Genomic DNA, 51,316 nt, shown 5'->3' with positions numbered 1-51,316 from the left:
AGGTGGTGCGCACCACGATCAGCGACAGCAAGGCGCCATGCCCGGCAGATCGGGTCAATCGGCAGTTCAAGGCGGATTGGCCCAATCAGTTGTGGGTCTCAGATTTCACCTACGTCTCGACCTGGCAGGGCTGGCTGTACGTGGCCTTCGTGGTGGATGTTTTTGCCCGGCGCATCGTCGGCTGGCGCGTGAGCAGTTCCATGCAGACAGACTTTGTTCTGGATGCCTTGGAGCAGGCCCTGTACGCCCGGCAGCCGGGCCCTGAGGAAGCCTTGATTCACCACTCGGACCGAGGCTCGCAGTACGTCTCGATCCGCTACAGCGAGCGGCTGGCCGAGGCGGCATTGAGCCATCAGTCGGCAGCAAGGGCGACAGCTACGACAACGCCTTGGCAGAAACCATCAATGGTTTGTACAACGCCGAGATGACCCATCGGCGCGCACCGTGGAAAACCAAGGAATCCGTGGAACTCGCAACGCTGGAATGGGTGTCCTGGTTTAACCACCACAGGCTGCTCGAACCGATCGGATATATCCCGCCTGCAGAAGCTGAGGCAAACTATTACAGGCAACTCGCCAGTCAGGCCGCCGTCATAGCCTGACTCAAACCAACCAGCCTCCACGGAAACCGGGGCGATTCAAGGCGCTCGAAACAGCCCGATTGTGCTTGGAGTTGGGCTATTTGCACTGAGCAAGGGAAATGCAGCTATTTGTTCTGTGGCTCTACAAAAACGCCAACAACTCGTGCATCGAAGTAACGATATAAATCTGGAATTTCTTCTTCATGGCCCGTCCCTCCTAGCTGTGTGAACCATGTTAAATCAGCAGAGAACTTATACGGCCTAATTTCACCGCCTCTAAAGTCCCCAAGAAGTGAAACGCTGTAAGAGCTGCTATTCGGGCACATGGATTTTGTTTTTGTTAGAACCGCTGTTAGCCCTATCTGAATTTCTTCGTGCTTCAAAAGGTTTTGTGGAAAAACTATAACTTTGTATTTGCTTTCAAAAACTTTTCCTTCTGCCTTTAGTTTGGATGGCACAGGAATATTTCCAAGGTCAATTGGGCCGTTCGACACAGTATTTTTTTCGTCAATAAGAATGGCGACAGGTGTTTTCTCGTTCTTTATTTTATGACAAAAGGTACCTGCTTCTGCTGAGGCAGAGGCAGAGGAATTGAAAAAAATCAATAAAATATATAAAACAATAAGAATATTTTTCATTTTTTATCAACCAGAAGCTCTTTCATAAAATTTCGATGCATTTCGGACAGCTTTTCTATTGATATCGCTTTTCCATCTCTGCCTTTTCGTGGCTCTCGGCCGCTTGGTAGGCTTGACCACTTCCCGCCGAGAGCATTAACTGCATCTTCGATTTTTCCCTCGCGAATTAAGCCAAGAATCTTTCCTTGTGCTACCTCTTCAATTAGCGCAACAGCGATTCTATCTTGTTGTTCTGGATTAAATCCGTCGCCTATGCCGTATTCTGGACGTATAAACCCTAAATATGTCTTTATTTTTATTTGATAAGCGCCAGCTGCTGTGTTTTCCTTGAAACTAATGTCTTCAAAAGGATGATTCTTGGTGCTTGAGAAGGATTTAAGTGGTTTGCTGTAGTCGTAGTTAAGCTTAAAATAACGATCCTTGTCTTCGTGCTCTCCATTGTGCTCCCACTCTCGTAGTATTTTTAAAAATGCACGAACCCGGATATCCGGCAGTGGGTCATAAATCTTGCGATAAATTCCTGTTACCACAAACCCTTTTCTACCGTTCAACATGCTTGCGCGCGGCAGAACTCTTGTCTTCGCGTCACTGATGTACCCATCGTAGGTTCGCACATCAATGTGTCCCCAGTTCTCGGCGTTTGGCATCTCTGGTGCGGCGGGTTTCTGAGGCTCCTTGGGCAGCTTGGCTTTTGCCGTCGGTTTGCCCTTGGTCTGTGCGGCTAGTGCGGATTCTTCGGCCAGCTTTTTGCGCTGCTCACACCATCCCTTGTGAGCCTGTTCCCAAGCCTTCAGTTTGTCTGGGTAGGCCTTTTTGTCTGCCTCGTACTTGTCGAACGCCGCTTTGTGCTTCTTTGTGTTCGCACTTTCTGTCTCATCGTCATAGCGGTACACGATGATGTCGCCCGGGGCTGCCCAGCGTGCATCGTGGAGGCTCTTGGTCACGTCGATGAAGCCTTGGCTCTTGAGCCACGCTCCCGCGCCTTTGGCTGGGATGTCGCCCCAAACATCTTTGACAAGGTTGGCGCGTTTCAGGCCCACTTTGACGGAGGGATAACAGCGTCCATCGTACTTGGAAGCGGGTTTGTCGTTGTCGGGCTCAAGTGTCTTGTTCTCGAGTCCGGCCAGGATGCTTTCTGTTCGGAGGCGCTTTACTTCGAACATTGCTTTCCACTGCCACTTGCTTTGTTCTTCCATGATCGCGACGAGCTGGGTGACCGCAAGCGGAGGCGCCTGGTCGAGGCTCGTTACCGCAGCCTTGGTGCTTGAGGGTACCGGGTTCTTGTTGGCTGAGGTCGTGGTTGCCGCAGCCCCAGAATTTGCCGCAGTTTTCGAGTTTGCGTTCCCTGCGCCGGCGGCTTTGTCTTTCTCCTTGCGCCAATCTTTGTACGCCGTGTAGAGATAGAACGGGTTGCCGATAGGCAGCACTCGCGCCGCCCAGTCAAAGGCGGCGCCGAAGCGGATGACGGGGTGGCCTTGCTCGTTTCTGGCCGGTTGGCTTTTCACTTCTGGCTTGGGGGCCGCTTTGCTGATCTGCCCGGCCAAGGGTAGGGGCGGCTTCGGTGCAGCGGGTTTGGGGGGCGCCGGCTGGGTCTGAGGCGCCTTTTGCGGTGCTCCGTTGTGTTCCTCCGTGGTTATCGCGAGCTTGAGGTGTGGGCTCTTGGCGCAGATGTCCATGTCGGTGCATAGCGTTTCGCCTTTGTACTTGGATGACCAGGTACCGTCGTCGCGCTTAATCAGGATTTCAAGCGGAACGTATGGCTGGACGTCTTCGATATCCGCTGCCAGGCCCTTGGCATCGGATTTGCCCTCATGCGTTTTGCCCCCAACAAGGACTCGATAAGCAAGATCCTTGATTGGGTTGCCGAACGGATCGATGAACGAGAGACGGATGGCGATCCGGTCAGATTGCTGCGGCTCAGGTTCGGTGACGTCCGCCACCGCGGGTTCCTCGGGCTCAGCGGCAGAAGCCTCTGTTGGCGGTACCTGATCGGGCTTTGCCGGCGTTGGCGTGTCGACAACGGGTTCTGGCGCAGTGGCCTGCGGAGTGTTGGTCGTTTTGCTGTCGCCCAAGGGTGCTTGCTCTTGAGGCTCGATCACCTTCGCCGCCGGCTCTGCGGCCAGTTCGCTATCCAGGTTGGGGGCGTTCATTCCGAAGTTCCTTCCGTGCTGCGGGTATTGGGATTCGCATGCGGTACGTCGATGGTGACTTGCCAGTCGCCATCGCCCACATAGAGGCTGAGTTCTTCTTTCTCTTTGGTGAAGAATCGCGAGCCTTCGCCCATGTTGTCCGTCGTGCCCTGATGGATGACGGTGCCGTCCTCTCGCGTTACTTTGTACGGGACATTCGTGATTGCTTCGGTGGATTCAGGCTTTTTGCCTAGCAGCTCCAGAAGATTGAGCTGTTGACTGAACATGGGCTTGTCCTGCGGCATGACCAACTCGCTCTTGGGCAGGCAGGGTGATGTGCTGTTGATTCGCCCCCCCCCCACAAAGCTCCGCTGACTGGCATGCACGGTGAGCATCCCCGGGCACTGCACGGTGATGTTCCCGCCCTCGATGGTGATGGCTGATCCGCCTGCCACCGCGAGGTGGATCTTCTTTGCGGAGGCGAGGTCGAGCTTGCCGGAGACGGAGACCATCTTCAGTTGCTCTTTGGCGGCGAGCGTCATCGCATCGGCCTGGGCCTGGACGAGCACTGGGCCGCTGGCGGCGATGGCCTTGAGGTGGCCGCTGCCTTGTGCGCTGCTGAGGAAGCCGAGCGCCTGGCCGGTGTGGATACGCAGGTGGCTGGCCAGTGCGAAGTTGCTGTCCTGCCCGCTGGCCCAGTTGATCGTCTCGCCGCTGGCCCATTGCAGACTCTGACCGGCGACGATGCCGAGGCCGCCCCGGCCGGCGAGGGTCAGGAGTGAGTCTTCGCTATGAGGCAGTGCTGAGTTCTGAGTGCCGGCTGCTGAGGACTGCACGGCGCCCGTCTTGGCGTCGACCATGCCTTTCGCGGAGTTGAGCATCGCCGCCTGGGGGGCGAGATCGTGCTTGAGCGCACTCTTGCTCGCACCGGCTGAACCCTCGCTGGCAGCGACCTTCACGGTCTGGTGCGTGGCCGCGATCTGGCTGGTGTTCTTGAAGAGCTCGCTGGCTTGCTTGAGCAGGGCGGTCGGGGCGGTGGCATCTCCGGCCGGCTCGCTCTGCGCCTGATTGATCGCTGCCTGGATCGGCCAGGTGGTGATGAGCAGGCCGCGGCCCCCGCGTAGCGCCCCGTAAGCGTCGGTGCGCAACTCAAAGCCATCGCCACGGTGGCTGCCGCGATAGTTGTCCGCCTGATGGATGAGGTGCCCCAGATTCAGCTGCGTAGCCGACTGGGTGGTGGCCAGCTGAATACGCTGCTGGCCATCGGTATCGTCAAACACCAGCTGGGTATAGCCCGCATGCGGGGTATTGAACTCGCAGGACTTGAAGCCTGACAGTGCAGCGCGGTTGCGCATCGGTCCATAGGCCGAAGCCTCGCCATGCCAGGCCGGGCTATGGCCGGCGGCGACACGATTGCCCTGATGTGCGGGGCTGTGATCCTTGGCGTTCGCGAAGGCTTGGGAGTCGGGAGTGGTGCCCGGGGCGTTGTAAGCCCCGCCCGGCGTGCTCGCGACGCCCTCATCGCCCGCGCCGTCATACAAGCTGCCGAGCACAATGGGGCGATCGATATCGTTCTCCAGAAACCCCACCAGCACCGCCTGACCAATGCGCGGCACAAACTGCACGCCCAAGCCCTTGCCGGCGTAGCGGCTCGCCACGCGCAGCCAGGCGCTGCCGGGTGAGCACGCCTCGTTGTGCTCGGGGTTGGCGCTTTGCCAGTGAAACTGCACGCGAACCCGGTGCAGTGCATCGGTATGGATCTCACCCGCCTCGCCGGGTGTGGTCTCGCCATTCGGGCCAACCACGGTGGCGGTTTGCGGGCCCATTGCCGTGGGTTTGATGTGCCCCCTGGCTGGGTTAAAAGCCCAGCTTCCCCCCAAGGGGGAGTCGCTCATCTCGGGGCGGCCCGTCGATGAGCGGGGATTGATTCGTCCCCCAGTGCCATCAAGCAAAGCAGGGCGCCAGGGCACGTGTACGCGCTGGGCCTCAAACTGATTGGCATAGCCCCGGCTGCGGGCCGGGGTGAGCAGGGCGTCATCCTCTCCTGGCTCGACGCCTGATTCCCGCAGCAGGCGGCGCAAGGCCTTCGCGCTTTCATCCAGCTTGCGCGGCAGATTATTGAGGCCAGCGTGCTGGACGCGGGTGAGCAGGAAGTGGCGCGAAGCTGCGGCAGCGTCGGCTGATTCCGCTTCGCCGCGCAGCTGCGCTTCACGATCCAGCGGGCTGCCCGTCAGCACGAAGCGGTGGCCCGCAGCGAAAGAGCGCACCGAGCCAGCGCCCAGAAACACCTTGTTGCGCGCTTCAAGCGCCTCGCGGGCCAGACGCACAGCGCGCAGCGCGCTCGCCTCATCGGCAAAGGCATACGCGCCGGGCACATCGTAGTCCTCCAGCTGCGGCGCATTCGGCCCGCCAAAGACCTGATCGGTCGGCAGTGACACCGCCACGCTGCGTTTGGCTTTGTAGTCCCACGAGAGTGCCGTGCTCACGGCCGCCTGCAAGACGCGATGGGCACCCAGTGCGGTCACGGCATCCTGCGCTTCCTGACTGCCCGCGCGATGAAAACGGATGCCGGCGCCACCGAGCGCGTGGGCCGAGCAAGCATCCTCAGGCAGCGCCTCGTTGTGCGCAAAGATCAGCAACTGATCGAGCGGCGCCTGGCCCAGCTCCTCGGACTCGACGCCCTGGAAAGCAAAGCCCAGCCCCTCTTCCGCCAGCAGGCGCGAGACGAAATCGAAATCGCTCTCACGGTACTGCACGCAGTAGCTGCGCGTGCTGCCCTGCGGCGCCTCGGCCAGAAAAGTCTCGACGCCATCGGCCAGCTTCCAGGCCGCGCGGGGAGCGTAAGCGGCAAAGACCGCCTCGACGATCTCCAGCACGGTCTTCTCCTGGAAGACGCGGCAATCGGTGCGTTGGGTGAGTTGCCACAGCCAGGGCACCAGGCTCACCTGATAGCGGGTGAGCGCACCATCGGCGCCGAGGCGGCGTGCCTGGGCGATGTAGCCGGAGCGCGCGTGCGAGCTGCCATCAGAGAGACGCACCACAAAGCGCATCTGGCGGCCGAGCAGAGTCGCCAGCGAAAGATGGGCATTACTGGAGAGCAGCAGCACTTCGTAGCGGTAAAGGCTTGAGAGGGCTTCCTCACCGCAGAAGGCTTCGAACTCGAGCGGCGCCTCGACGCGCGAGAGGCCTTCGATGGCGCATTCATAGAGCCGGGTATCGGAACGCAGGCCGGCCAGCGCCTCCAGTGCGCTCGCTGCGGCGGGCAGGCTGCGGGGGTCTAAGGCCTGGTTCATGGCTTCTTGTCCGGCAGGGCGGTGGGGGTCTGGGCCTTCGGATCGTGGGCAACCAGGGCTTCGAGCAGCAGCACGTCGGTGTCGTTGGCGGATTCGCGTGCGCCGTCTTTCTTGCCTGCCTTGCGGGGGGCAGCGGCGACTTCAGCCTTGCTTGTGCTGCCTTTTCCGACGGGCGCGGCATTCTTTCGGCTTGGCGATTCCTGCGTGCTGGCGGCCGGAGCGGCCAATGTGGCGAGCAGTGATTTTTTCGGTACTGCAGTTTCTGCTGGTGCGGGAGAGGGGGCTTCCTCCGGCGCACTGACCTGGGCTGCGGGGACTTCGAGCGCGGCCAAAGGGGTGTCTGGCTCGATACGCTCGATGCTTGCAGGGGCGTTCTCCGCAGCCAGTTCTGCGGCGGGAGAGGATTCAGCAGCCGCAGGCGGCGGGGCGGCCGAAACAGGCTGTGCGACAACGGTGGGCTCAGGTTTCTGGGCGAGGAGGGCCGGTGTATCGGTCAGCTCCCAGACGATCGAACCGATCAGGCCGGCGCTGAACAGGGCTGCGATAGCCAGCCACAGCGGGCGGCGCTTCTTTTTGGGCGCGGGCGCCGGGCGAGCGTCCAGCGAGGCCAGCACACTGATGCGCTGGGGGGCCGGCTGTCCTGCGGCTTCGGTTGCCGGCCCGAACAGGGACGGGCGACTGGGCGGTGTCGGCTTTGCGGGCGTGGGTTGGGTCATGTCGTCAGGCACGCGTTCAGTTGGCAATGCGGAATTCGATGCGGCGATTGCGCGCACGCCCTTCCGCCGTGTTGTTGGAGGCGACCGGCTCCAGCGAACCCTTGCCGATCGAGATCAGCTGGGTGCTGGCCAGGCCATGCTGAACGAGGTATTGGCGCACCGAGTCGGCGCGGGCCTGAGAGAGCATGGCATTGGCTTCGGGGCGGCCCGAGCTATCGGTATGGCCGATGATCTGAATGCTGCGGTCCCCCAGCTGTTTGATGGCGCTGAGCATTTCGTCCAGTAGTTGGCTGCCGCGAGGGGTGAGAATGGCGGAGCCTTGGTCGAATTCGACGATGCGGTTGGCCAGCGCCTTGTCGAGCACCTGTTGCTCGTTGGTGCCGACCCGCAAACCGCTGCGCACTTGATAGGTGGGATTCAGGCGTGCGGCGAGCTGGGCAGGCAATTGCTCGACTTCTTGCTGACTACCGACATCGCCGCGGATGCTGAGGCTGTTGCCATTCACGTCCAGCTCGCCGTTGCGGACCTGCTTGAGATCTTCGGTAATGAGCTTCTGCACATAGTCAGACCAGTTCGGGGGGGCGGAGACCTTGCCAATACCAAGCTGATCGACAACCCGATCGTTGCCGTAGAGGGTGCGCAGCTTGCCGAGGATGGCCTGGCGGGTCGCTTCGTCCGGCACGGTGCCGCTGACGACGACCGGGCGCTCTGCAGCAGCAGGGGCGGCCGGTGTGGTCTGGGCATGGCTGGTCACGCTACAGGCGAGCAGGGTGGATAGCAGGAGGAGGTGTGGAATCTTCATGATGTGTGCTGTGCCTTGGGGTCAGGCGCCGAGAAATACTTCGCCGAAGGTGGTGATGGCCTGGGCGAGCGAGAGGTCGGGATGTTCGAGGTAGGTGGAGAGCTTGGTCAGCGCGTATTCGGAGGCGATGTAGTCTTCTACCCATTCGGCATCGCACAGGTCGATGTTGGCCTCGAAAGCCAGGGCCGGGTTGAAGATGGCTTCAAGGCCGAGCGCGCTGGCTCCCGAGAAACCGAGTATCAGCTGGGGCCGACCCTGCAAATGGGTGCGCATCAGGCTGATTTCATGATCGCCGCGTGCCAGGAAGGGGGCGATCAGGCTGAGCCAGAAAACGGCCGCCGGCCCGGCCTGCTGCTTGTCTTCCGGCAGCGGTAGGGCCAGGCCCTTGCTGGCGGCTGCACTGGAGCCAGAGAGCAGCGGTGAGAGCAGCAGGCCCAAGGCGATCACGCTGTAGCGCAACAGGCCAGGATTGCCGGCCGCATGCAGCTGGGCCTCCAACTGGCCAATGCTCAGATCCAGCATCAGACCCTTGCGCTCAGCTTCCAGCTCGGCCAGATCGGCCGGCACACGCAAAGGGGTGACTTCGATGCGGGCCAGGGCTTCGCTGATATCGCTGGCCTGGCGGGCGTCGTCGAGCAGACGCTCCATCTCTTCCCAGCTCTGTTTCATGGCCAGTGGCAGGCAGGGCAGGAAGGAGAGCGGAGTTTCGCTGCGCAGGCTGCCGGCCACCAAAAAGGGGAAGCGCCGGCCGGAGCTGTCTTCGCTGCTGATCATGCGGCCGAGCAACACGTTGGGGCTGCGGCTGCCCAGGAAGGTGAACAGGATGGCCGGCAGGGCGTCGAAGTGGCGCTTCCAGTCCGCATCCACGGCCAGTTGAGCGAGGCTGGCGGAAATCCAGCTATCCAGCGTGTTGATGACGGCCGAGCCATTGTGGCTGCGGATGAAATCGCCACGCGAGGGCAACTTGCCGAAGTGAATCAGCGGCTCGTTGCCAATCTGCAGGGTGTAGGGCGCATTCATGTTTCAGCGCACCTCGACCGCAGCGACCGCCGGAGCAGGAGTGCCTGCGATGACTTGCGGCAATTGCAGTCCCTTGAGGCTTTGGGCAGGGGCCGGGCTGTTGCCCTGTGCCTGGGCAGCATCGGCACTTTGCTGGCTGATGATGCGCAGCACCACCGAGACCTGCTGGCTGCCTTCGCCCCAGCTCAGCTCGAAATCACCATTGTCGCGACGCTGACGGCGGGCTGCTCCGATCATCTTTTCCAGGCCAAAGCGCCCGGGGATGTTGAGCAGCTCGGTGACGCGACCATCAAAACCGGTGGCGGTGACGCGTGCGCCCGGAGTGCCTGCGCCCGGCCACTGGAAGCGATGCCAGGCGGTTGCGCCGTTGCGATAACGCATCTGCTGGCCGTCGATCTCGACGGCGTATTCGGTGAGCCCGGAGGAGGGCACCGGCATGATCTGGAAGACAGTTTCCGGGGCGCCTGCTGCCGCGCCGCCATTCACCGGCCCGCCCGGATTCGCCACGTAGCGCGGGTAATTGGCGGCAAACTCGGGGTTGAGGGTGATGCCAATATCCGCCCAGGTGCGCGGCGAGAAGGTTTGCCCGCGCTGCACGACAAGTGTGGCGAGGGTGGCGCTGGCGTACTTCGAGATGGCGCCGTCCGGGCCGAAGAACTGGGCGATCTCGGCCGGACTGGCTTCGATGCGCGAATCGGCCTGGAACGGGTATTTGGTCCCCAGTGTGCGATTGAAGGGCTCGAAGACCTGGGCCAGCCAGATCTTGTTGAGCTCGACTTCAGCCGGCTTGACGATGACGGTGAAGGATTCCATCAAAGGGCGAACCAGCAGCGGCCGGATGGTGCTGCGCTGCGAGTCCGAGAGACCGATGAGCATGCTTTCATCCACGAAACGTAGCGCGTCGGCCAGCTCGGAACTGCTGCCGTCAAAGGTCTGCTGCATCAGTTGGCGGGCGGCCGGGCCTGGGTCGCCCGAGGTTTTGATCTGATTGAAGCGGGTGCGTAGTGCTGAGAGGCGTGAGAGGTAGCCAGTGAGCAGCACATCCTTGTTTTCGCCGCGCGGCATCATGAGGGCGGCGATGGCAGCGAACTCCTTGCCGATCAGGCCCATCTGCATTTCGCCGGCACCGCTGGCGAGATTGACATTGACGTTCACCTGGCCCGGAGCCTGACGCAGGATGGTCTCCTTGAACCAGGCGACGATGCCGCGCTTGGCGCCGGCAAGCTGGGAGTTGATCAGCGAGGGGTTGTCCCAGGAGGTCTCGCGGTAGAGCGCTTCCATCAGGCGCTTGACGGGTGAGCTGCCGGGATCCCCCAGGCGGTTGAGGCCGGTGACGGCAGCGGTGAAATCCGTGAAGCCCGCTACCGTGACGCCTTGCAGGAATTTCTTCCACTCGGCGGCGTACTCGGCCTTGTACATCTCGACCAGCGCCTTCTGGATCTGCTCCGGGCTGCCTTGCAGGGTGAGGTCTTCGCGGGTGCTGGTCTTGAGCACCCAGTCGGAGGACTGCAGTTCCTTGTTGGCGGCTTCCTTGATCGCCGGATCGACGAATTTTTCCCAGGCGTCGCGGGTAAATGCACCGGACATGGCGTAGCTGCCGGCAACGAGCTTGCTGTCTTCCTCGCCGACGATGCGTGCCACGGTCAGCGGCGGGAAGCGGGTGGCTGCGCGGGCCTTGATTTCGGCATACACGCGCTCGCGGGCCGGCATGCCGCGCACCACGCGGCGCAGGTTTTCGCGCACCTGATCGACGAGCGCGATCTTGTTGTCGAGCACCGGGAAGTCCGGTTGGGCGGTCTGGGCCAGGAAGAAGCCGAGTATGTGCTCGGCACTCTTGATCATCTGCTCGCGCGGCATGCTGCCGCGATTGGCATCGAGCCACACGCGCCAGAAGCGGGTGATCTGGTCGTTCAGGTGACCGGATTCGAGACGCTCGCGGTTGGCCAGCATGAGGTAGGTCTTGAGCGCGTTGTAAGCGTCTTCCACGCTGCTCGGGGAGACTTCGCGATAGAGCGACGGTTCTGTGCGTGCAGTAGCCACGGTGGGCGCCGCCGAGGCCTGGGTGGCGGTGCTCTGAGGCTGGAGCTTGTCGGCGTTGGCATTGACTTCGCTGAGATAGCTCTCGATCGATTCACCGACCGGACCCAGCAACACCGCCTTGATGCCGTTGAAATACTCGTAGCGCAGGCGCTGCTCGATGGCATTGCCCTGGTAGAGGCCAAAACCGAGCGCCATTGGCTTGTCTTCCCGGAACTGCTGGAGCTGCTGGATGCGATCCTGAATGACTTCGATGGCTTCCAGACGGCTGCCTACATCGGTGCGGCTCTGCTGGATGGCCACGGCGCGGTCCAGATCGGCCTGCACATTGGCGAGCAGCTTCTGGTTGGCGAGGAAGGACCAGGTCCATACCGAGAGTGCCGCGCTGAGCAGCAGTACGGCAGCGCTGAAACCGATGATGCGTGCGCGCTGAGTCGCACGGGAAGTGAACTGGCGCACCAGTCCCTTGTCGGCAAAGATGACCTTGGAGAACAGGTCCGAGAGGAAGAAGCCGGCGCCTTCGTAGATGCTGACCGGCGGGCGGGTGACGCCGGTCGGCTTGAGGGCGAAGAGCTCGCTCATGCGTTGGTCCGAGGTGCTGACCGGGGCGCCTTCACGGACCGCGCTGGAGAAGTAGAAGCCGCGGAACACCGGCTTGTACTGGAAGGGGTTTTCCTCGAAGAGGGTGGCGACGAAGGCACGCAGGCTGGCACGTGTGGCTTCGAATTCAAGCGGGAAGCTCAGTACACCGGCGCCGATCTTGCCATCGAGGCTCATCGACATGCGGGCGACCGACAATTCGTGCAGGCCATCGATCAGCTTGGCGAAGTGCTCTTCGAAGGAGGCGACGGCGTCGGTCTTGCCCTCCGGGTCGAAGGGCAGGGTGGCGCCCCAGGCGCGGGCGCGCTCCTGAGCGTCCGCATCCTCGAAGAACTCGGCAAACCCGGCAATCAGGTCGACCTTGGTGAACATCAGGTAAACCGGGGCAAATACGCCCAGCTCATCAGAGAGCTCCTGCACGCGCAGGCGCAATTGCTTGGCGAGATTGATCGCGTACTCGGGCCGGTTCTGGCTCAGCTCCGCGATGCTGACGGCGATGATGATGCCGTTGATCGGAGCCTTCGGGCGATGACGCTTGAGCAGGTGCAGGAAGGACAGCCATTCGCCGCGATCAGCTTCATACACGGAGTAGCGACCGGCGGTGTCGACCAGGATGCCTTCCGAGGTGAAGAACCAGTCACAGTTGCGGGTGCCACCGAGGCCATGAATCACGTTGCCGGTGACGTCCGAGAAGGGAAAATTCAGCCCCGAGTTAACGATGGCCGAGCTTTTTCCGGCGGCCGGGTTGCCGATCACCAGATACCAGGGCAACTCGTACAGGGCTGCGTTGCCGCTGAGCTCGCCAAGCTTGGACGTCTTGATCGTCTTGACCGCATCGAGCATGCGCTTGCGCAGGGCTTCGACTTCCGGGCGCTTGTCCGGTGTGGCGGCCTGCACGGCGCGCTCGGCTTCGGCTTCCAGCATGCCGGAAATGGCCTCGGCGCCCTTGCGCGCGCGGTGGGCACGCCACAGGCGCATCAGTACCCAGGCCAGCACGGCCACAGCGAGCACGATGCCGACCCAGAGCAGGGCGATCTGTAGGGTGCTGGCAGAGATCAACAGAAAGGCGGTCAGGGCGAGGAAGCCGATGGCGGCTAGCACGCGGGAATCAAACAGGAAGGACAGGAGGCGGCTCATCTTGAATCGGACCAGGAAAAAATCAGCTTGCGGAAACTTGCCAGGGACGCAGCACGGCGAGGCTGCGCTGGACGGGATCGAACAGGGCGGCGGCGAGCACTGCACGGCTCTCCGCTTGCGCCGTATGGGCGGCCATGACCAGGGCCAGCAGCGGGCCGGCATGGCCGGTGTGGCCGAAGCTACGGCCCAGCGAGAGGTGGTCACTCACCGGGTCGAGTTCAGGCAGATGGGTGCTCATGAGCGTGGCGGCTTCGGTGAACCAGGCTGCGCGTTGATCGCAATCCGAGCTCAGGCCGCAGACTTCGCTGGCAGCAAGGCCGGCATGCTCCAGTAATTCCGGCAGCAGGCGACCCAGCAGCTCGGCGTCGGTGCGACCTCGTGCGTCGACAGGCTTCTGGCGCGCTCCCCAGGCGCTGCGTTCGAGGCGGGCGAGCGCCTCGCTTTCTGCAGGGATCTGCGAGGGCGCGGCGGCGAGCAGGATTGCGGCGGACTCTCCCGGGACCAGGCCGTCTGGCGTGCCGGCACTGAAGAGACGCCCTTCGGCTTCGAGTTGATCGATCCGTGCCTGATTGCTGAGGCTATCGCAGGCCACCAGCATTAGGGTGGCCTGGCTGCCCGGATTTTTGCGCAGGTCCAGAGCGAAGGCGTCGGCGACCCGGATCGGGTCGTGATGCAGCTCCGGGCGCTGCGCATCGTGCTTGATGAAGCCGATGGCAAATCCTGAGAGTTCAGTGAGGCGCTCGCGGAGATGAGCGGCGAGCATGTCTTGCCATGGGGCGGGGGCAAAGAGCTTGATCAGCAGCGGGCGTGGTGCTGGCGGCGTACCTGCGGGCGTGTGCTCAGGCAGCGGCGGCGGGAGCGCCGTCAGGGTGTCCAGGCTACGGGTGAGCGGGCCGTCCAGCAGGGCTAGCAGACGTGCGCCATCGGCCACTGCTTCAAGTTGAGAGGGATGTTCGGGGCTCGCGCTGTGCAGCCATTTTTCTAGCCACTCCTGATGGGCTTCAGTATCGAGATCGGCATGGCGTGCGCAGCTCACCGGCAGGCCTTCGGCATTGAGCATGTCGTCAGCAAGTTCCGGCCGCAGCTTGCCTTCGCGCAGCTCTGGCAGAACTTGTTCGGCCCAGTCTCCACCGGGCGTGGAGAACTCGGCGGCCAGGATCGCCAGCGGCAGCGGGATGGGCGTTGCTGCAGGCTGGGCGAGTGGTGCGGCAGGGGCCGTAGCCGGGCTGGCGCTGGCAGCGGGCTCGCGTGTCAGCCAGGTAAAGGCTGTCTTGCCAGCAAACCAGAGGGTTACCGCGGCGAGCGGGATATAGACGAAATGCAGCAACAAGGCATTGCCATCGACCTGGGCAGCGCTCTGCTGCAGGTAGATCACGGTGCCCAGCCAGATCAGGCCCACCAGCAGGAAGGGTACGAGCAGCAGCCCGAGGATACGTTGCATGCCGGCCTCAGATGTCCGTGGTGAAGGACTGTGAGGCGATCAGGGTGGCGCCACAGGCTGTCTTGTCGCCATGCCGGGCAACCGGTTTGCCCTCGATCAGGCAGGTTTCGTCGCCGGTGACGATGACGGTGGTGTCGTTGTGGCCGCGCTTCGGGCAGCTCACCTTGTCGCCCACGCGAGCCACCTTGCGGCCGTGGATATCGGTGGTCGGGGCGCCTTCGAGCACCACGCCGCCATGATCGGTCTTGTCGCCAACGAGAATGATCGGTCGGTTCATCTTTGAGTTGCCTGTCTTAAAGTGTTGCGGGGGATTTGTCGGTGCGGCTGGGAAGACGCGTCGTGCCGCGCAGTTCGACGTGACCGAAGTCCATCATCTTCCAGCGCCCGCCCCAGGTGAGGCCCATGGCTTCGGCTTCCTGGCCATAGAGCTCGTAGCCACGCATGGCCCAGGGATCTTTTTCAGAGATCACCAGCTTGCCGTTGCGCACGAAAGCCACGTCGGCGGCCATACCGTACTGGTGATAGCTCTGGAAAGCCTTGGCATTGGTGACATGGCCGCCCATGGCCGCGAGTTGATCCTGCCGCTCCGGGCTGCGATAGCCTTCGAGTAGAGCCATTTCATAACCGTGTTCATGCATTCGCTGGAACACGTGCAAGAGGCGCTGGCTGAAGCCGTCATCCAGCAAGCCCCAGTCCCGGCTGGCATTGGCCAGGGCAGGGCGGAGGGTGAGGACTTCGACGGTGGTAAAGGAGTCCGGCGGCAGTGGTGGGGGGGGCACGAGGCGCTCGCCAGCCAGCAGGGCAGCAATCACGGCATCTCCTCCGCGCGGCGCATCGGCGAAGCTGCCGACGTTGATGTCCTCACGCAGGAGCAGGAGCACGAGCAAGGGGATGAGCAGAAACGCAGCGGCTCCCAGCCACCACAGGCGGTATTGCCATAACTCTTCACGCAGGCGCGACACACCGTCGCCGGTGAGTGTGGTGCCACTGCGCCAGCCTTTCATGCAGGCTTGGGCTAGTTGGCTGAATGGTGAAATTGCAATATTTGCCAAATTGATTGTGGTGTTGAGCAGATATTTCCGGGTTTCTGCGAAAAATATCGAAACACACACCAGAACAATCAAAATCACATAAGCGAAAACTATTGCTACTGCCACGAAGTCCCCGATTCAAAAGCTCTTTTTGTGTTGCCAGAAGGTTTTTAAGGTTGATGTTTTTGTTGATTTGAGGTGAATTTGATGACTAAAAAATCATTTAAATTCAATGGCTTGGATATTTACAGAAGGCGCTTTGAAGGGCAAGTGCCCGATTGGTCTGCTTGAATTGTTTGGCGTGATCTGAATAGAAAAAAGCCCTGCGGCAGACGGTAGTCTGCCGCAGGGCTTTTTATTACTTCAGCATGCGCTTGGGCGGAGCAGCCAGAAACCTCCGATCAATGCTCCTCGCCGGCATCGAAGCCCAACAGGTCCTCGAAGCGCGATAGCGCACCTTCTTCCTTGAGAACGGTCTTGAGCCAGACATGGAGTGGCATTTCTCCCCAGTTGGCAGCCTTGTCGGCCAAGTAGGCGACCGGACTGTGCGGTTCGGTGCGACGGAAAAAATCGGCCACCTCGCGCAACTGCTTCAGGGCCTGTTCGCGTGAGCGCAGGGGGCCGCCAGATTGGCTCGTCTGGGTAGCGGAAGGGGTTTCGTTCGCCAGGCTCTCGCCGCCCGAGGCCTCAAGTGGCTGGCGCGAAGCTTCTGCGCTGATGCCGTTTTCCCGGGCCATGCGTTCGATTTCTGCGGCATAGGCTTCGATTGCGCTGCGCAAGGGGGTGAAGGAGGGGCCGTCCATGCCAAGGTGCGCATCGATATTGCGGCCGAGCTGTTCCAGAGTGTTTAGGCAGGTGGTGCAGGCGGCCAGGGTTTGCTCGTAGAAGGCCCGCGGGCTTGAGCGTTGAGCGTCGCGAACCTGTTGCAGGGTGATCCGCTGGCCACTTCCATCGTCTTCGGGGGCCTGGTTACGATCGAGCAGGGATTGCAGGGCTCGCGCTGCATTCAGGTCTCCCAGGGTGTAGCGGGCGGTTTTGCCCTGAACAACCGGAAAACCCCGTACGAGTTGTACGCCACGCGTGATCAGCCAGCCGATATTGCCGATGCGTTGCTCCTGGTCACCGTCTTCTGCCTGAGGGTGAAGATCATTCCAGAAGCGGCAGACCAGTTCATCGATGGCCCTCAGGCCATGGTTCATGCCGGAAATGCCGTGGGTCTTGGCCAGTGCCTCGGTGAGCCAGGAGGCCAGGCGCAGATCCTTGGTTCGCTCTGTCAGCAGTTGCTGACAGACGCTGGCAGCGCGCTTCCAGTCGGCCTCCTTGATCGAAGTGACCCATTCGCCCTGATCGATGCTGGGGTCGTCCTCACGGCGGGCTTCCTGGATCTCGTCGAATTCGCTGGAGAAAGACATGTCTTCCCCGCACGGATTGGTGTCAGAAAGTGCGGCGCCGAGGGCGTCGAGTTCAGGCAGGCTAGAGGCGTTCATGGTGTCAGGTCCACGGGAAAAATGAGCAGGAGAGCGCTCGTCCGGTCAGGATCGGAATGTGCGCGAGGCGCGATTCTGATGCAACTTATGAAGCCCGACTTTCCGACCAGCCCTTGGTCTGTGCCGACGAGCAGAGGATTCGGCGTTCATGCCGAGGGCGTTGGGGGCGTACTTTCGTCTGCTTTCCATACGCTAGCGATTGTGCGCTGCGGATTGACTCGATCCTGTACGCAGGTAGCATCCAAACGTTTGTTTGAATATTGCCTTTACATGCCGCCTGCCGGATCGCCCGAATCTTCTTCGCAAACTGTCGCCCGCATCATGGATGCGGCCGAAGGCCTGTTTGCCGAGCATGGTTTCGATGGAAGCTCGATGCGCATGCTCACGGCTGCGGCAGGTGTCAATCTGGCGGCGGTGAACTATCACTTCGGCAGCAAGGCTGAGTTGATCCGGCGGATTTTTCAGCGTCGGCTAGCCGACTTGAATGGTGAGCGCATGGCGAGGCTGGAGGCGCTTGAGGCCAGCGTAGGGCCGGGCGTGGCTTTGCCGCCCGAACAGATCCTCGAAGCCTTCTTTGCGCCGGCAGTGCGTCTAGCCAGCGATCAGGCCGGTGGTGGTGCGACCTTCATGCGTCTTCTAGGGCAGGCGTATACAGCCCCGGTGGACGGCTTGGGGGAGTTCATCGCTGCGGCCTACGAGCAGGTATTGCAACGCTATCTTGAGGCTTCGTGCCGTGCGTTGCCGGGCTTGCCGCGTGATGAAGTGGCCTGGCGCCTGCATTTTGTGGCAGGCGCCGCGACGTATGTGATTTCCGGTGCCGATGCCTTGGCCTTGCTGAAGCATCCGGAAGAGCGGGATCCGGCGCGTTTGCTGCGACGGATGGAGGTTTTCTTTCTGGGAGGGCTGCAAGCCCCTTGGCCAGCAGCTTGAAGGGTGCGCGCTGGTGCGGGGTTTGTGGGTGAGTGCAGGTTTATATAACTAGAGGTTTTCAGGAGAGTTGCATGCAGAAAAAGAGGATGGTTCGAGCGATTGCCGCCGTGTTCGGTTTGGGCTTGAGTGGTGTGGCAGGCGCGTCGGGCTTTCAGTTGCTTGAGCAAAACGCCAGTGGTCTGGGCAATGCCTATGCGGGCTCGGCTGCGGTGGGTGAGAACGCCAGCACGGTGTTTTTCAATCCAGCCGCAATGACCAAGCTGAAGGGCGTCAATGTGTCCGCCGGGGTCGCACTGATCCAGCCGAGCTACAAATTCAGTGATGAAGGCTCCTCGAATGCTCCCGCAGCCAAGGGCACGAATGGTGGTGATGCCGGCGGTATTGCCGCACTGCCAAACATGTATGCAAGCTGGCAGGTTAGCGACAAGGTGTTTGCCGGTCTTGGTGTGGGCAGCCCGTTTGGTTTGAAGACTGAGTATGACAATGACTGGGTCGGGCGTTTTCAGTCCACCACTTTTGATATCAAGACTTACAACGTCAATCCCTCGATGGCGGTGCAGGCAACCGAGAACGTGTCGCTGGGTTTTGGTGTGAACTATCAGCGTATGGAGGCTTTGTACAAGCGCCAGGCTGGTGTTGCGTATCCTCCGGGCTCGAATGCAGCACTGAACGCCATGGTGCAGGGCACCACCGTAACGCTGGATGCCACGAGTGAAGCCTGGGGCTGGAATGCAGGTGCTCTGTTCAAGCTCGGCAGCAGCATGGATCTTGGCGTTTCTTATCGCTCCAAGGTCTTTCATCGCCTTGAAGGCACGCTTACTTCGACCAATCAGGCCGTATCGCCGGATACCCATGCCAGGGCTGATCTGACTTTGCCGGATACCTATATCCTGAGTATCGTCCAGCGTCTGGATGAGAACTGGGAAGTGCTGGGCGATGTGTCGCGCACTAACTGGAGCAGCGTGGACAAGGTGGCAATCGATCGTGCCAACGGCTCGACAGCTCAGACGCTGGACGCGCGTTTCCGTGACACCTGGCGCTTTGCGCTGGGCGGCACCTACAAGATCAATGCCAGCTGGAAATGGAAGTACGGTATTGCTTACGACCAGACCCCGGTGCGTAGTGCCGAGGAGCGTCTGCTCTCGCTGCCGGACAACAACCGCTACTGGATTTCTACCGGTGCCCAATGGAAGCTGGACAAGTCCTCCACGGTTGATGTTGGCGCTGCCTATCTCTACATCCCCAAGTCAAGCGTGTCGGCCGATCAGCGCAGCAGTGGCCGCGGCAACGTGGTGGGCTCCTACGATGGCAGCATCGTGATTCTGGGTATGCAGTACTCGGTCAGCTTTTAAGTGTTTGCTGACAACAAAAAAGCCGCTCATAACTGAGCGGCTTTTTTGTTGCAGACGGGGCTGATCAGGGCTTGGCGAGTTCGAAATCGGCGCCTGCCTTCTTGCAGTTTTCAGCGGCCTTGTCTGCCATCTTCACCATCGAAGCCGGTGCACCTGCCGGGGCCTTGGCGCCGGTGCAAACGTACAGCGGCTTGCCTTTGTAAGACCATTGTGTCGAGCCATCTTCGCGCTCAATGATCTTGTAGTCGCCACCGGCTACGTCATCCGGACCCGGATAAAGCGGGCCGAAGACCTTCAGGCAATCGCGCACGCAGGCGCTTTTGTCGGCGTTTGCATCTTTCTTGTATGTGTAAAGCACCTCACCACCGGTGCTGACAAGAGCGCCATCCTTGACGACGGTCGGAGCCACGAAGCTGGAACTGGGGGCCGAGCTACAGGCCGAAAGCAGTGCGAGGGAAAGCGATGCAACTACGAGGCTAAGCGGGTGCTTCATGGTGATCCTCCTGATGTGTTGTCAAGCTAACTCGGGGTCTCGTCTTGGACGCCAAAGGCATTATTCCAAGGAGAAGAAACTTTCTCAATGCCTATATGAGTTTGCTTTATCAGTTTGCGGCCACTGGTGTTGCGCCAGTGCCAGCAGTGAAGGACCAATTATTCTTCCAAGCGGCATGAACGGCATTCGGGTATTCCGGTTTGCCCAGGCTGCCGTTATAGCGCCCCAGGGCGCGGAACACGTCGCCCTTCTCGATATCCAGATAGTGGCGCAGGATCGTGCAGCCGTAGCGCAGGTTGGTGCGCAGGTGAAACAGGTTGGTGTCCTGCGTACCGATGGCCTTCACCCAGAAGGGCATGACCTGCATCAGACCACGCGCGCCCACGCTGGATACGGCGTACTTGCGAAAGCCGCTCTCGACCTGGATCAGGCCCAGCACCATTTGCGGGTCGAGCCCGGCGCGTTGGGCTTCGTAATATACGGTCTTGAGAAATTCGACCCGTTCGCGCGTGTCGGGCATGCGTTTGGCCAGGCGTGGAGCCATCTCGTTGAGCCAGCGCAGCTTTTCGTTCAGCGACGGGAAGATGGGCTCTGGCGCGGTCAGGTCCGCAACCGCCGCGTGCAGCGCGGCCTGCACGCTGGCTGCGAGCGCCTCTTCGCGCTGCGCACCGGCCCATGCCGTGCAGGACGACAGGGCCAGCAATGCAACAAGAAGAGGGCGCAGACTCAGTTGCACAGGCGTGTCTTGATGAAAGCCGCAATCTCGGCAACCGGGACCTTGGTGGCTTCGGTCTCACGGCGGCCCTGATACTCGGCTTGGCCTTCCTTCAGGCCACGATCACCAATCACCACGCGGTGCGGCACACCGATCAATTCCCAATCGGCAAACATTACGCCTGGGCGCTCGTCGCGGTCATCCAGAATCGCGTCGATGCCCGCCGCCCGCAGTTCGGTGTACAGCGAGGTGGCCGCTTCGCGTACGGCTTCAGAGCGGCTCCAGCCCATCGGGCAGATCACGATCTGGAAGGGGGCGATGGCGTCCGGCCAGATGATGCCTCGCTCGTCGAAGTTCTGTTCGATGGCCGCGCCCATGATGCGGGTGACGCCTACGCCGTAGCAGCCCATCTCCATGACCTGTTCCTTGCCGTCCTCACCGATGAACTTGCAGCCCATGGCTTCGGAGTAGCGTGTGCGCAGCTGGAAGATGTGACCGACTTCGATGCCGCGGCAGATGGCCAGCGTGCCCTTGCCGTCCGGTGAGGGGTCGCCGGCAACGACATTACGGATATCGGCAACGGCCGGTTCCGGAAAGTCCCGACCGAGATTGGCGCCGGTGTAGTGGTAGTCGTTTTCGTTGGCACCGATCACGGCATCACTCATGACAGCAACCGAGCGATCCATATAAATCTTGCCTTGGAAGCCGATCGGGCCGATGGAGCCAGGCTCGGCGCCGAAAGCCTCGCGGATCGTTGCAGGGGAGGCGAAGCGCAGCGGTGAGAAGACGCCAGCGAGCTTGCTGGCCTTCACTTCGTTCAGTTCATGGTCGCCTCTCAAGAGCAGCAGCACCGGCACGCCCTCATCACCATCGACGATCACGGACTTGATGGTCTGGTTGGCGTCGATCTTGAGGAAAGCAGCGAGTTGTTCGATGGTCTTGGCGCCAGGGGTGTGGATTTTCGTCAGCGCAGCAGACGGAGCAGGGCGCGGGGTGGCAGGGGACACGGCTTCGGCTAGCTCTACGTTGGCCGCGTACTCGGAGTCCGGGTTGTAGGCGATAGCGTCCTCACCGGTCTCAGCGATGACGTGAAACTCATGCGAACCAGTGCCCCCGATGGCGCCGGTGTCCGCTGCAACGGCACGGAACTCCAGACCGAGGCGGGTGAAGATAGAGGAGTAGGCGCCGAACATGTTCTGGTATTCGCGCTTGAGGTCCTCGAAGTCCTTGTGGAAGGAGTAGGCGTCCTTCATCGTGAATTCGCGGCCGCGCATGATGCCGAAGCGGGGGCGGCGCTCGTCGCGGAATTTGGTCTGGATCTGGTACAGGTTTTTCGGCAGTTGGCGGTAGCTGCGCAGATCCTGGCGCACGATGTCGGTGATGACTTCTTCCGAGGTCGGTTGCATCACGAAGTCACGCTGATGGCGATCCTTGAAGCGCAAGAGCTCGTCGCCCATCTTGTCGAAGCGGCCGGTCTCCTGCCACAGCTCGGCTGGTTGCACGATGGGCATGGAAAGCTCCACTGCGCCGGCTCGGTTCATTTCCTCACGGATAATGTTCTCGATCTTGCGGATCACGCGCAGACCCATCGGCATGTAGTTATAGATACCGGCGGAGAGCTTCTTGATGAAGCCAGCGCGCATCATCAGTTTGTGGCTGACGATCTCTGCATCGGCGGGGGCTTCCTTGAGGGTCGAAATGTAGAACTGGCTGGCGCGCATGATGAGGCTTCGGGTGGAAAGCGGATGGACAATCCGGAATTGTACCCGAGGGCCCCGGCTACGCGCAGCGCGGGCTGGCGAGAGGTTTCCTTGGGCGTGGAACTATGGAAGAATCGCAGCAGTTCATGAATTTCATGGTGATACCCATGCTCGACAGGGACGGCTATCGGCCCAACGTCGGCATCGTCATCGTCAACTCACATAACGAGGTTTTCTGGGGCAAACGCATCCGCGAACATTCCTGGCAGTTCCCGCAAGGCGGCATCAAGCAAGGGGAGTCCCCCGAGCAGGCGATGTTCCGGGAGCTTTATGAGGAGGTTGGATTGCGTCCCGAGCACGTGCGCGTGCTCGCCCGGACCCGTGACTGGTTGCGTTATGACGTGCCGAAGCACTGGATCAAGCGCGAGTGGCGCAGCACCTACCGCGGTCAGAAACAGATCTGGTTTCTGTTGCGTCTTGCCGGGCGAGATTGCGACGTGAACCTTCGCGCCAGCGGCCACCCCGAGTTTGACGCTTGGCGCTGGACTAATTTCTGGGTGCCACTGGAGGGCGTCATCGAGTTCAAGCGCGGCGTATATCGTGCTGCGCTGAATGAACTGGGTGTCAGCTTGTTTCATGGCGACATGCAATCCCGGCCGCGCTCCTATGAGCCCGAAGCGCCGGCGCGTCAGGCCTGAATCATGCTCGATCGCCTCATCATCAGTTTCGACCGCGCCCTGCGCACTCTGGCGGCCGAGCCGCGCAGCATGCGTGCGGTGCCGGGTGCGCAACAGCCTGAAGCAGTGCTTGATGATTCCCAGCGCCAGCATGTGGCAGGGCTGATGCGCATTAATCACGTCGGCGAAATCTGCGCCCAGGCTCTTTATCAGGGGCAGGCTCTGACGGCACGGACTCAGCACTCACGCGCTGTGCTGGAGCATGCCGCGGACGAGGAGACCGAACACTTAGCCTGGACCCTGCAGCGCATCCGTGAGCTTGGTGGTCGCCCCAGTTTGCTCAATCCTCTATGGTATGGCGGAGCACTGGCGATCGGCGTCGGCGCGGGACTGGCGGGCGATCGCTGGAGCCTGGGTTTTCTGGCTGAGACGGAAAAGCAGGTTGAAGCCCATCTCAACAGTCATCTTGGTAAAGTGCCACGGGATGATCTGCGCAGCCGCGAGATTCTTGAACAGATGCGGAGTGACGAGATCGCGCACGCTGAAATGGCTCAGGAGCTTGGCGGCGCTGCTTTGCCGGGGCCTGTGCAGGAGGCCATGCGTCTGGCCTCCCGGGTCATGACGACAGTGGCCTATCGCGTTTAATGCCTCTGTCGGCTTCAGGCTGCAGGTATTTCGATGACTTCGAAGTCGTGGGTGATCTCGGCCGTCTTGCCAAGCATGATCGAAGCAGAGCAATACTTGTCCGCTGACAGTTTGATGGCGCGCTCAACGATTTCCGGCTTCAATTTCTGGCCGCTGACCACATAGTGGTAGTGGATGCGGGTGAAGACTTTCGGGTCTGTTTCGGCCCGTTCAGCCTTGAGCTGTACTTCGCAGCCAGCAACCGCATGACGTCCTCGCTTGAGGATTAGCACTACGTCGTAAGCGGTGCAGCCGCCGGCGCCAGCCAGGATCAACTCCATGGGGCGAGGCGCCTGATTTTGCCCTCCCAGATCACCCGCCCCTTCCATCCGGATGGTGTGTCCGCTGGTGGTGTCGGCGACGAAACGGGCATCGCCATCCCATTTGACAGTGCATTCCATGGCTTGAGCTTCTCTTCTCTATTCTCGGGAACGCGAGTGTAAAACCCTGTGGAAGTCTCGTGTGAATTGCGTGTTTGCGGTGCAGCCTGCAGCCTGGGAGAGGGGCCTGCCATGGCTCGATGCGCCTTTGGTATTTGCCTGTCTGTGAAGATTTCCACTGATGAATCATGGCTTTGTTTGTATTTGCGATTTTTATGGGCAAATAGAAACAATCTCGTCTGAAGATCAGCCTTGATTCTTGCAATGCACCATCGGTCACTCCATAATCGAACCGTGTTGATCGCAGTGCTTTGCGATCCGTCGTTTGTCTCCTCCACCCTCCTCCTTTGGTGTGGACTTGGCGCAGCCCCACAAGGGCTGCGTTTTTTTCGCCTGTAATCAACGGCACGCCTTCCGCTGGTGGTGACAACATCGTTTTGATGATGTGTTTGACACCGCTGTTTTAAACCGCATATACTTGCCGACTTTCCGCGTACGGGTGTCCGTTTCGCGTACAACAAGACAAGACAAGAGGAAACTCTGTGATGAAGACCTTTTCCGCCAAGCCGCATGAAGTGACGCACGACTGGTTCGTCGTCGATGCGACCGACAAGGTGCTTGGTCGTCTGGCCAGCGAAATCGCACGCCGCCTGCGCGGCAAGCATAAGGCCATCTATACGCCGCACGTTGATACCGGTGATTTCATCATCGTGACCAATGTCGAGAAGCTGCGTGTGACTGGCGACAAGGCACTGGACAAGAAGTACTACCGCCACTCGGGTTACCCGGGCGGTATTTACGAAACCAATTTCACCAAGTTGCAACAGCGCTTCCCCGCTCGCGTGCTGGAGAAGGCCGTCAAGGGCATGCTGCCCAAAGGCCCGCTCGGCTACGCGATGCTCAAGAAGCTCAAGTGCTACGCTGGTGGTGAGCATCCGCATGCTGCCCAGCAGCCCAAGGTGCTGGACATCTAATCTAGGAGCGAGAAAATGCCCGTTGGACAGTACAACTACGGCACGGGTCGTCGCAAGACTGCGGTGGCTCGCGTATTCATCAAGGCCGGTTCCGGCAAGATCGTCGTCAACGGCAAGCCGCTCGACGAATTCTTCTCCCGTGAAACGGGTCGCATGGTGGTTCGTCAGCCTCTGCAGCTGACTGAAACCAGTGATCGTTTTGACATCATGGTCAACGTGAACGGTGGCGGTGAGTCGGGTCAAGCTGGTGCAGTGCGTCACGGTATCACCCGTGCCCTGATCGACTTCAGCCCGGAGCTGAAGCCTGCTCTGAAAAAGGCTGGTTTCGTGACTCGGGATGCACGTGAAGTTGAGCGTAAGAAGGTCGGTCTGCGCAAAGCTCGCCGTGCCAAGCAATTCTCGAAGCGCTAAGCGTTTCCGGGATTCAACAAAAAGCCCGCTATGCGGGCTTTTTGTTTTTCAGGCCCTATTGTTTTGCGCGGATACGAGTGCTTGTCGAGCTTTCTGAATGCCTTCAGCACGAGTTTGTCCAATCAACAGATAAAAGAAGCCCGTTTGTGTCTGATTTCTTTTATGTGAGACGATCAGCAGATTCGTGCGTTCGCACTGTGTGCCTTGGAGTAGGGCTAAAGCACTAGGTTTGATGTCTCCTTGCTTATAAGGCGGCGGTGGCTGGGGCGCGTAGAGCGGTGCTTAGCGCCAAGCTATCCCCAAGAGCGGCTTATTTCTTGTTGTGTCGCTACCTGCTCAGTCCTTGGCCTTGTGGTGCCAGATTTTTTCAAGCGGCACGGCAATCATGGACTTTTCCTGCGGGATCACGGCGACTATGCCGAGACCTTCTTCCGAAGTTTGCCTCAGCTGCGGCTTGGCGCAGCGCAGCCCTTTAGTGTCTACGAGCGTGGCTACCTGCGGGCATTTTGGTTGGGCGCTGCGGAGGAAAACGACGCCCAGCTCGCCGTTGGCGAGTTTGACCAGGGTGCCCGGCGGGAAGAGGCCTGTCGTGTGGGCAAGCAGGCTACCAAAGGGGTTGCCGCTGGCTTCGGTGAAGGTGGTGAAGATCTGCTTGATTGCTTCATTGGCGACGACGCGTGCTCGATAGGTTCTGTCACTGAGCATGGCTGTGTAGTTGTCGCAAACTTGGAGCAAGCGGGCTATTTCGCTAGTGTTACGGATTTTGCGAGGATAGCCACTGCCATCCGGCCGTTCATGGTGTTCCAACACGGCGCGTACCCATTCGTCATCGTTGATGCCGCATTCGATTAGCAGGCGAGCCCCCTGGGTCGGGTGCTTGTCGATGGTTGCTAGCTGCTCGGAATTTAGTGGGGAGCGTTGTTTGAAAAGCGTCTGTTGTAAAGAGTGCATGCCCATATTCATGGTGAGTGCTGCACACAACGTGCTGATACGTCGGTCATCGTCCCAGCCTATGCGTTGAGCTAGCATGTCCGCCATGACTGCCGTATAGAAGGCGTGGGTGGCCGGATAGTTACGCTGCTCCGCTAACTGCATGGCTGCGAGAGCCGTGTCCGGGCTGTGTTCAGCAACCCAAGCGACGCGTTCAGCTTGCTTCTCGATCTCTCCTTGCAAGCTGCCGTCACGCGGTGGGTCGGCAAGCAGAAAGCTGATATTGGCCGTGACTGAAGCAATGATGTGGAAAGGGTCGTAAGGCGGCTCGCGCCCCTCCAGAGAAGCCAGATATTCCGCTGCATCGACATACATGCCGCGTTCGACCAGTTCGTCCGCCTGGTCCGCTTCGCCGACCACGTAGCCTTTACGGAGTAGCAGGTTGCCGGCTGTGTCAAAGATGTCCCACCGCAGGGAGGCGCCCAGCACGATCTGCCCGGGCTCCAGCTTGTGAAATTCGCGCACCGGAAGCTCCCTCTTGAACGCTGAAGCAATGGCCGGTTAACGACTTGGCGTGGTTGATTCTTGAGCAAAACTGGTTAAGCGCTCAGTTCATCTTTTCATAAAGCGGGAGGGTGAGGAATTCTACGTACTGATCCGAGAGCGACATTTCTTCGAAGATCTTGGCGGCTTGTTCATAGCTGGTCGCGTCTTCGCCTTGGGAGATTACCGTAGCCTTGACTTTTTCCAGCTCTTGCGGGACCAGAGTGCGCACTAGCATGGCATCTACCTTGCGGCCATCATCCAGAATGCCCTTGGGGGAGCGCACCCATTGCCAGACTTGCGAGCGGCTGATTTCGGCCGTCGCTGCATCCTCCATGAGGTTGTGAATTGGCACACAGCCATTGCCGGCAAGCCAGGATCCCAGGTAGTGAATGCCCACGTTGATATTGTTGCGCAGGCCTGCTTCGGTGATCGGCTGTTCAGGCTGGAAATTCAGCAAATCAGCCGCCTCAAAATTCACATCATTGCGTTGCTTGCCCCATTGGTTGGGTGCTTCCCCCAAAATCTTGACGAATTCTTCGTGGGCAATGGACACCAGTCCAGGGTGAGCCACCCAGCCTCCGTCAAAGCCATCACTTGCATCGCGAGCTTTGTCGGCACGAACCCCTGCCAAGGCCTTTTCGTTGGCCTCAGGGTCGCCCTTGATTGGAATCAGCGCTGCCATGCCACCGATGGCCGGTGCGCCGCGCTTGTGGCAAGCCTTCACCAGCGAGAGTGCATAGGCACGCATGAAGGGCACGGTCATCGTGATCGCGGAGCGGTTGGCTAGGCAGAAATCCTTGTTTTCCTTGAACTTCTTGATGCAGGAGAAGATGTAATCCCAGCGCCCTGCGTTGAGCCCTGCGCTGTGCTCGCGTAGCTCATAGAGAATCTCTTCCATCTCGAAGGCTGCAAGGATGGTCTCGATCAATACCGTGGCCTTGATCGTGCCGCGTGGGATGCCCAGTTCGTCCTGTGCCATGCAGAAGATATCGTTCCACAGTCGAGCCTCCAGATGGCTCTCCATCTTGGGTAGGTAATAAAAGGGGCCCGCGCCTCTGGCGATCTGCTCTTTTGCGTTGTGGAAAAAAGCCAGCGCAAAATCAAAGATACCGCCGGACACACGCTCTCCGTCGACAAGTACGTGTTTTTCGTCCAAGTGCCAACCACGGGGGCGAATCTGCAGGGTGGCGACCTTGTCCCTCAGTCTGTATTCCTTGCCGGCTTCGCTGGTGTAACTGATCGTGCCGTGGATGGCATCGCGCAGATTGATCTGCCCTTGTATTTGGTTGAACCAGTTCGGCGCGTTGGAATCCTCGAAGTCAGCCATATACGAGTCCGCCCCGGAGTTCAGTGCATTGATGATCATCTTTCGCTCGACCGGTCCGGTGATCTCGGTGCGGCGGCAACGCAGGGCAGGGGGAAGGGGGGAGATTCGCCACTCTCCTTCGCGAATGGCTAAGGTTGCGGGCAGGAAATCCGGGAGCTCACCTGCGTCGATACGAACTTGACGTTCGGTTCGAGCTTTTAGCAGTACTTGGCGTCTGCCTTCGAACGCCTGATGCAACTTAGCGATAAGAGCCAAGGCCTCGGATGTAAGGATAGTTTCGAAGCCGGAATGGAGGGGGGCATAGATCTCGATAACAGAGGGGCGTGGCATGTGTGAAGCTCCTGCAGGAGGGATGTTGCACTGCAGTGTAGGAGCGAGCTAATCGATGGAGCAAGGGCGGAATTACCACTATCGATTGGGTGTCATGTCTGACAATCACGCTTTCCCCAGAAAAAAGCCCGCTAATAGCGGGCTTGGTCTGCATTCCTCACGGCCAAAGGCTATTTCTTCCAGTTGCCTGTGCGTGCGCCGGTATTGGTCAGCGTTTGATTTCCATCGTTTGCCTGACTTGTACCGGTTTTTGGGGTGGCGGTGACAGTGAAATCATTTGCATTACAGGCTCCCGCAATCGTGTAAAAGTCATGACTAGGGCCTGATACGCCACAAGTTGTGCCGCTTGAGTTGTATTTTCCGTTTGTTGAGTAATAGCGCTCCAAGCTTTGGGCATACTCGGTTGCGGCGCGTTGGGCGTCGGCACGTCGTGTACTGACAATGTAGCTTGAATAGGATGGCAAGGCGATGCTTGCAAGTATCGCAACAATCGCTACAGTGATCATCAGTTCGATCAGAGTGAAGCCCGAGCTTCGGTGTGAGTGATTTAGGGCAAACATGATGCAAGGTTCCTGAGTGGGAATTACATCGGACAGACGAAGGAAATCGCCTGCAGGATGACAACAGAATTCGAATTCAAACCTTGACCCCTCCCCATGATGCTGTAGGGCAGACAGCTTTCTTTTCCTGTAGGAACGAAACTGCTAGCGGGTGTAAGTGCATTAATCACGAATTTGGCACTTGTTCCTTGGCCTGTAGCAAGGGTGACCTCTTTTGAGTCCGTATCGGACCAAGCAGAAGGCACTGTGTTCGCCGCAGATGCAGCGCCAATACCGGTGTTAGGGATGCTGGTGCATGGTCCCATGCATGCTTCTCCGTTTGCTGTTAGTGCTGCCTGTGCCTGGCTCAAAGCTTGTTCCGCGGCCTGATACGCTCGCGAGCGGTCCATATGATTGCCTGTAATGCGTTCACCAAGTGTTCCTGTGCGGGTCGCGGAGAGTACAAGAATGGTCAATGCGAGAAGCAAAACCAAAGATACGATCAGTGATAAACCTTGTTCTTTTTTTCCGAAGTAGCTCATGGTGTCTTCTTTCTAGCGATTCCTGAGCAGTACCGTGCTCTGGAATTGGCGATAGAGCTTGCTATCGGTCTGGGAGTTGCTGATATTGGTGCCGCTACAATCCTTGACTGCAGAGGCCTTGCTAATGCCTGCGTCGGCCATTTCGGTACGCAAAATCAGGCAAAGTTGCACTGCAACGATCTGCACGCTGGTGACGCCTGTTGGTAGCGTGGTGACATAACTGTCTGCGACACAGTCGCGATTGACGCCAGCACCTCCGCATCGATAGTTATCTGCGAGTGTGTTCGGGGCGGCTGCGGTATCGATGCCGTACATGACCTGAAAATCCACTACTTCGGTACCGCGGCCTCCCGTCTGTGTGGCAATCCAGTCAGTAGTAACGGGTGTGGTGCCACTCGTAATGCAACTCAATTTGCTGCTGGCAAATTGAATGGTAAGTGTGGTGTCAGTTCCGCTAGCGATGGCGGCCCCATTGCAGTTGACAATATTTGTGCCATCCCCTTTTGTTCTGAGGACGAATTTTGTCGAAGGAGTGGTTGCATCAGGGGCTAAGCGATCTGCTGCAAGTGCCTCGCTGGGAGGGCGATAACCCGCCTGGGATATCAAGCGCTGCAGCATGGACAGAGCAAATCGCCCATCTTCGGTGAGTCGCGCCTGCATTTCTTGCGTGCGGTTGGTTTGGCGGGTGCCGATATATATTTGTACAAGTGCGATTACTACCAGCATTGACAATACCAGTGCCACCATCAATTCGATCAGCGAGAAGCCCGGCTGTCTTTTTTTCATCATTCGATCACCACGGAGTAGCTGGTGCTGGTGTTGCTGGATTGGCTACGGTCGTCCAGCCAAGTGATGGTAAGGGTGTAGCGAAAATGATCGGCATAATTACCAGCAGCGCTGGTTAGCGTATAAGTTGCCTCAGGCAACTGAGAGCGCAGGAGTGTGTTCCAATCAGTCATTTCCGTACTGACCCGATAGGCCTGATCTGCTGAGTCTTGAGCAGAACAAGTTACCGTGCTTTTGTCTGATGTGTTTTGCACACACTTGGAAAAGTCTGGTGGGGTGGCGGGTTTGACTTCTGAGGTCGAGTCAGCCAGAAACGGAGAGCGATTGGCTCTAATTCGCTCGCCAAGGTTGGTAGCGAGATCGGCAGCAATACTGCGGTAATAGCTGCTCTGACCCAACATCAGGGTTTTGGCTTGAAGGGCGGCAAGGCCCACTAATCCCAGTACCAAGACTGTGATTGATACGAGCACCTCGATGAGCGTGACCCCAGCTTGGGAGCGGCGGGCTGACATTTTGTATTCCTTGCTGTTCATCATGTGCAGGTCGTTGTGCCGATGGCTTTTGTGGCTCGTCCGGAGGCAGATACGCTGACCGTCTGTTGCTTACGGCCGCTGATGCACAGAGTGAAAGTGCTTACCGCCGTAACGCTACCCAGCGTGGCTGAGTATTCGACCTTCGTGTCTGAGTTGGTGACGCTGACGCCCGAGCCGGTCGGTATGCGTTTCAGGATGTTGTTCCCTTCTGCGATCAACCAGCCGTTGTCCCAAGAGGCTGTAGTCGAGCATGCTGCTAAAGCAGAGTCCGTGTTCGAACTGTTTGCTGGACACAGCTTGACGACCTTGCGTTGCTGCACAGCTTCTTGCCGAGCAAGATTCAGAGCGGTCACCAGCGCATCCGACTGAGCTGATAGTCTTGAATCGCGCACCATATCCATCATGCTTGGAGCCGCTAAGGAGGCCAATACGGCCATCAGCGCGAGCGTAACCATCAATTCTATGAGGCTGAAGCCCTTGGGTTCCTCTGAAAGGGGATTGCAGAAAACCCTCACTTGAGTTCCTTCCATGTGCCAGTTTCAACGCGGACGCCGGAGGCTGGACCTAGCATCCGGTCACGATCGATGGTGTCGGTACCGATCGTGCCGCTTAGTACGACACCTTTTCCGGATGAGTAATACTTAGCTGCGCGATACACAGCCATTGAGTTGACTTCACGGAGGGCTATCTTGCTGCCCTCTGAGCCGTAAGCTCCGTCTGTAGTGAGTTCAACGACTGCGCTTTGATCCGCTACGAAAGTGAGTTCTGTGGGCATGCCGCTGCGATCAAACCCGCCCGCATAGGCATTGCCGCTTGTGAAGGGGATCTGGTCCGCAGTTGTGGATTTGTCATCTCCATCAATATCCACGAAGCTGTATTCACGACCGGTGCGGCTCTTCGGAGTGGAGCCTGTGAGCGGGTTGAGGCCCATGATCCAGCCCTTTCCTCCTGGAGTGCAAACTTCTCCAGACTGCACGCTGCCGGTTCCAAAAAGCGCTTTGTCCGCATACACCATCGGTGAGGTAACGAGGCGCTCTCCGCCAGGAAGATCAATGTACCAGCCACGTTTAACGCCGAGATCCACCGTATTGGCTGACATCTTGCGATAGGTGCCCGCACGTTTTCCAGCCGCGCTCATTGTGTAGGTGCTATCAATGGTTTGTGCCACGAGGCTGGACTTTGCTGCGGTGCTAACTGCGCTCTTGAAGTTATCGACTACACCGTAAAGAGTTTGCGTTCTGGTGTCGGTTCTATCCGTGTCGAGCAAAAGCTTGCCACTACCAAAAATTACCATCACTTCACCATCAGTGCCGGTCGGGAAAAGTCCTGGGCGCTGCACAATCGGCTGCGTGGTGCCTGCGTCAAAAAGCGGGGTGGTGGAAACTGAAAAAGCTGATGTACTTGAACTTGTCAGATCAAAACGCCACACCTTGCCATTGAGATCGCCTGCATAAACGTAGTCGATGATCCCATCACTGTCGTAATCCCAGCCCGCTGGGCTAGACAAACCACTGCCAAGCTCTGTCGTGCCATTTTTGACTTCAATTTTTTTGATCAAGGCGCCAGTGTTGGCATTTACGATGAATAAGGCAGAGCCTTTGCTGCTTGTCTTCTGGCCGCCACCATTGCTACCTGTGTCATCGAAGTCGCTTTCGTAGCCATTGCTGAAAATGATGGCTGGTGTTGCTGTTGTCGCCGAGGTGCGTACGTTGTAGATAATCGGTGTGCTGAAGCTATAGCCGATTTGAGCATCGCGCTGGTCGTTCCATTCCCATTTCACGGCGCTAGCAGCTCCGCCAGTCAGAGTGCTCGAAGACGTTACATCCAGAGCGTAATACCCTTGTCCGCCCTGACCAAGCCCGCCAGCAAGAATGGTTCTCCAGTTGGAAGTAGTGGTCTTCCCATCTGCAGAGGTGGTTGGGAAGTTGACGTCTTCGCGCCGTGAGCTGCCATTTACGAAAAATGCGTGAGGCGTGCCAGTTGCCTGCCCGTAATCGGTTTTTGGCAAAGACTTAAGATTGCGATACACCGCATGCGGCACATAACCCATCAATTCGGTCATCGTGCCGATGTCGAAAGCGTGCATCATCCCGTCGTTGGCTCCGACCAGCACAAGGTTGCGCGAGGCGGTGTCTGTTTTGAACTGGGCGTAGGTGGGGTCAGTAGTAAAACCGGACGATTGCGCGATGATGGTGGGCTGCGCGTCGACCATGTCCCCCAGTTTTCCGTTGGGACGGCTTCTCAGGCCTGTTACGTCTTCGCCACGAATCCATTTGATCGTGTTTTGGCGTTCTGTGGCGTCAGCGCCCAAGCCCGCCTGCTGACTGGTGCTCATCAAACCAAGATTTGCAGAAGTAAAATCGAAAGTAGATGTTGCGCTGGATGTGACTTGGCTTGTGTAGATTTTGCGTGATGCAGCGGCCGGAATAATAGCTTTCGGCGTGCTGCAGTCTCCTGTGATCGTTCCACTCTTGTCTAGGTTTTTGCAGCGTAATTCGCCATACCAGCCTTGCGGATTAAATACAGGCTGAATTGCGACGTTGCTGGCATAAGCCACCTCACTGCGCGTGGCTACGCCGCCCGCATTTGAAACCGAGGCTACGATGTCATTGATTGCATTCGTCAAAGCGGCATTTAAGGTCGCTTCGTCCGTCGGTTTGTAGGATTTCCCGCCTCCAACGGTAGCTGCAGCAGCCAATACAGGGTTGTCTACGGAGAAACCGACCGTGTAGGTAATCAAATTCTGCTTAATGAACTTAGGATCGTCATAGGATTTACTGTCGCCGTCTGTTCCGCCGACTTTTAGATCCGAAATATAGGCATACTTTGCAACGTCCCTGATAGCACGAAACCAGTTGTAATCCTTGCTCGTATCGTCGTCGAAGCCTGGGGTTCCTGTGGAGCCTTCCAATGTTGCAGGGCAGGTGACGGTCAGCCCGTCGTCGGCTGCAGTGTCGGCACTTTTGCAGATAGAGAAATTTTTGCTGACAGCATCACCATTACTTTTTCGGGCGGTATAAGACAGCGCGGAGAGTCCTGCACCGGGGAGAGTGTCTTCATCAGTTGCCATGCCGTCAGTAATGACAAGCACAAAATTTTTCTGGCAGCGATACTGGATTGGGCTTGTGTAACTTCCACTCCAAGTGTTGTAGAGAGATGTCTCCCCCTTGAAGTAACGCGTGATTTCCGTAAGACCTTCACCGAGTGGAGTGGACGTGCGTGCCCACATATTGCTGATGGCAGTATTGAGAGTTGCCTTGTTCGTATCCGTCATATCAGCAACTGGAGCTCGCAGCTTAGCGCCGACGCCGCGAGTTGCATTGCTGGCGTTGAGTTTTTCGTCCTGAAAAGTGAATAAACCAAAGCGCACGCCCGGGTTGTTGGCGACAACATTCCTGGCAACCCGTTTTGCAATATTCATCTTTGTATCTGGAGACACGGTTTCACTGTCAACAGCGTCGCGAAAGCCTTTAATGTTGTCGTTGATGCATTTGTTGTAGCCGCCAGATTGGGTGTCAGGGTTGCACTTGCTGGTTTGTACCCACTTGTTGTTGCTGTCTTGCCCCATGCTCCCAGAAGTGTCGATGTAGAGCAGTACGTTGGGAGTGACCGAGTTCGATAGGGTTGGAGGCAGCGCAGGATAAAACTCAGATCCTTGTGCAAGACGAGCCCCAAAGGTTGCCGGGAAGGCCAGTGCGATGGAGAGAGATAGGGTGCTGAGCTTGAACTGTGCGCGCTTCATGGCGACCTCGCTGTCTGGTATTGCGTTTGTGCCTAGCATTGCAGTTGCTGCATGACATGGCTTACTTAAGATTGCCTGAGTCTTGGTTGTTGAAATGGTAAATTCAACAAAATCGCGACAAAGGGGCGTATGTTTCGGACGGGTGGATCTGTGTCTAAGGTGGTTGAGCAATCTCGGTTGTTCGCATACAATCCGCGTCCTTCGCTGCTGTAGCTCAGTCGGTAGAGCAACTGATTCGTAATCAGTAGGTCACCAGTTCGATTCCGGTCAGCAGCACCAGTTCCGCCGAAAAGGCCGCTCCATCAGGAGCGGCCTTTTTTGTTTGCTGGGCTCGCTGTGCCTGCAGGATAGAATCGGCGGCCGCAGCTCTCTTTGGATCCGCCCGATCGTGCCTTCCGCCCTTTCTACAAGCTCTTCTGCCGGGATAGTCTGCTTCCATTGTGGCCAGCCTGTGCCCGCAGGAACAGTGCTGTTTGTTCCAGTGGAGGGAATCCCGAGACAGATGTGCTGCGCCGGCTGCCAGGCGGTGTGCGAGGCGATCGTGACGGGCGGGCTGGCCGATTACTACCAGCATCGACAGGCTTTTCCGGATCGTGGTGAGGTGGTTTTACCGCCAGCGTTGGCGGAGTTGGGGCTGTTTGACCATCCCGAGTTTCAGCAGGCCTTTGTGCGGCCTTTGGCTGGTGGGGAGCGTGAGGCTGATCTGATTCTGGAGGGCATCACATGTGCTGCTTGCGTCTGGCTCAATGAGCGACATTTGGCGACGCTGTCTGGTGTTGTTGCTGTACAGGTGAATTACGCGACGCGGCGTGCGCGCATCCGCTGGCGCGAGGAAGATGTACGACTCTCGCAGATTCTGGCTGCCGTGGCGGCAATTGGCTATCGCGCCCATCCCTATGACCCACAGCGCTCTGAGCTACTGGCTCAGAAGGAGCGGCGTACTGCCCTGTGGCGGCTCTTTGTGGCTGGCTTCGGGATGATGCAGGTGATGATGTATGCCTTTCCTGCCTATATCGCGGCTGAGGGCGATATCAGCGTGGTAGCTGGCGGTTTGATGCGTTGGGCGAGCATGGTGTTGACCTTGCCGGTGGTGCTGTATTCGGCGGCGCCTTTCTTCTCGCGTGCTTGGCGCGACCTTCGTTTGCTCAGACTGGGCATGGATGTGCCGGTAGCGTTGGGAGTGGGGGCGGCTTTTGTGGCGAGTGTGTGGGCCACACTCCGTGGCGCGGGCGAGGTCTATTTCGACTCAGTCACGATGTTTGTGTTCTTTTTACTGGGCGCACGCTACTTGGAGATGCTGGCCCGGCAGCGAGCCACGCGTGGTGCCGAAACGCTTGGGCGTTTGCTGCCTGTGTTTGCCCGTCGATTGAGCGCTGATGGTGTTGTAGAAGAGCAGGTGGCCGTGTCGAGTCTGGCGGTCGGGGATGTTTTGTTGGTGCGTCCTGGTGAAACCATTGTGGCGGACGGAGTTGTGCGCGCAGGCGTCAGTGAGGTGAATGAGGCCTGGTTGACCGGCGAGAGCCTTCCTGTGGCGAAGCAGCAGGGCTCGCGGGTGCTGGGGGGGAGCCTGAACGGTACGGGGGCGCTGGAAATTGAGGCGCAGCAAGTGGGGGAGGCTACCCGGTTGGCGACGATTCGTCGCTTGATGGAGCGGGCAAGTGCTGAGCGCCCGCGGATCGTGGCGCAGGCGGACAGGGTTTCGCTGGTTTTTACGGTGCTGCTGCTGGTTCTGGCGGCTGGGGTCGGAGTCTATTGGTGGTGGTCTGAGCCTGCTCGTGCTTTGTCGATTTGTGTTGCCGTTCTGGTGGTGAGTTGCCCGTGCGCTTTATCGCTGGCAACACCGGTGGCGCTGACTGTAGCAACTGACGCACTGGCTCGTGCTGGATTGTTGGTGACGCGTGGGCATGCCATTGAGACTTTGGCTCGGGCAAATCATTTCGTGTTCGACAAGACGGGAACACTGACGACGGGGCGGTTGCGGCTGGTGAATGTTGCTTGCGTGGAAGGCGAGAGTCGGGAGTCTGTGCTGGCTCTGGCTACGGCGCTGGAACTCCATTCGGAGCATGCCGTGGCGCGTGCTCTGGTTGATGCCGGGCCAAAGGCTGAGGTGCCGATAGCTGATGAGGTTCGCATTCATCCTGGACAAGGGGTGCTTGGACAGGTGAAGGGGGTGCGTCTGGCATTGGGGCGGGAGGATTTTGTTGCGGAGTTGGCTGTGCAGGCTTTACCCGTCAGTTTTGTGTCGGCACAAGGTGACAGCGTAGTTTTTCTAGCGCGGGAAGGTGCTTGGTTGGCGATGTTCGTTCTGGCAGACAGCGTGCGTGGGGCTGCGTCAGCACTTATCTCAGGTTTGCGAGCAGAAGGCTGTGGAATAAGCATTTTCAGTGGCGATGGCCGTTTGCCGGTACGTGCGTTGGCCGATCGCCTGGGAGTAGAGGATGCGCGTGCTGAGCTTTTGCCTGAAGGCAAGTACGCCCAACTGACTGCCTTGCAAGCGCAAGGGAAAATCGTGGCAATGGTGGGAGACGGTATCAACGATGCGCCGGTTCTGGCGCAGGCTCAGGTGTCAATCGCTATGGCAGGTGGGACGGAGCTGGCGCGAAATCAGGCGGATTTAGTTCTGCTGGGAGACGACCTTGAGCGTTTGCTGCTCGGGCGACAGATTGCGCGCAAGACGCAGGCGATTATCCGCGAAAATCTTATCTGGGCCTTTGCCTACAATCTTCTGGCCATTCCGGCCGCTGCGCTGGGTTGGGTTACGCCCTGGATGGCGGGGATTGGCATGGGAGGTAGTTCCTTGCTCGTCGTACTGAATGCTTTGCGTATCGCGCGGAGAAACTGACGTGGAAAGCAGCCTCTATATATTGATCCCCCTGTCGGTAGTGCTGGTTTTTGTCATTGCCTGGTTGTTCTGGTGGTCAGTGAAGGACGGGCAGTTCGACGACATGGAAGGGCCTGCTTTCAAGCTGATGATGGATGATGATCGTGCGCCGGCGCGCGATGCGGAAAGCGCTCAGGGAGCTGGCGAGAAAAATAGCACTTTGGTGTAGGACGCTTGATTTCAGTCAAGCCGTGTTTCTCGCACTCCTGCATACTGCATCCCATGCCGACGGGGGCGTCGGCGGCGAAACTTCAGAGCTAATTCTGGGGTTTCGTGAAGTCTCTCTGTTGGGGTTGGGGGTGCGCTTGTCGCACCCTTTTTTTCGTCTACAGGTTTTCCTGGGGGCCGAAAAGACCCTTCTGTTGTGCTAGGATTTGCGCCAGCGCAAAAACCCGGTTGATGTACGTCAATCCGGGCTCAAGAGAGCAGGGTGAGGCTCTCCTGCTGCTTCAAGTTGTCGTGCATTGCCTGACTGCATCTGCCGTCAGGTAGCTTTCGATGACATCTGACAGACTGGCAGGCGCTGGGTTCCTTCTCCAACACGAGGTGGCTTATGCAAACCCAGGCGACTTACGACTATTCAGTCGTACGACAGTTCGCGATCATGACGGTGGTATGGGGTATCGTCGGCATGCTGGTGGGCGTGATCATCGCGGCCCAGCTGGTATGGCCCGAACTCAATGTCCACGAATTCCTTCACTTCGGGCGGCTGCGCCCCCTGCATACGAATGCGGTGATTTTCGCTTTCGGTGGCTGTGCGCTGTTCGCGACCTCCTACTTCGTGGTACAGCGGACCTGTCACACGAATCTGTTTCTGCCCAAGCTTGCCAGCTTTACCTTCTGGGGCTGGCAGCTGGTGATCCTGCTGGCGGCGATCACGCTGCCGCTGGGCATGACTTCAGGAAAGGAGTACGCCGAGCTTGAATGGCCGATTGATATCCTGATAGCCATCGTATGGGTGTCTTATGCCGTAGTTTTCTTCGGCACTATCGCCAAGCGCAAGACGCCCCATATCTATGTGGCGAACTGGTTCTATGGTGCCTTCATTCTTGCTGTTGCGCTACTTCACATCGTGAATTCGGCTGCTGTTCCAGTCTCCCTGTTCAAGTCCTACTCGGCTTATGCTGGAGTTCAGGATGCAATGATTCAGTGGTGGTATGGTCACAATGCTGTGGGCTTTTTCCTGACAGCAGGCTTCCTCGGCATGATGTATTACTTTGTGCCGAAACAAGCCGGTCGCCCGGTGTATTCCTACCGTCTTTCGGTTGTGCACTTCTGGGCCCTGATCTTCACTTATATGTGGGCAGGCCCCCACCATCTGCATTACACGGCGCTGCCTGACTGGACTCAGTCAGTCGGTATGGTGTTTTCGCTGATTCTGCTGGCTCCCAGCTGGGGTGGCATGATTAACGGGGTGATGACGCTCTCTGGCGCTTGGGAGAAGTTGCGGGATGATCCTATCCTGAAGTTCCTGATCACTTCGCTATCGTTCTACGGCATGTCGACCTTTGAGGGGCCGATGATGTCGATCAAGACGGTGAATGCGCTGTCTCACTACACCGACTGGACCATTGGTCACGTGCACTCGGGCGCGCTGGGTTGGGTGGGGATGATCTCGATCGGCTCCATCTATTACCTGTTGCCGCGCCTCTACGGTAAGACTGGAATGTATTCTACCAAGCTGATCACCTGGCACTTCTGGATTGCCACCATCGGCATCGTGCTCTACATCGCATCGCTGTGGATTGCTGGGGTGATGCAGGGGCTGATGTGGCGTGACACCAATATTGACGGCACCCTGAAATGGGCTTTCGTTGAGAGTGTCAAGGCCAGCTATCCGTACTGGATTATTCGTCTGCTGGGCGGCACGCTGTATCTGGGCGGCATGTTCATCATGTTCTACAACATGGTGCGCACGATCGCTGATGGTCGTGCCGTCGATGCGCCAGTCGTAGCTCCGGCTGCTGCGCACTGAGGGGAGAGCACAGATGAAACTGAATAATGAACTGATCGAAAAGAGCGTTCCTTGGCTGATCGTGCTGACGCTGATGGTGATCAGCGTGGGTGGCTTGGTCGAGATCGTGCCGCTGTTTTTCCAGCATTCCACGACCAAGCCCGTCGAGGGCGTGAAGCCTTACGATCCGGTACGCCTGACCGGGCGTGATATCTATGTTCGCGAAGGCTGCTATCTGTGTCACTCACAGATGATTCGTCCTTTCCGGGCTGAAACCGAGCGTTATGGCCATTACTCGGTGGCAGGCGAGTTTGTATATGACCATCCCTTCCAATGGGGTTCCAAGCGTACCGGGCCGGATCTGGCACGTGTTGGTGGCCGCTATTCGGATGTGTGGCAGCGAGCCCATCTGCTGAATCCGCGCGATGTGGTGCCAGAGTCCAATATGCCGGCTTTCTCGTGGCTGGACCGCCCGCTCAAGGCTGCAGATGTTGCGACCATCGAGACGAAAATGCGCGCCCTGCGTGCGGTCGGTGTGCCGTATACCGATGCGGAAATCGCTGCAGCGCCCAAGGCGCTTGAGGGTGTTTCTGAACTGGATGCGCTGGTGGCCTACCTGCAAGGGCTGGGCACGGCCATTCCGGCAGGCAACAAATAAGGCGGCTTGCCATGGAAATGGATATCAATCTTGTGCGTTCGCTGGTGACGGCAGGTGGTTTCTGCTGTTTCGTGGCGATCATCCTGTGGGCTTTCAGTAAGTCCGCCCGAAAGGGGTTCGATGAGGCAGCCATGCTGCCTTTTCAGGATGAGGAAGCTGCGGATGTGCAGTCCGCTTCCCGATCGAAATCAGAGGGGTAAGGCGTCATGAGTGATTTTGTCAGCGATACCTGGCATTACTACGTTGCAGGTTTGGTGATCCTGAGCCTGATGTTTTGTATATGGGTTCTGATCTCCAACATGACCAAGCGGGTCAAGGGGCCGGTTGCGCTTCATGGCCATATCTGGGATGAAGACTTGCAGGAGTACAACAATCCGCTGCCGCGCTGGTGGATGTGGTTGTTCTGGCTGACTCTGGCTTTCGGTATTGCCTATTTCACGCTCTATCCGGGCCTGGGCCGTTGGCAGGGCAAGATTGGCTGGAGTGCTGTCGGGCAGTACAAGGCAGAGGTTGCGGCGGAGGATGCTGTGATTAAGCCGATTTACGATAAGTATATGAAACAGGATTTGCTGGCTGTGGCCGCTGATCCAGAGGCCCAGGTGATGGGGCAGCGCCTGTTCCTGACTTACTGCACGCAGTGCCATGGCTCAGATGCGCGAGGTGCCAAAGGCTTCCCCAATCTGACGGATACGGACTGGCTGTACGGTGGGGAGTCGGCGACGATTAAGACCACCATCACTGGTGGGCGCAATGGCGTCATGCCTCCGTGGGGGGCTGTTCTAGGTGCTGATGGCGTGAAGGATGTGGCGAACTACGTTCGCTCACTTTCGGGGCTGGCGCATGATTCCTTGCGTGCCCAGCGCGGTAAGGATGCTTTCATGACCAACTGTGTGGCTTGCCACGGCCCTGAGGGCAAGGGTAATGCTGCGCTTGGCGCACCTAATCTGACTGACCGCGTGTGGTTGTGGGGGTCTTCGGAAGCGACGATTATCGAAACTGTGAGCAAGGGGCGCACTAACCAGATGCCGGCCTTCAAGGAGCGACTTGGTGATGAAAAGGTGCATTTGCTTGCCGCTTATGTGTTGAGCCTGTCAAAGAGTCAGGCCAAGTAAGGGTTCAAGCATGAGCGGGGCGCTTCGGCGCCCCGCTTGCGTTTGGTGCAGGACAATTGTGGTTAAAGCAGGAGAGTAGTGATGGCTGACGCCCGGGAAACCGATAATCAGGATGCAGGGGATTCACTTTATGCCGTGCGCCAGAAGGTGTATCCGCGGGCGGTGACAGGGGCATTCGCGACGGCGCGCTGGGCGATGGTGTGGATTACGCAACTGGTGTTCTACGGGCTGTGCTGGCTGCCCTGGAATGATCGTCAAGCTGTGCTGTTCCATCTCGGAGAGCGCAAGTTCTACATCTTCGGCTGGGTGTTCTGGCCGCAGGATGTGTTTTATCTCTCCATTCTGCTGATCATATCTGCCTACTCCCTATTTCTGTTTACGGCGGTAGCGGGGCGTTTGTGGTGTGGCTTTGCCTGCCCGCAGACGGTTTACACCGAAATATTCCTGTGGATCGAGAAGTTTTTCGAGGGTGATCGGGCCAAGCGCATGAAGCTGGATGCGCAGGAGGCCAGTGTTGGCAAGCTGTGGCGCAAGAGCGCCAAGTACGTGGCCTGGATAGCCCTTTCGCTATGGACCGGGATTACCTTCGTGGGCTACTTCACGCCGATCCGCGAAATTCTGCATGGCCTGAGCAGTCTCACGCTGGGGGGATGGGAGTGGTTCTGGATTTTTTTCTACGGAGGTTTTACCTACCTGATGGCGGGCGTAATGCGCGAGCAGGTGTGCAAGTTCATGTGTCCATATGCACGCTTTCAAGGGGTTATGTTCGATCCGGATACGCTGGTGATTACCTACGACGAGGAGCGCGGTGAGCCTCGAGGTTCGCGTCGCAAGGGAAGTGATCCCCGTTCCCAAGGTTTGGGCGATTGTGTGGACTGCGGCATTTGCGTGCAGGTGTGTCCTACGGGAATCGATATACGCAAGGGTTTGCAGTATGAATGCATCGGCTGCGCAGCCTGTATCGATGCTTGTGATCAGGTGATGGATAAGGTGGGATCGCCGCGCGGACTGATTCGCTATTCCACCGAAAATGCCATTAAGCAGCATTGGGGGGGGCGTGACATCCTGCGTCATGTGCTGCGGCCGCGTATTCTGATATACAGCGTTGTCTTGTGCATCATCTGTGTGACCTTTGTGTGGGCATTAGCAACCCGTACGCCGCTGCGTCTGGATGTAATCAAGGATCGATCGATCATTTCCCGAGAAGCTGAAGGCGGAATGATCGAGAACGTTTATGTGTTGAACCTGATGAACATGGCGGAGTCTGACCGGAGTGTCCAGTTGGCGGTTTCAGGCCTGCCCGGTGTGAGCCTGGATGGTGTGGATGCTGCGATTGTGATGCCCCCCGCTCGCAATCAATCTTTGCCGGTGCGTGTGCGGGTGCCGATGGACGAGTTGGAAAAAGGCTCGCACCGGATATGGTTCGAACTGAGAGCTGTGGATGACCCTTCACTGCTGATCAGGGAAAAAGCTGTTTTCATCGTACGTTGAGGTGCATGCATGAATAATCCTGCCATGAGTCTTGATCCCCGTCCCTGGTATCGACAGTTGTGGCCCTGGCTGATCATCAGTATGCCGCTGACGGCTGTGCTAGCTGGTGCTGCCACCTGGTATCTGGCTTGGCATTCGAATGATGGTCTGGTGGCCGATGATTATTACAAACAGGGCATGGAGATCAATCGCTCGTTGGCGAGTCAGGAAACTGCGCGCCAATTGGGCCTGAGCGGAACTCTCCGGCAGCGAGGTCGGGAGGTTGTCTTGCATCTGGAGGCTGAGCGGGAGATTACTTTTCCGCAGCGTCTGAATTTGCATGTTGTCAGCCCCGTCAAGGCGGGTCTGGATCGGGATATTGAGTTGCGACGGGAAGGTGGAGAGTATCGAGGAGTGCTTGAAGGCCTGTCAGCCGGTCACTGGAAACTCATTCTTGAAGATCAGGGGGGGACTTGGAAACTGATCGCAAGCGGCGTTTTTCCGCTGGCTTCAGTGCTGGACTTCAAGTCCTGAGCGTCTGTTTGAAGCGCTTACGAATGTCCGAGAGGAGGGGCTTCTGATGAGCGAATGGATGAAGAGTCGTCTGATTGTGATTTTGTGGCCATCGTTCCTGATGGCAGGTATGGCTGAAGTAGTGTTTTTCACCTTTATCGATCCCCAGCAGCTCTATCTGCTGGGGAGACCGGTTCATTTTTCCCAGACAGCAACCTACTCGATCGGTTTTATCGCGTTCTGGTTGCTGTGTGCGGCCAGTTCTGCGGCGACCCTGTTCTTCATGCGCAGTAGCGCGGAGATCAATCCTCAGCCGGACTGATCTTCGCGCGAGTCCCTCTGCTTGCTTTCAGCGGTAGACCAGTACCGGAATCTGGCTATGGGTAACAACTTTGTGGGTTTCCGAGCCGATCAACAGGCCGGCCAATCCGCGGCGTCCGTGTGAAGCCATGAAGATCAGATCGCAGCCTTCAGCTTCAGCGGTGCTGATGATCTCCTCATATGGAATATCGCTCACCGACGTGCGCGAGGCGGCAGCAACACTGGCTTTCGCAGCGACCTCCTCGGCTTGGCCAAGAATGCGTTTGGCCTGTTCCTGGGTGCTCTGAGCGAATTCTTCACGGCTCTCTGGGACCAGCATGGCCCCTTCTCCCGCAAGTGGCAGCGGAAACTCTGGCTGGATGTAAAGAAACGTGACTCGTGCATTCAGGCTTTTTGCCAGTGTCACGGCACTTTGGACGGCTCGGTTGGATAACTCGGAGCCGTCGCTTGGAACGAGCAGGTGCTTGTACATACGAACCTCCTGTCATGAAAATCGGAGCTGCGGTTCCGTGATGGATGGCAGCTTCTACTAAATCTTCCGGCCTGTCCGGGTATCTCTGGCTGGAGGGCAGAGATTCCTCGGCTATGTTCAGGGCGGTGGGGTGCCAAGTGCACGTGTGGCAGGCTTCCGCCATGATTCGTTTAGCCGCAGCCTTGATTCATTTTAGGCTCTTCACGCAGGAGGCAAGCCATGAATTCAGCGTGCCGGAATCTGGATGGGCCCGGCCCATCCTATCGAGACTGGCGGGACAAGATCACTGCGACGATCGATCCGTTAGGGGTGGTTGTACCTCTTATCCACGCCCAGCTTGCATGGGGGTTGCATCCGGAAGAGTTGCTTGAACAGATGCTGTGTTTTTCCAATGATCTGCTGACCGTGGGCAATCATGCGTATCGCCGGGCAATAGGGGTTCCGAGTGAAGATCCGGTGGTGCCGCAACCGGACGATACCCGCTTCGCTGATCCCGTATGGACCGAGCATGCCAGCTGGGATATTGCCAAGGAATGGTACTTGCTGGTTACCCGGCGTATCCAGGATATGTTGTATGAGACTCCCGGGCTGTCCGACAACGAACGTCGCAGAGCAGCGTTCTGGTGGCGAAAATATCTCAATGCGGTGGCTCCGACCAATTTTTTCTGGAGCAACCCAGTTGCTCAGCGCCTGGCTGCGGAAAGCAATGGCGAGAGTTTGCGTCGGGGGATGGAGAATTTTCTGGCGGATCTGGCTGCAGGTGATATCCGCATGACGAGTCCGGACGACTTCAAGGTGGGCGAGAATCTTGCGACTACGGTGGGGGGAGTTGTTGCGCGTAACCGCATGCTGGAAGTCATCCGCTATGCTCCGATCCAGCCACAAGTGCATGCGCGGCCGATGGTTATCGTTACACCCTGGATCAACAAATTCTATGTGTTGGATCTGATTCCGAAGAAAAGCATGGTGCGCTATCTGCTTGATCAGGGGATCGATGTTTACATCACCAGCTGGAAGAATCCGGATCAGTCGATGCATGATGTGGGTTTCGATCACTACATCACCGAAGGCATTGATTTCATTGTCGATACCGCGCGCAAGCTGTCGAATGCCGACAAGGTGAATGCTTCTGGTTACTGCATTGGCGGCACGGCCCTGTCGATCTACATGGCTTGGGCTACACGTCAGTATCCCACCGAAAAACATCCGGTTGCCAGCTGGACGCTTTTCACCACGCTGACCGATTTCTCTGCTCCTGGGGATATCGAAGTCTTCATCGACGAAGGGAGTGTGCGCTTCCTTACCGACGCGATGCGTCGCAAGGGAGTACTGGAAGGCAAGGAAATGGCTTCAGCCTTCCGCTTGCTGCGCTCCAATAGCCTGATCTGGCATTACTACGTGCACGGTTATCTGTATGGAGAGAAGCCACCTGCTTTTGATGTGCTGTACTGGAACATGGATACCACGCGTATGCCGGCCACCATGCATGCCTGGTATCTCAATGAGCTATATCTGCATAATCGCTTGATCGAGCGTGATGCGCTGACGGTGGGCGGGCAGCCTATCGATCTGGAGCGCATCGAACAGCCCCTGTATTCCGTGGGGGCTGAGGATGATCACATTGCGCCCTGGAAACAGACTTTTCGGATCATGAATTTTGTGCGCGGGCCAAAGCGCTACGTGCTTTCCAGTTCTGGGCACATTCTTGGGATCGTCAATCCAGTGGTTACGCCGCCGAAGCGCCGCTTCCGGGCTGATCATGTCCACCGTACCGATTCACCGGAAAAGTGGCTGGCGCGCGCAGAGTGGCAGTCTGGGTCATGGTGGGAGGATTGGGTGGCTTGGCTGGCGCCACACTCTGGAGTCTTGCGTCCGGCTCCGCAGGCCGGGAGTCTTGCACCCAAAAGCCTTGGGGCTGCTCCTGGCCGATACGTGCTGGAAACCTGAGACGTCCAGCGCCTTTGGCGGGCCCTGAGAACTCAGTGGTCAGCTCGGAGCGTGGTTCAGGAGTGCCTTGAGGCCATCCGCATTGAGGATGCGGATATGTTTCTGTTGAACACCGATCAGGCCTTCGTCGTGGAACTTTGAGAAGGCGCGGCTCACGGTTTCCAGCTTGAGGCCAAGATAGGAGCCGATTTCTTCGCGAGTCATGCGCAGGTGGAATTCCGAGGCGGAATAGCCACGCACACGCATGCGCTGGGAAAGGTTCAGCAGAAAAGCGGCGATACGTTCTTCAGCGCGCATCGACCCCAGCAAGATCATCAGGCTTTGGTCACGTACGATCTCGCGGCTCATGAACTTGTGGAATTGTTGCTGCAACGATTTGATGTCGCGTGTCAGGTCTTCCAGCTGATCGTAGGGCATCACGCAGACTTCACTGTCTTCCAGTGCAGTTGCATTGCAGACGTGATGGTCATTGCTGATCCCGTCCATGCCCAAGATCTCGCCCGCCATCTGGAAACCGGTTACTTGCTCGAGACCTTCCTCGGTGAGGATGTCGGTCTTGAAAAATCCGGTACGGATGGCGTACATCGCCTCAAAGGCATCACCGGCACGGTAGAGCTGCTGGCCGCGCTTGAGCTTGCGCTTCACGACCAACTCGTCGAGCTTGTGCAGATCCGCGTCATCCAGACCGACGGCAAGGCACAACTCGCGCAGGTTGCATTGACTGCAGGCGATGCGCATGGCGGGGGGCAGGGGCTTGGTTACTTTTTGATCCACCCTTGAAGTGTACCCTGCGAATTGATCAGCATCAACGTTTTTGGGGTATAAGTCTGCGATCTTGGCTGATTAACTCAAAAGAAATCGAATCGTGCTCCAGACGATCCAGTTCGACCCCGACATGATCCGCCGGTTTGACGTGCCGGGCCCGCGCTATACCTCATATCCTACGGCAGACCGCTTTCTGGCCGAATTCACACCGGAAAGCCAGGCCGGGCACCTTGCTCGCCTCTCAACGCCGCAGGGCACTCGCCCGTTGTCGCTGTATTTCCACATCCCCTTCTGCAACACCATCTGCTACTACTGTGCCTGTAACAAGGTGATCACCAAGGATCACTCACGTTCGGCGAAGTACATTGACTATCTTGAGCGCGAGATGGCCATGCAGGCAGCCTTGCTGCCGGCTCCTCGGCCGGTCGCACAGATGCACTGGGGTGGGGGGACTCCTACTTTTCTGCAGCCAGAGGAGATTCTTCGTCTGGTGAGTGCGATCCGGCAGCATTTCACGCTGCAGGCAGGAGGGGAGTTCTCCATTGAGGTTGATCCGCGCAAGGTGAGCGCCGAGACCGTGGCCTTGCTCGCGCGTGAAGGCTTTAACCGCATGAGTGTGGGGGTTCAGGACTTCGATCCGAAGGTGCAAGCAGCCGTAAATCGTCGCCAGAGCGTCGAGGAAACCCGGTTGGTGATCGATGCTGCGCGTGCGGAGGGTTTTCGTTCGATCAGTGTGGATCTGATTTATGGTTTGCCACACCAGAGTGTGGAGGGCTTTGGCCGTACCCTGGATACGGTTCTGGCGATGCAGCCGGATCGGTTGGCGCTCTATAACTATGCCCATCTGCCGAGCCGCTTCATGCCGCAGCGAAGGATCAACGAGACGGACCTGCCTGCTCCGGACGCCAAGCTGCAGATCCTTGCCCTTGCCATCGAGCGCCTTGGGGCTGCAGGGTATGTATTCATCGGTATGGACCACTTTGCACGGCCAGATGACGAGCTGGCGGTGGCTCAGCGTGAGGGGCGCCTGCAGCGCAACTTTCAGGGGTACTCGACGCATGCCGAATGCGATCTGCTGGCCTTCGGGGTGTCCGCTATTGGCAAGGCGGGCGGGGCTTTCAGCCAGAACCAGCGCGAGCTTGATCCCTACTACGCAGCCCTTGATCGCGGCGAATTGCCCGTGATGCGTGGCTGGGCTTTGAGTGCGGATGACGAGCTGCGCAATGCGGTCATCCAGACCTTGATGTGCGACTTTTCGCTGTCCTTTGAGCTTATGTCCAGCCGGTTCGGGGTTCGCTTTGAGGAGTATTTCGCGGCAGAGCTGAACGACTTGCGTGAGCTTGGTGCTGCTGGTTTGCTTAGTATTGACGCGCATGGCGTTCAGGTCAGCGCGGCTGGGCGCATGCTGGTACGAATCATCGCCATGGTTTTTGACGCCTACTTGCGTAGCGACCGTGAGAAGCGGCGCTATTCCCGCGTGATCTGATGGTCGGAGGCGCCCTGGCTGACTGGGGCGTATCCCTCGAAGGGCTTGGTGTGTCTGATTTTTCCGCCAGCGGTTTTCTCTCCGTTTTTCTGATTGGCTTGCTCGGTGGTGCTCACTGCATCGGCATGTGTGGTGGCATCGTCAGCGCGCTTTCATCGCCGGTTCCGGGGGCTGCTCCGGTGTGGTCGCGTCAGCTAGCCTATAACTTCGGACGTATCGCAAGCTATGCCCTGATCGGAGGGCTGGTCGGTGCGATCGGTTCGGCGAGCATGCTCTTCAATCGCGTCCTGCCGCTGCAGCTGATGCTCTTCGTTCTGGCCAATCTGATGCTGATTGGCATGGGGCTTTACCTGATGGGCTTCACCCGCGCACTGGCTGGCGTGGAGCGTGGCGGGCAGCTTCTGTGGCGGCGTATCCAGCCGCTGAGCAAGCGTTTCTTGCCTGTGCGAAGCTGGCGCCAGGCCCTGCCAGTAGGATTTCTGTGGGGATTCCTGCCTTGTGGCTTGACCTACAGTGTGCTGTCGCTAGCGCTGGTGAATGGCTCGGCTGTGCGGGGGGCCGGGTTGATGCTGGCTTTCGGGGCAGGCACCCTGCCGAACCTGCTCTTCGCTGGCATCCTCCTTGCACGTTACAGAAATCTGGTGCGCAGCCGTTCTTTCAGATTAGTGGCTGGTCTTGTGGTGCTGTTTTTTGGCATCTATGGCCTGATCCGTGCGCCTGAACTCGGTGGGTTGTTGTGGGCAGGTGTGATCTGCGAGGTGTGAGTTTTTGACGGGGACAAGACTATGAACATCCTGTTGGCTGTCGATGGTTCTGAATACTCCGCACGTGTGGTGGAGGCCTTGTTGACCTTTTCTGCTCGTTTGCGCGAGATGCCCAAGGTTCATGTGTTGTATGTGCACCTGCCGATCCCGATTGGTTTTGCGACGCGTCACGTGGCCCGCGAGATAGTTGACGCTTACTACCACGAAGAGGGGCTGGCAGTTGTGCAGCCTGTTGCCGAGCGTCTGCGTGCGGCTGGGCTTGATGTCGAGCAGCATGTGCGAGTGGGTTCGCCGGGCGAAACGATTGCCAATGCCGTCAATGATTTGGAGTGCGATGCCGTGTGGATGGGTACGCACGGACGCGGCGCAGTGACTCAAGCCTTGTTGGGTTCAGTGGCTGCGCGGGTGGTGGCACTGGCGCACCGGCCGGTGACGCTGGTGCGCTAAGAAGCTGTTTCCTATCTGTAGCGAGAGGCCGTCAGCAGGGTGAAGAGCAGCACAGGAACCGGTGTTTATGTTGATCAATGAGGATTTCGTGCTGTGCATGAGCCCTGATCACGGCCTCGCAGCAAGATCGGAAACAGCTCCTAAGGGCGCATGGGTCGGTAGGACTACTGATAGGCAGGGCAGACGAAAAGCATGACAATTGCGCCCGCCTGAGCGTGAAATGAACACATAACGATAAAACCGGACTACACCAACGAGGGGTTTTGCATGGGCTTCAACAATGTACCGCCGGGGAATGTTCCGGATGACGTCAATGTCATCATTGAAATCCCGGCGCACGCCGATCCGATCAAATACGAGATCGATAAGGATACCGGCGCGGTCTATGTGGACCGCTTCATGGGCACTTCGATGTCCTATCCCTGCAACTATGGTTACGTGCCGCGATCCATTTCCGGTGATGGCGATCCGGTTGATGTGTTGGTGATGGCTCCGTTTGCGTTGATTCCTGGGGTGGTGATTCGCTGCCGCCCGGTAGGTGTGTTGCGCATGGTTGACGAGGCTGGTGAAGATGCCAAGGTACTGGCAGTGCCTGTGCCCAAGATTACATCGCTGTACGACAACATCCGCACCTATCAGGATCTGCCTTATCTGCTGTTGCGCCAGATTGAGCACTTCTTCCAGCACTACAAAGATCTGGAACAAGGCAAGTGGGTCAAGGTGCTGGGCTGGGATGGTATTGACGCTGCACGTCAGGAAATCTATTCCGGTGTCGCCGCTTTCAATGCCAAGGCTGGAGATGAGACGGATTGAGGCGCGATGGTCCGTTTGGAATAACCAAGCCTGCGTGATGCAGGCTTTTTTTCAGGAACGGGCCAGGCTGGCCAATGCGCAGACCTGATCGCGTATCGGTTGTGGTACCGGAATCTCGCGATCGAGTATGCGTCGGATCAGCGCCGCATTTTCGCTGACCGAGCAAGCCGCTTCACTGCTTGGATCCAGATCGAACTCAGCTGCGGGAAATAACTCTTCTGGTTGCCCGTCGCAGAAACCAAGCAGGCGCGGACGACGGCGCGGGGCTGCGTAAGCCTCTCCTTCTGTGCCCCGCATCAGTAGTGCAGTGGCTTGCTCTGCTTCAAGCAGTGCCTGCATGGATTCAAGATAGGGTGGATGGGTGACGCCTACTACGCGCACGCTGCGGCCTCGGCAGGGGTCCAGCAGTTTTGCCAGGGTGTGACCACTGTTACGTACGCCGAGCACAAGGCGCAGGCCTAGCAACCAGTCCAGGCCGCGCGCCAGCATGTCCAGGCGCAGGCAGGCGATGTGCCGTGTTGCTAGCGCGGTTGAAGCATCGGGCAGGCTGCGTTCGCACTCAACTCCAAGCGCCGATAGTAGATCAAAGGGACTGACGCGGGATTCGAAATCATGCCGTCCCTGAATCAGTACCGGCACACCTTCGCGCGCCAGCAGCAAGGCTACCAGCGGCATCAGGTTGGGTTGTTTGCGGGCGCCATTGTAGGTGGGCAGTACAACGCAGCGCAGGCCTGGAGGAACTTCTACCTGGCGAGTGCGCTCATCCAGTGCTGCCTTGAAGCCAAGGAGTTCGTCTGGACTTTCTCCTTTGATGCGTAGGGCAAGCAAGATGGCGCCCAACTCCAGATCTGCTACCTTGCCGTCCAGAATCTGGCCGAACAGTTCCAGAGCCTGCTCGCGCGACATGTCGCGCGCGCCCTTGGTGCCCCGGCCAATTTCCTTGATGATCGCTGCGTAATTCATGTACTGATTATCGCTTGGCAAACGTCGCACGCCAAATCGACAGAAAGGCTAGACATGAAAATCGGTTTTATCGGGCTGGGCCTCACGTGCGGGCCTGTGGGTTTTGATCTAGTTCGTGCAAAGCATGAGCAGGTCGTATGGTCGTGCTTGGTGGAGTCGATGGCGTCTGTGCTGGATGACCTGAGTGAGGCGGCTGACCATGCGTAAGTGGCTGCTGTGTCTGCTGGCGCTGGCTGCTTGTGCTCCGG

At 58.4% G+C, this 51,316-nt stretch carries 47 protein-coding genes, 1 tRNA gene and 1 pseudogene (1 of these 49 only partly in view); 23 read left to right on the top strand and 26 right to left on the bottom strand.

Annotation, left to right across the window (positions count from 1 at the left end; all coding sequences use genetic code 11):
• A pseudogene (locus HJ583_RS11290) lies at window positions 1-601 on the top strand (IS3 family transposase); the annotation flags it as partial.
• A 104-nt stretch (window positions 602-705) separates the two neighbouring features.
• Here the strand turns inward: HJ583_RS11290 and HJ583_RS11285 are convergent.
• The 11 genes from HJ583_RS11285 to tssA form a co-directional block, all read right to left on the bottom strand.
• Complete coding sequence (locus tag HJ583_RS11285; protein WP_170021972.1) at window positions 706-1,218, bottom strand: hypothetical protein; 513 nt, start codon at window positions 1,216-1,218, stop codon at window positions 706-708.
• A complete protein-coding gene (locus HJ583_RS11280) occupies window positions 1,215-3,368 on the bottom strand; it encodes a hypothetical protein (protein ID WP_170021971.1) in 2,154 nt (717 codons plus the stop codon). The genes HJ583_RS11285 and HJ583_RS11280 overlap by 4 nt, the downstream gene beginning before the upstream one ends.
• Window positions 3,365-6,640 carry a type VI secretion system Vgr family protein gene (locus HJ583_RS11275; RefSeq protein ID WP_170021970.1) on the bottom strand — a complete coding sequence of 1,092 codons (3,276 nt, stop codon included), beginning with the start codon at window positions 6,638-6,640 and terminating at the stop codon, window positions 3,365-3,367. Before HJ583_RS11275 ends, HJ583_RS11280 begins: the two co-directional genes overlap by 4 nt.
• Complete coding sequence (locus HJ583_RS11270) at window positions 6,637-7,383, bottom strand: hypothetical protein (protein WP_170021969.1); 747 nt, start codon at window positions 7,381-7,383, stop codon at window positions 6,637-6,639. Before HJ583_RS11270 ends, HJ583_RS11275 begins: the two co-directional genes overlap by 4 nt.
• Complete coding sequence (locus HJ583_RS11265; protein WP_101942253.1) at window positions 7,373-8,158, bottom strand: OmpA family protein; 786 nt, start codon at window positions 8,156-8,158, stop codon at window positions 7,373-7,375. The genes HJ583_RS11270 and HJ583_RS11265 overlap by 11 nt, the downstream gene beginning before the upstream one ends.
• 21 nt (window positions 8,159-8,179) lie before the next feature.
• A complete protein-coding gene (gene tagF / locus HJ583_RS11260) occupies window positions 8,180-9,178 on the bottom strand; it encodes a type VI secretion system-associated protein TagF (RefSeq protein WP_170021968.1) in 999 nt (332 codons plus the stop codon).
• A gap of 3 nt (window positions 9,179-9,181) precedes the next feature.
• Complete coding sequence (tssM, locus tag HJ583_RS11255) at window positions 9,182-12,952, bottom strand: type VI secretion system membrane subunit TssM (RefSeq protein WP_170021967.1); 3,771 nt, start codon at window positions 12,950-12,952, stop codon at window positions 9,182-9,184.
• 22 nt (window positions 12,953-12,974) lie between these two features.
• Window positions 12,975-14,393, bottom strand: a complete 1,419-nt coding sequence (locus HJ583_RS11250) for a hypothetical protein (protein ID WP_170021966.1) — start codon at window positions 14,391-14,393, stop codon at window positions 12,975-12,977.
• 7 nt (window positions 14,394-14,400) lie between these two features.
• Entirely contained in the window at window positions 14,401-14,670 is a 270-nt protein-coding gene (locus HJ583_RS11245; RefSeq protein ID WP_101942256.1) for a PAAR domain-containing protein, read from the bottom strand.
• Between the two features lie 16 nt (window positions 14,671-14,686).
• Entirely contained in the window at window positions 14,687-15,397 is a 711-nt protein-coding gene (locus HJ583_RS11240) for a M15 family metallopeptidase (RefSeq protein WP_101942257.1), read from the bottom strand.
• A gap of 428 nt (window positions 15,398-15,825) precedes the next feature.
• Complete coding sequence (gene tssA, locus HJ583_RS11235) at window positions 15,826-16,911, bottom strand: type VI secretion system protein TssA (protein ID WP_170021965.1); 1,086 nt, start codon at window positions 16,909-16,911, stop codon at window positions 15,826-15,828.
• Between the two features lie 270 nt (window positions 16,912-17,181).
• On the opposite strand from tssA, the gene HJ583_RS11230 reads away from it, so the two are divergent.
• Entirely contained in the window at window positions 17,182-17,841 is a 660-nt protein-coding gene (locus tag HJ583_RS11230) for a TetR/AcrR family transcriptional regulator (RefSeq protein ID WP_170021964.1), read from the top strand.
• Between the two features lie 71 nt (window positions 17,842-17,912).
• The gene (locus HJ583_RS11225) at window positions 17,913-19,193 is read left to right on the top strand and encodes an OmpP1/FadL family transporter (protein ID WP_170021963.1); all 1,281 of its coding nucleotides are present in this window, start codon (window positions 17,913-17,915) and stop codon (window positions 19,191-19,193) included.
• A 64-nt stretch (window positions 19,194-19,257) separates the two neighbouring features.
• On the opposite strand, the gene HJ583_RS11220 is transcribed toward HJ583_RS11225, so the two are convergent.
• From HJ583_RS11220 to HJ583_RS11210, 3 genes are all read right to left on the bottom strand, one after another.
• Entirely contained in the window at window positions 19,258-19,686 is a 429-nt protein-coding gene (locus HJ583_RS11220; protein ID WP_170021962.1) for a COG4315 family predicted lipoprotein, read from the bottom strand.
• Between the two features lie 109 nt (window positions 19,687-19,795).
• A complete protein-coding gene (locus tag HJ583_RS11215) occupies window positions 19,796-20,422 on the bottom strand; it encodes a lytic transglycosylase domain-containing protein (RefSeq protein ID WP_328824873.1) in 627 nt (208 codons plus the stop codon).
• Window positions 20,413-22,122, bottom strand: a complete 1,710-nt coding sequence (locus HJ583_RS11210; protein WP_170021961.1) for a proline--tRNA ligase — start codon at window positions 22,120-22,122, stop codon at window positions 20,413-20,415. The genes HJ583_RS11215 and HJ583_RS11210 overlap by 10 nt, the downstream gene beginning before the upstream one ends.
• A 146-nt stretch (window positions 22,123-22,268) precedes the next feature.
• Between HJ583_RS11210 and HJ583_RS11205 the strand changes: the two genes are divergently transcribed.
• A complete protein-coding gene (locus HJ583_RS11205) occupies window positions 22,269-22,799 on the top strand; it encodes an RNA pyrophosphohydrolase (RefSeq protein WP_170022031.1) in 531 nt (176 codons plus the stop codon).
• Window positions 22,800-22,802: 3 nt separating this feature from the next.
• Window positions 22,803-23,423 (top strand): 2-polyprenyl-3-methyl-6-methoxy-1,4-benzoquinone monooxygenase, encoded by a 621-nt coding sequence (gene coq7 / locus HJ583_RS11200; protein ID WP_170021960.1) that lies wholly within the window; start codon window positions 22,803-22,805, stop codon window positions 23,421-23,423.
• Between the two features lie 14 nt (window positions 23,424-23,437).
• On the opposite strand, the gene HJ583_RS11195 is transcribed toward coq7, so the two are convergent.
• Window positions 23,438-23,863 carry an OsmC family protein gene (locus HJ583_RS11195; RefSeq protein ID WP_170021959.1) on the bottom strand — a complete coding sequence of 142 codons (426 nt, stop codon included), beginning with the start codon at window positions 23,861-23,863 and terminating at the stop codon, window positions 23,438-23,440.
• A 524-nt stretch (window positions 23,864-24,387) separates the two neighbouring features.
• Between HJ583_RS11195 and rplM the strand changes: the two genes are divergently transcribed.
• Window positions 24,388-24,816: a 50S ribosomal protein L13 gene (rplM, locus tag HJ583_RS11190; RefSeq protein ID WP_101942265.1), complete on the top strand. Its 429-nt coding sequence runs from the start codon at window positions 24,388-24,390 to the stop codon at window positions 24,814-24,816.
• A 15-nt stretch (window positions 24,817-24,831) separates the two neighbouring features.
• Entirely contained in the window at window positions 24,832-25,227 is a 396-nt protein-coding gene (gene rpsI, locus HJ583_RS11185) for a 30S ribosomal protein S9 (protein WP_101942266.1), read from the top strand.
• Window positions 25,228-25,563: 336 nt separating this feature from the next.
• On the opposite strand, the gene HJ583_RS19335 is transcribed toward rpsI, so the two are convergent.
• The 8 genes from HJ583_RS19335 to HJ583_RS11145 form a co-directional block, all read right to left on the bottom strand.
• Window positions 25,564-26,682 carry an HD-GYP domain-containing protein gene (locus HJ583_RS19335; protein ID WP_170021958.1) on the bottom strand — a complete coding sequence of 373 codons (1,119 nt, stop codon included), beginning with the start codon at window positions 26,680-26,682 and terminating at the stop codon, window positions 25,564-25,566.
• A gap of 82 nt (window positions 26,683-26,764) precedes the next feature.
• Window positions 26,765-28,360 carry a malate synthase A gene (gene aceB, locus HJ583_RS11175; RefSeq protein ID WP_170021957.1) on the bottom strand — a complete coding sequence of 532 codons (1,596 nt, stop codon included), beginning with the start codon at window positions 28,358-28,360 and terminating at the stop codon, window positions 26,765-26,767.
• 170 nt (window positions 28,361-28,530) lie between these two features.
• Window positions 28,531-28,920 carry a type IV pilin protein gene (locus tag HJ583_RS11170; RefSeq protein ID WP_170021956.1) on the bottom strand — a complete coding sequence of 130 codons (390 nt, stop codon included), beginning with the start codon at window positions 28,918-28,920 and terminating at the stop codon, window positions 28,531-28,533.
• A gap of 23 nt (window positions 28,921-28,943) precedes the next feature.
• Window positions 28,944-29,441 (bottom strand): pilus assembly PilX family protein, encoded by a 498-nt coding sequence (locus tag HJ583_RS11165; protein ID WP_170021955.1) that lies wholly within the window; start codon window positions 29,439-29,441, stop codon window positions 28,944-28,946.
• A 12-nt stretch (window positions 29,442-29,453) separates the two neighbouring features.
• Window positions 29,454-30,230, bottom strand: a complete 777-nt coding sequence (locus tag HJ583_RS11160) for a PilW family protein (RefSeq protein ID WP_170021954.1) — start codon at window positions 30,228-30,230, stop codon at window positions 29,454-29,456.
• Window positions 30,227-30,763, bottom strand: a complete 537-nt coding sequence (pilV, locus tag HJ583_RS11155) for a type IV pilus modification protein PilV (protein ID WP_170021953.1) — start codon at window positions 30,761-30,763, stop codon at window positions 30,227-30,229. Before pilV ends, HJ583_RS11160 begins: the two co-directional genes overlap by 4 nt.
• Entirely contained in the window at window positions 30,760-31,290 is a 531-nt protein-coding gene (locus HJ583_RS11150; protein WP_170021952.1) for a GspH/FimT family pseudopilin, read from the bottom strand. Before HJ583_RS11150 ends, pilV begins: the two co-directional genes overlap by 4 nt.
• Window positions 31,272-34,502, bottom strand: coding sequence for a pilus assembly protein (locus HJ583_RS11145; protein ID WP_170021951.1), 3,231 nt, complete (start codon window positions 34,500-34,502; stop codon window positions 31,272-31,274). The genes HJ583_RS11150 and HJ583_RS11145 overlap by 19 nt, the downstream gene beginning before the upstream one ends.
• Before the next feature lie 203 nt (window positions 34,503-34,705).
• Here HJ583_RS11145 and HJ583_RS11140 point away from each other — a divergent pair.
• The 10 genes from HJ583_RS11140 (at window position 34,706) to HJ583_RS11095 (ending at window position 43,412) form a co-directional block, all read left to right on the top strand.
• A tRNA-Thr gene (locus tag HJ583_RS11140) sits at window positions 34,706-34,781 on the top strand.
• A 109-nt stretch (window positions 34,782-34,890) separates the two neighbouring features.
• The gene (locus HJ583_RS11135; protein WP_328824872.1) at window positions 34,891-37,344 is read left to right on the top strand and encodes a heavy metal translocating P-type ATPase; all 2,454 of its coding nucleotides are present in this window, start codon (window positions 34,891-34,893) and stop codon (window positions 37,342-37,344) included.
• Between the two features lies 1 nt (window position 37,345).
• Window positions 37,346-37,552 carry a cbb3-type cytochrome oxidase assembly protein CcoS gene (gene ccoS, locus HJ583_RS11130; protein ID WP_254048218.1) on the top strand — a complete coding sequence of 69 codons (207 nt, stop codon included), beginning with the start codon at window positions 37,346-37,348 and terminating at the stop codon, window positions 37,550-37,552.
• A gap of 384 nt (window positions 37,553-37,936) precedes the next feature.
• Window positions 37,937-39,358: a cytochrome-c oxidase, cbb3-type subunit I gene (gene ccoN, locus HJ583_RS11125; protein ID WP_101942275.1), complete on the top strand. Its 1,422-nt coding sequence runs from the start codon at window positions 37,937-37,939 to the stop codon at window positions 39,356-39,358.
• Window positions 39,359-39,371: 13 nt separating this feature from the next.
• The gene (gene ccoO / locus HJ583_RS11120) at window positions 39,372-39,995 is read left to right on the top strand and encodes a cytochrome-c oxidase, cbb3-type subunit II (protein WP_101942276.1); all 624 of its coding nucleotides are present in this window, start codon (window positions 39,372-39,374) and stop codon (window positions 39,993-39,995) included.
• Between the two features lie 11 nt (window positions 39,996-40,006).
• On the top strand, window positions 40,007-40,195 hold the full coding sequence (locus HJ583_RS11115; RefSeq protein WP_408058194.1) for a cbb3-type cytochrome oxidase subunit 3: 189 nt from the start codon (window positions 40,007-40,009) through the stop codon (window positions 40,193-40,195).
• Between the two features lie 6 nt (window positions 40,196-40,201).
• The gene (gene ccoP, locus HJ583_RS11110; RefSeq protein WP_170021950.1) at window positions 40,202-41,107 is read left to right on the top strand and encodes a cytochrome-c oxidase, cbb3-type subunit III; all 906 of its coding nucleotides are present in this window, start codon (window positions 40,202-40,204) and stop codon (window positions 41,105-41,107) included.
• Between the two features lie 81 nt (window positions 41,108-41,188).
• Complete coding sequence (ccoG, locus tag HJ583_RS11105) at window positions 41,189-42,598, top strand: cytochrome c oxidase accessory protein CcoG (RefSeq protein ID WP_170021949.1); 1,410 nt, start codon at window positions 41,189-41,191, stop codon at window positions 42,596-42,598.
• A gap of 9 nt (window positions 42,599-42,607) precedes the next feature.
• Window positions 42,608-43,111, top strand: coding sequence for a FixH family protein (locus HJ583_RS11100; protein WP_170021948.1), 504 nt, complete (start codon window positions 42,608-42,610; stop codon window positions 43,109-43,111).
• Between the two features lie 46 nt (window positions 43,112-43,157).
• Window positions 43,158-43,412 (top strand): hypothetical protein, encoded by a 255-nt coding sequence (locus tag HJ583_RS11095; protein WP_235943805.1) that lies wholly within the window; start codon window positions 43,158-43,160, stop codon window positions 43,410-43,412.
• A gap of 27 nt (window positions 43,413-43,439) precedes the next feature.
• Here the strand turns inward: HJ583_RS11095 and HJ583_RS11090 are convergent, their stop codons facing one another.
• The gene (locus HJ583_RS11090) at window positions 43,440-43,883 is read right to left on the bottom strand and encodes a universal stress protein (protein WP_170021947.1); all 444 of its coding nucleotides are present in this window, start codon (window positions 43,881-43,883) and stop codon (window positions 43,440-43,442) included.
• Window positions 43,884-44,102: 219 nt separating this feature from the next.
• Between HJ583_RS11090 and HJ583_RS11085 the strand changes: the two genes are divergently transcribed.
• Window positions 44,103-45,830 carry a PHA/PHB synthase family protein gene (locus HJ583_RS11085; RefSeq protein ID WP_170021946.1) on the top strand — a complete coding sequence of 576 codons (1,728 nt, stop codon included), beginning with the start codon at window positions 44,103-44,105 and terminating at the stop codon, window positions 45,828-45,830.
• 39 nt (window positions 45,831-45,869) lie between these two features.
• Here the strand turns inward: HJ583_RS11085 and fnr are convergent, their stop codons facing one another.
• A complete protein-coding gene (fnr, locus tag HJ583_RS11080) occupies window positions 45,870-46,568 on the bottom strand; it encodes a fumarate/nitrate reduction transcriptional regulator Fnr (protein WP_101942282.1) in 699 nt (232 codons plus the stop codon).
• Between the two features lie 127 nt (window positions 46,569-46,695).
• Here fnr and hemN point away from each other — a divergent pair, with 127 nt between their 5' ends.
• The 4 genes from hemN to ppa all read left to right on the top strand — a co-directional run bounded on the left by hemN (window position 46,696) and on the right by ppa (window position 50,105).
• A complete protein-coding gene (hemN, locus tag HJ583_RS11075) occupies window positions 46,696-48,081 on the top strand; it encodes an oxygen-independent coproporphyrinogen III oxidase (RefSeq protein WP_170021945.1) in 1,386 nt (461 codons plus the stop codon).
• Window positions 48,081-48,845 (top strand): sulfite exporter TauE/SafE family protein, encoded by a 765-nt coding sequence (locus HJ583_RS11070; protein WP_170021944.1) that lies wholly within the window; start codon window positions 48,081-48,083, stop codon window positions 48,843-48,845. Before hemN ends, HJ583_RS11070 begins: the two co-directional genes overlap by 1 nt.
• 21 nt (window positions 48,846-48,866) lie before the next feature.
• A complete protein-coding gene (locus HJ583_RS11065) occupies window positions 48,867-49,292 on the top strand; it encodes a universal stress protein (protein ID WP_170021943.1) in 426 nt (141 codons plus the stop codon).
• A gap of 267 nt (window positions 49,293-49,559) precedes the next feature.
• Window positions 49,560-50,105, top strand: coding sequence for an inorganic diphosphatase (gene ppa, locus HJ583_RS11060; protein WP_170021942.1), 546 nt, complete (start codon window positions 49,560-49,562; stop codon window positions 50,103-50,105).
• Window positions 50,106-50,156: 51 nt separating this feature from the next.
• On the opposite strand, the gene ybiB is transcribed toward ppa, so the two are convergent.
• The gene (gene ybiB, locus HJ583_RS11055; RefSeq protein ID WP_170021941.1) at window positions 50,157-51,068 is read right to left on the bottom strand and encodes a DNA-binding protein YbiB; all 912 of its coding nucleotides are present in this window, start codon (window positions 51,066-51,068) and stop codon (window positions 50,157-50,159) included.
• Between the two features lie 199 nt (window positions 51,069-51,267).
• Between ybiB and HJ583_RS11050 the strand changes: the two genes are divergently transcribed.
• Window positions 51,268-51,316: the 5' end (the start) of an LEA type 2 family protein gene (locus HJ583_RS11050; RefSeq protein WP_170021940.1), read on the top strand. It continues 437 nt past the right edge of the window; the window shows 49 of its 486 coding nt (coding positions 1-49); it begins with the start codon at window positions 51,268-51,270; the stop codon falls past the right edge of the window.

The organism is Uliginosibacterium aquaticum (genome assembly GCF_012972705.2).
In the GTDB taxonomy this organism is placed as follows: domain Bacteria; phylum Pseudomonadota; class Gammaproteobacteria; order Burkholderiales; family Rhodocyclaceae; genus Uliginosibacterium; species Uliginosibacterium aquaticum.
Note: the sequence above shows the minus strand (reverse complement) of the source record. Positions and strands in the feature narration are given on the sequence as shown.

Bases quoted from the DNA above. Each gene is read 5' to 3' on its own strand.
- HJ583_RS11205 (WP_170022031.1), top strand. From the start codon at position 22,269: ATGCTCGACAGGGACGGCTATCGGCCCAACGTCGGCATCGTCATCGTC.
- ccoO (WP_101942276.1), top strand. From the start codon at position 39,372: ATGAAACTGAATAATGAACTGATCGAAAAGAGCGTTCCTTGGCTGATC.
- tssA (WP_170021965.1), bottom strand. From the start codon at position 16,911: ATGAACGCCTCTAGCCTGCCTGAACTCGACGCCCTCGGCGCCGCACTT.
- HJ583_RS11250 (WP_170021966.1), bottom strand. From the start codon at position 14,393: ATGCAACGTATCCTCGGGCTGCTGCTCGTACCCTTCCTGCTGGTGGGC.
- HJ583_RS11095 (WP_235943805.1), top strand. From the start codon at position 43,158: ATGAGCGAATGGATGAAGAGTCGTCTGATTGTGATTTTGTGGCCATCG.
- HJ583_RS11240 (WP_101942257.1), bottom strand. From the start codon at position 15,397: ATGAAAGGCTGGCGCAGTGGCACCACACTCACCGGCGACGGTGTGTCG.
- HJ583_RS11065 (WP_170021943.1), top strand. From the start codon at position 48,867: ATGAACATCCTGTTGGCTGTCGATGGTTCTGAATACTCCGCACGTGTG.
- HJ583_RS11085 (WP_170021946.1), top strand. From the start codon at position 44,103: ATGAATTCAGCGTGCCGGAATCTGGATGGGCCCGGCCCATCCTATCGA.
- ppa (WP_170021942.1), top strand. From the start codon at position 49,560: ATGGGCTTCAACAATGTACCGCCGGGGAATGTTCCGGATGACGTCAAT.
- ccoG (WP_170021949.1), top strand. From the start codon at position 41,189: ATGGCTGACGCCCGGGAAACCGATAATCAGGATGCAGGGGATTCACTT.
- HJ583_RS11225 (WP_170021963.1), top strand. From the start codon at position 17,913: ATGCAGAAAAAGAGGATGGTTCGAGCGATTGCCGCCGTGTTCGGTTTG.
- HJ583_RS11070 (WP_170021944.1), top strand. From the start codon at position 48,081: ATGGTCGGAGGCGCCCTGGCTGACTGGGGCGTATCCCTCGAAGGGCTT.
- ccoN (WP_101942275.1), top strand. From the start codon at position 37,937: ATGCAAACCCAGGCGACTTACGACTATTCAGTCGTACGACAGTTCGCG.
- HJ583_RS11285 (WP_170021972.1), bottom strand. From the start codon at position 1,218: ATGAAAAATATTCTTATTGTTTTATATATTTTATTGATTTTTTTCAAT.
- HJ583_RS11265 (WP_101942253.1), bottom strand. From the start codon at position 8,158: ATGAAGATTCCACACCTCCTCCTGCTATCCACCCTGCTCGCCTGTAGC.
- HJ583_RS11150 (WP_170021952.1), bottom strand. From the start codon at position 31,290: ATGGAAGGAACTCAAGTGAGGGTTTTCTGCAATCCCCTTTCAGAGGAA.
- HJ583_RS11145 (WP_170021951.1), bottom strand. From the start codon at position 34,502: ATGAAGCGCGCACAGTTCAAGCTCAGCACCCTATCTCTCTCCATCGCA.
- ccoP (WP_170021950.1), top strand. From the start codon at position 40,202: ATGAGTGATTTTGTCAGCGATACCTGGCATTACTACGTTGCAGGTTTG.
- HJ583_RS11165 (WP_170021955.1), bottom strand. From the start codon at position 29,441: ATGAGCTACTTCGGAAAAAAAGAACAAGGTTTATCACTGATCGTATCT.
- HJ583_RS11245 (WP_101942256.1), bottom strand. From the start codon at position 14,670: ATGAACCGACCGATCATTCTCGTTGGCGACAAGACCGATCATGGCGGC.
- HJ583_RS11220 (WP_170021962.1), bottom strand. From the start codon at position 19,686: ATGAAGCACCCGCTTAGCCTCGTAGTTGCATCGCTTTCCCTCGCACTG.
- tagF (WP_170021968.1), bottom strand. From the start codon at position 9,178: ATGAATGCGCCCTACACCCTGCAGATTGGCAACGAGCCGCTGATTCAC.
- HJ583_RS11275 (WP_170021970.1), bottom strand. From the start codon at position 6,640: ATGAACCAGGCCTTAGACCCCCGCAGCCTGCCCGCCGCAGCGAGCGCA.
- fnr (WP_101942282.1), bottom strand. From the start codon at position 46,568: ATGCGCATCGCCTGCAGTCAATGCAACCTGCGCGAGTTGTGCCTTGCC.
- aceB (WP_170021957.1), bottom strand. From the start codon at position 28,360: ATGCCACGCCCCTCTGTTATCGAGATCTATGCCCCCCTCCATTCCGGC.
- tssM (WP_170021967.1), bottom strand. From the start codon at position 12,952: ATGAGCCGCCTCCTGTCCTTCCTGTTTGATTCCCGCGTGCTAGCCGCC.
- pilV (WP_170021953.1), bottom strand. From the start codon at position 30,763: ATGATGAACAGCAAGGAATACAAAATGTCAGCCCGCCGCTCCCAAGCT.
- HJ583_RS11210 (WP_170021961.1), bottom strand. From the start codon at position 22,122: ATGCGCGCCAGCCAGTTCTACATTTCGACCCTCAAGGAAGCCCCCGCC.
- coq7 (WP_170021960.1), top strand. From the start codon at position 22,803: ATGCTCGATCGCCTCATCATCAGTTTCGACCGCGCCCTGCGCACTCTG.
- HJ583_RS11115 (WP_408058194.1), top strand. From the start codon at position 40,007: ATGGAAATGGATATCAATCTTGTGCGTTCGCTGGTGACGGCAGGTGGT.
- HJ583_RS11230 (WP_170021964.1), top strand. From the start codon at position 17,182: ATGCCGCCTGCCGGATCGCCCGAATCTTCTTCGCAAACTGTCGCCCGC.
- HJ583_RS11090 (WP_170021947.1), bottom strand. From the start codon at position 43,883: ATGTACAAGCACCTGCTCGTTCCAAGCGACGGCTCCGAGTTATCCAAC.
- HJ583_RS11195 (WP_170021959.1), bottom strand. From the start codon at position 23,863: ATGGAATGCACTGTCAAATGGGATGGCGATGCCCGTTTCGTCGCCGAC.
- rpsI (WP_101942266.1), top strand. From the start codon at position 24,832: ATGCCCGTTGGACAGTACAACTACGGCACGGGTCGTCGCAAGACTGCG.
- HJ583_RS11280 (WP_170021971.1), bottom strand. From the start codon at position 3,368: ATGAACGCCCCCAACCTGGATAGCGAACTGGCCGCAGAGCCGGCGGCG.
- HJ583_RS11100 (WP_170021948.1), top strand. From the start codon at position 42,608: ATGAATAATCCTGCCATGAGTCTTGATCCCCGTCCCTGGTATCGACAG.
- HJ583_RS11170 (WP_170021956.1), bottom strand. From the start codon at position 28,920: ATGTTTGCCCTAAATCACTCACACCGAAGCTCGGGCTTCACTCTGATC.
- ybiB (WP_170021941.1), bottom strand. From the start codon at position 51,068: ATGAATTACGCAGCGATCATCAAGGAAATTGGCCGGGGCACCAAGGGC.
- HJ583_RS11160 (WP_170021954.1), bottom strand. From the start codon at position 30,230: ATGATGAAAAAAAGACAGCCGGGCTTCTCGCTGATCGAATTGATGGTG.
- rplM (WP_101942265.1), top strand. From the start codon at position 24,388: ATGAAGACCTTTTCCGCCAAGCCGCATGAAGTGACGCACGACTGGTTC.